Raw genomic sequence first — 57,671 nt, forward strand, 5'->3', positions numbered from 1 at the left:
TACTCACACTTGCACCAAGCGTTCTGGCAACTCGGCTGCATGTTCACTATCCTCAAAGCGTTTTAGGACCGGTTCTAGAGAAATGCGTTCTTCACGGGCACACTGTCGAGCAAACTGCTCTAAAGGAGCACGAGTCCGATGATGCTCAAGGCGATTAGTGCGACGGCGTAAGCGGTTGAAAAACGCGGAGCCAATAGCTACTGAGAAAGCGGTCGAGGAATTTCACAAAAGGTGGACAGTCTTCGATGGATTCTTCTTCCATTAAAAAGACCAGTGTACTTCTCCAGAACTTCAGGACTTTTGTTTAGAACATTGTGCACTGGAGAAAATTGGAAATCCCAAGGAACAGCAGCCCCCAAAGGATGATTTTATGTTCAGAGAGAAATGCCAAGAGGGTTGAGATCATTTCCAATGGGACCATCCATGTCATGCGATGGACTTTATTTCACTCTCTCTGGGACAACCTCGCCCATTGCTTCGAACATTTTGGAGTGCTCCGGTTTGAAAACAGCTCCGATGAGGATGTCGACCAAGTTTGATTTGAACTGGGGATGTTCTCTCAGAAACGACCCGAAGCTAAAGCCGGGTGTGTAGAAGGCGTAGACCAGTTTGCGGAAGTTCGAGACGCCAAATCGATACTCATCCTGCCAGGCACCAAGAGTCTGTGCTGAGATGTCGCCGGTAGAAAGTGCATTGTGGGCAGCGTCGGCGACAAATTCTCCACCCTTCATCGCCAGGTAAACACCTGAGGAGTAGACCGGATCGAGGAAGCCGAACGCATCACCGCATAAGACCCAGCCATCGCCAGCGGCTTGTATGGAGGAGTACGAAAAGTCCTTCGTCATGAAGAACTCCATACATTGCTCGGCGTTTTCAAGCCGATTTTCTAACGCAGGGCATAGTTTAAGTTCGCGGTGGTAGGTCTCCTCAGGGGTGGAACCTTTGGGGAACATGTGCGACATCTCTCCGGTGCAGCCAATGCTCACGATGTCGTTGCGTAAGGGGATAAACCAGAACCAGGTCTTCTGGCCTTTGGTTTGCATGACGAGAGTTGCGTTCTCATTTTTCCCTTCGCCGCGTCGCGCACCTTTGAAGTATGTCCAGATCGCCCCTTTTTGGAGATAGGGGTCCGCGACCCGGAGCTTGAGTCGATTGGAAAGGAATGCAGAGTTCCCTGAGCAGTCGACGACAATTTTTGATTGAATCTCTCGCGATTCGACATTTCCATCATCGTCAGTTAATTTGACTTTGACGCCGGTCGCACGATCGCCATCGAAGAGAACTTCGAGCACCTGAGCCTGTGTGCGAACGGTTGCTCCTTTCTCCACTGCATTTTCAGCGAGCATTTTGTCGAAGTCTGCTCGCTCGACCTGCCAGGTCTGAGAGCTGTCCAGTGGGCAGTGCTCATCGAAAAAGAACGGAGCTGATTCTTTCCAACCGTCAGAAATGAATTGCACGCTGAATTTTTTAGGGAACGCACTTGCCTTCATCTTTTCGATGAGGCCAAGTCTTTTCAGCGGCCAGTATGTTTCCGGAATGAGCGATTCGCCGATATGAAAACGAGGGATTGTGGATCGTTCAAGCACAACAACCGAATAGCCTCGCTCAGCGAGTAATGCCGAAACAGTTGTACCTGCCGGTCCCGCACCGATGACAACGACATCGTATTGATTTTCAACAGGAGTCGAGAATGCGGTGTCGGCTGGATAAACTGAACGGATCATTAGCGGTTAACCTCAATCATCAAAATCAAAAGGCTTTGATGATTGATAATAGCCGGTTTGACAGAAACGTCCACTGTTGAAAAGATCCTGAAGAACTTGCCTCGATTTTTATGGAAAAGTGAGCGATGCCCATTCTCGGAATTGAAACATCCGGTCGATCTGGAACGATTGCCGTTGTCCATCAGCAAACTGTGCTGGATGCAACGGAACTCTCCGCAACCGGACGCAGACATGCGCGGACTCTTGTTCCTGAGATTGGCCGGTTACTTGCCGATCAGGATCTTGCCATGACTGACTTGGATGGGATCGCTGTCAGCTTGGGGCCGGGAAGTTTTACCGGACTGCGAGTCGGCGTCGTGTGTGCCAAAACTCTTGCCTATTCGTTGCAACGCCCACTCGTGGCGGTTGATACGTTTTTAGCTGTCGCTGAGAATTCCGGTCGAGACAAGCAATTGATCTGGGTGATCGACGATGCCTTAAGAGGCGAAGTGTATGCCGGAGCGTATCAACAGTCTCAAAGTGGAGAATGGGTCTGCCAGACCTCTTCGAGACTGATGTCTCTGGAAACTTTCAAGCGGCAGGTCAAAGCTGACGAGCCTGTCACCGGGCCGGGTGTCACGAAACTGCTCGATGATCTTCAGGGGCTCAATCTCGTCGATGAGACGGACCGTATTCCACATGCGCGACAGATTGCTTTGATTGGTGAGAGAAGAATTCAGAGCGGAGAGTGCGACGACTACTGGACAGTCGAACCGCATTACATGCGCAGGAGCGCGGCTGAGGAAAAAGCTGACCAAGCTTGCTAGAGCATCTATCGAATTGGTGTTCAACTTCTGCCTCGTGGCGAACAGCATTTTTATTTGAGAAATGCGTTCTTCTCGGGCACACGGTAGAGCAAACTGCTCTAGCTCTCAAAAACCTGAAAAAGACCATTTAATGCCGGTAATCCAGTATGATTTTTGGCGTATTGATAGCGGTTCTTAAATCGTTAGCAACAGTCTGATTAGCATAATCAATAGAATCGAAACACTTGCCCCGGGATTTTGTGTACATGAGTGCGAGTCGCAGCGATCCTTTGAGCTAGTGTTGTCTGAACAGACTCAATACTGGGGCAGAAGTCGGCTCGATCAGCGCTCAACCTTTGTCGTTGATTTTTGTGCCTGTATTGAATGCATCTCATCAGTGAAGTTGCTGTTCGCCGCAAGATAGATCGGGAACGCCAATTCGAAAGATGCTCTAGATTTGGATGTGCTCGCTGCAACTCGATCAGCCATTCACTTAGGTTGGTCGAACCAAAATTTTGCCGCACGAATTCACATCCACAGGGATGGAAAAATAATCGATGACACTAGAATCAAATAACGAAATTGATACTCAAAGCGAAAGCGACGTTTCGACATTTTCATCGAAACATCAATTTTGGACTGAGATTGTTGAACAACGTCGGGAAGGGCGCGTTGATTTTCGAGCGACTGGAAATGCCTTTCCGCTCGGAGAGTCAGGAGACGAACCACTTGGCGGTTCTGTTCGCTTCTGGACCGTGGATGTTTCCACGACCGGAGCACTTATTCGAATATGCTCCCCTCTGGAGTGCCAGAGAATGTTCATCGAACTCTTCATGCCTCAGTTGGCGAACTCTTTGATTGAAGTCAAAGTTGTGAGGACTCTCGAAGACGACAGTCAGGCGCTCAGTGGAAAATTTGAAGCCTCCTTTCTTTACGGCTTGCAGTTTTTGCAGATCGTGAGCAAGGATGACGTCGGTTTTGAAAATTTCGAACGTACGACTGAGGTTCCGTTCCAGCAGCAAACTGAGCCAGAGATCGATTCTACATCGATCGCTGAGAGGTTCTTCAGCGATACCAATTCAAAGATTCGGCTCACGGCAGCGATGACGCTTGTCGTTCTTCTCTCCGGAGTTTTATTTTTTGTAAGCTGACGGAAGCTGAACGTCTGCACAAAGCGGACTATGCCGCTGATCGCTTCGGTGCTTCGGTTTGGACATCCTGCTTTGGGAGATCTTCTCCTTTTGCTAAAGCAACTGCGATTTTATCAAGCCGATCCATCTCTGCCTGAATCTGTTGAGTGACCTCCTCGATCACTTCGCGCGTTGCGTCTTTGGGGACGTATATCGGTTCCCCGGTCACTGCGTACACCCTTGAGAATGGTTTTGGGACAATCAAGTCTGTCCAACTCCCCTGCAAGCTCCAGGCGTTTGAGCAGCTAAATGCAGTGGCGATCACGGGGGTTCCAGATTGAGCAGCGACAAACGCACAGCCGAGTTTCATTTCTCGTCGCGGTCCGCGCGGCCCATCCGGCGTGATCACCAATGAATGGTCTTTGATTTCTTCCATCGATTTGACAATTGCAGTCGCTCCGCCTCGTGAACTTGAGCCTCGCACCGCTTTAAGCTTCAGTGCTTTCAAGACATTCGAGACATAATCTCCATCGCGATGCGGACCGACCAGTCCGACAATCGATCGTGGACGGTTCATGAATAGTGGGTACAGCAGCGAATCGTGCCAGACGCTATAGACACACTCTTCTGTTCGATTCGGTTCGTATGGGTCATGAACCGGGTCGGTGAGGCGGATTTCAATACGAGTCGTTTTGTACAACGCTCGCAGTGACCAGACAGCGATCTCACAGATGATACGATTGAGTAACGGACTTTTGATCTTCATTATCAACTCTTTGCCAATCCCTGGCAGCAGTGAAAACGTCAACTTTATTGAAGGATTCACAGTGATTCGTCCCGAATCTCCGTGCGCTCATGCTTGTGTGAACCCCGATCATTTTCGGTTCAACAGGACCGCAAGCTAACATTTCTCGCAATTTGAGCCAATTCCAGTATTGGAAGCGTGTTGGTTACGACGTAAGTCATTGTTGGCGAATTGCTTACGAGGATTTCAGTGTGGCGAATACGTATGCAGATTCAGCTCGAAGTTTGCTCCTGTTCTTTGAGACTGGTCAAAAGCGTTTCTGCAAACGTCAGGAATTGCTTGCTTTCGAACTGGAGTCTGATCAGACACAGGAACCTGCTGAACAGGTGAGAGAAGCTCTGCTCTTGATCGGATGCTGACCACTGTCAGAGGGGCTGAATGGAGGCTGCTGGATTCTGTGAAAAAATCAAATTTTATTCATCCATCCATGTCGACTCGTCGTTGAGTACGAACGTATCGTCAAGTACGATTACGTTTGAAAGAGTCATCCCGAAGCTGCATAACTCGAATGTTAGGCAGGCCAAATTCAGCTAATGAAAGAGAACTGATGAGCAGCGACAATCCTTTTGAAGTCTCAGGTGATTCGTACGGCGATCGATCTGGGGGAGACTATGATTCATCCGGTGTTGAGGTTTCGGGCCTCTCGATTCAGTTGCTTGCAGAAACGCGGCCTTGGGTTTCGTTGATTGGAGTTCTGATGTGGGTTGGAACTGTGTTGATGGTCCTGGGCTCGCTCTTTGTGATCGCGGCTGCTTTGTTCACCGGTGAAACGGGAATGATCTTGATGGGCTTTCTGTATGTCCTGATTGCAGTCGTCTATGGAATTATGGCGAAGTCTTTGACTGGCTACGCCAGCAAAATTAACTCGCTCATCGCCACAGAACGACTGGTCGATTTAGAGGAAGCCCTGCGGTCTCAAAAGACTTTTTGGAAAACCGTCGGAATCATTACAGTGATTTATCTTGTCTGCCTCATTCTTATGATCATTGGAATGATGCTGTTCGGCGTGATGCTCGGGAACATGTAACGGTTTTGACCTTCAGGTTCAACCATTTTCGAATCGGGGGGATGTCTCGTCGTTCGCAAGCAGCGATCACGAGAGATCTCCATTCCGGTTTCCACTGCTGCTAACCGCTGCAAACTGCTGCAAATTGTCGCTTGAAAGGGAATCGTGTCAGTTCAGCAAGCTGATCAGCAATCGACAATCCACATTGTTGATACTCGAACCGAAATTGAAACTCCCGAGAATGTCATCCTGACGTTTGATTTGGCTGGGCCCGGTTCACGGGCTTCGGCGTATATCATCGATCTGGCGATTCGGATGGTGGTCGCTTGGGGACTCATCTATTTGATCCAATTCATGATTCCGTTGATGGGAGATGGATTGCCGATTGGGATTCTTCTTGTCGGAATTTTTCTCCTGGAATGGGGCTACACCGCGCTGTTCGAAGGCTTCTGCAATGGGCAAACTCCCGGTAAGAAGATGCTGAAGCTGCGAGTGATCAAAGATGCTGGGTATCCGATACATTTTTATGATGCTGCTCTGAGAAACCTGCTGCGTGCTGCCGATTTTTTACCCATTGGTTATGGTGTTGGCCTGCTGAGTATGGCTGCCACAAAACGGATGCAGCGGCTCGGCGATCTGGTTGCGGGAACGATTGTCGTCCGGGCAGATGTTCACACCTACAAGAGAAATCCAGGTGCGTTTCGTAACGTCGAACCGATTTTGCCAACGGAATGCGACCGCCGCTTTCATGTCTCTGAGAGAACCCTTGATGTCATCGAACAACTTCTTTGGAGAAGAGAACAATTAGGCCGTCGACGCGTCGAAGAGATCGCTTCGATTCTCGCGCAGCCGATTGCGGATCAACTGGGGTACAGACTCGGCGACAACCGAAACGGTGCACGTGACATTTTGTTTTTGCGCAGGATATTGAAAACATTTACATCGTCGGAACAGGGGGCATAGAACAGGGAGAAAAGAAGGGTGCGTTGCAGGGAAGCCTAAGTGATTGATCTCGAATTCTAGCTACTTAACTCCCGGTGAATCCCCGGCGTCAACGACCTTGTTGAACCTCCTTCGTACGCTGTCGACTCGAATCTGTTGATCGAACTTTGTACAAAGAGAAGTCGATAGTTTTCTCAATGAAAGAATTCGCAGCCGAATGAAATCGCTCATTGACAACTGAGTCAACAAATCGCTTCCGGAGTGCTTGAACGACCTCGGAGGGATGCACAAAAGTTCCAGCCGAGTTCCTGTCAGAGTCCTTTCCAGATAAAAAATACCCCGATGAATCGTGATGAGTTCATTTCGAAACGGCAACGTGAATGGAAACGGTTCCAGGTTTTGCTGGATCGTGCAGAGCAGGAACGTGTCAAGAAGCTGACCGGACAGGAAATCGCGGAACTCTCGGGCCTGTATCGTGGTCTTTGCTACGACTTATCACTTGTGCAGTCCCGCGATTGGGGGACCAGCATGAGCCGCTTTCTGAATGGGTTGGTCGCGCGTGGCCACAACGTTTTATATCGCAGTCAACCCGGTTCGCTGGACGCAGTGATTCAGTTTTTCGTTGCTGAATTCCCGCGTTTGTTGCGAGCGAATTATAAATATTTTCTCGTGGCGTTTTTCTTCTCAGTCGTTCCCGGAACGATATGCGGAATCCTCGTTGCGTACGACACCTCTTTAGCTGGACGCATTTTACCGGGGCAGGTTCAAGCTCAAATGGAACTCAGTTATTCGGAAAGTATCGCTGGCAGGAATACCGGTTCGGAAGGGATGATGGCTGGCTTCTATGTCCGCAACAATGTCGGGATCGCTTTCAAGTGTTTCGCATTAGGAGCCTTTGCGGGAATCGGGACGATTACTGTTTTAACATTCAATAGTATCTTCCTGGGAACGGTGACCGGTTACCTCATTGGACGAGGCCATCAATCCAACTTTTTTGAGTTTGTAGTCGGCCATGGTTCTTTTGAGCTTACGGCAATTGTGATTTCCGGAACAGCAGGCTTGATGCTGGGGAATGCGATTGTTCACCCCGGACAAAAGAGACGCTGGGATGCGTTGCGTGAACGTGGACTTGATTCAGTGAAGATTGCACTTGGAGCAGGAGTAATGCTGATTATCGCGGCGCTCATCGAAGGCTTCTGGTCTCCGTCCGGAGCAATTGGCGGAATCAGTGACGAGACCTGGCGGACCATCAAAATGTATGTTGGTGGAATGCTCTGGGTCTTTGTGGGACTTTATCTCGCACTCGGAGGACGCACAAAAATGACTTCCGTCGGTCACAACAGTTCCGAGGTGGCCGCGTGAAGTTGGACGGGGCGATTTTTGCAATTGAACAGCGTTCCGTTGGTGGGTGCATCGATTTAGCGATTGCATTTTATCGCGAGCACTTTCTGTCGATCCTGCAACTCCTCGTCTGGTTTGCGGTTCCCTCGATTGCTCTCACCTGGTGGCTGGTCAGTTCTGAATCAGCGACTCTCACAGAGGCATTGCTGTTGTTTTTTGTGGAATCCCCATTCTTTGGAGCGGCACTTGTGGCAGCGAGTGGGCACCGTGCTTTTGGAGAACCATTCTCACCCTGGGTGGGGATCAAAGCACTCTGGAGGCGACTCTTTTTCTTCGGAGTGCTCGTTGTCATCGTGAAGTTTCTTACCTTTCTGGGGTTCTTTGCGTTCATTTTTCCAGCCTACTTAATATCGACCCGCTACGGTTTTCTATCGGAAATTCTCTTCCTGGAAAACTGTCCTGCGAGGAAGTACGAGACCCGACTCTCCGACTTGATGAATCAGAACTTCAAGAATCTGGTGGGCCGGTTGGTCTATATTTTGTTTTTCTTTTCAAGTGTTATGACCTCTTTGTTTTTGCTGGTCGATTTGGGAGCCTCGACACTATTCGGGATGCCAGTTCTGTTTCGACGCGTTTCCAGTATCGAGTATATGGCTGATGAGTTGTTGACACTCTTAACGGTCGATCCATTGGTCGCCGTTGTGCTGGTCAGCTTGTGTTGGCTGGTTTACCCCGTCGCCCGTTTGGCCTGGATGTTTTGCTATCTCGACGTTCGCATTCGTAATGAGGGTTGGGATCTTGAGATTGACTTCCGAGTTGAAGCTCAACGTTTGGAGGGGGCCACATGATATTGCGAAGCCTCATCCTTTGTCTGTTTCTCGGAATGTTCTCAGCTTCTGTCTGCCTGGGCCAGAATAATGAGGGAGTGCTCGATTCGGGAGAAGTCCAGCAAACCGTCAAAGATATTCTCAGCGATCCCGAGTACCGACATCTGTTTCGGGAGAAAGCAACGGCCAGAGAGACGGAAGAGCTTCCGGATATCATGAAGGAGTTTTTAGAATGGCTTTTCGGAGAGGACGACGAAGCGGGAGCACCGACTGAGGCCAGACAACCCAGTTTGAATCTTGGGCAATGGTTGCTCTACTCCGCCATTGTCATTCTCGTTGCAATCCTGCTCATTATCGCGGTGAATTTATTTCGTCGTATGAGTTTCAATCAACAAGATGATGAATTCCTGTTGGGAGAGGATCAGGAGGCGATCACTCCCACATCACCGCCGGGGGACATTCCAGCCAACGAATATGAACAGCGGGCGCTACTCGTTGCCGGTCGAGGTGACTTTCGTTCTGCGCTTCGCGAACTGGTTTTAGGAGCCATGAGTTGGACGGAACGGGCGGCGCTCATTCGTTATCGTCGTGGGCTGACGAACCGGGATTATGTGCGTGCTTTGTGGAGCGATCTCCCGAGGAGAGAGTCTCTTCAGGAGATTATTCTGGAGTTTGAACGTGTCTTTTACGGTCGCCGTCCCGCAACGAAAGAGGCATTCGAAAAATGCCTGATAGAGTTTCGACAATCATTCGCTAAGGAGGATGGCAATGCGCATCTGGCGAATTGAAACTCTCTGGGTCACTTTGACGTTTCTGGTTTTGCTGCTGGGAGTCTGGTGGATTCCCGGATCAGCGAGTGTCAAATCCGATTCATACAGTTCGGCCTTTCCCGGAAAACGAGTCTTCTATCAGGCCATGCAGCGACTTGGCACAGATGTTCATCGAAGCACGGATGAACTCATTCCGCGTCCGGGGTTTGAAGATCGAATTCTTATTCTCGGGCCGGCTCGATATCCGTCTGAGCAGGAATGGGACGAACTTTTCTATGAAGTTCTCGACGGAGCGACATTAGTCTTTGCGGCCTCTACAACTGACCCGTTTGTCGAAATTCCGCAATTCGGCCTCACCATTACAACTCAAGAAATACTTGAGGAGAAAGCGAAACTGGAAGAGTTGAAGAAGCAGGGAATCGAAGTTGAGGTGGAAGAAGATGAGGTTGAACTGAACGAGTCATTTCTCGATGCATCATCTTTCAGCGATCTGGAAGATGCCGTCGCAGAGACGGAACTCGTCGACCATCCGGTGACCTGGAAATCAAACGCCATCTTCGATTTAGACTCCATCGGCAATTGGGAAGTCTTACTGAGCTCAAACGATCACCCCCAAGTGGTTCGTCAAGAAGTTGGAATGGGAACAGTTCTTTTTTGCACCAGTGATGAGATTTTCAGCAATGGAGCGATGGTCGATTCGGAGCGGGCTTTACTGGCCTTTCGGATCGTCGAAGCGACTCCGGTTTGGGGAGAGACTTTCATCGATGAAACACTCAACAGTTCGGGAGTCCCGAAAGTCGTCGGGATTTTGTTTACCCCGGCATTTCGTCCGATCACTCTGCAACTGATCTTGATCGGAGTCCTGTTTGGCTGGATCGGTGCGCGACGTTTCGGTCCGGTTTACGAATCGATGTACTCTCGTCGCCGCAGTATCGTCGAGCATGCGAATGCACTGGGAGTGTTGTATTTCCGTGCTCATGCTGGGGCTCACTCACTTGAAAGTATGTACGAATTTTTGAAGTTGGAATTGCGTTCGCTGTATGGAAATGGATTTCGAGTCGATGATGCTGCTGCGGTGGCACGCCAGGTACGGATGGAACCGGCCGAGGTTGCTGAACTATTGAAAGCAGTCAAGATGGCAATTCGCCGTGGAGATGCGAAAGCGATCAGCAACGCGGAAGCGGGACGTTTGTTAAAACAACTGTCGTTCCTGATTTCGAGGCTTCGTTCAGATTCATAAACCACGGCACTTCAGCACGAAAACAGGTTTTGAAGTTTCGCGAACAAGAATTTAAGTCTCTACAAATTCAACGTGGCAAGGAGTCACTTATGGAACTCGAAAGAGTCAAAATCTTATTTGATGAATGTCTCGAAGAAATCGGCAAAGTTTTCGTCGGTCAGGTGGAGCTTGTTGAGGGAGCATTGATTGCTCTCTTTTCTGAGGGGAGTGTGTTAATCGAAGGTGTTCCCGGTCTGGGCAAAACGCTGTTGGTCAACACTCTTTCAAAAGTGGTCTCTTGCGAATTTGGTCGTGTCCAGTTCACTCCTGATCTGATGCCCTCTGACCTCACAGGGCACAACGTCTACAGCATGAAGGACCAGCAGTTCCATTTCATCAAAGGGCCGGTGTTCACGAACTTGATGCTTGCGGATGAAGTTAATCGCTCGCCACCAAAAACTCAGTCGGCACTCCTGGAAGTGATGGAAGAAAAGCAGGTGACTGTTGATGGAGAAACGCGTCACCTCCCTCGTCCGTTTCTGGTTTTGGCGACTCAAAACCCGCTGGAACATGAAGGTACGTATCCGCTTCCAGAAGCTCAGGTTGATCGCTTCATGTTCAAGTTGATGATCGACTATCCGCCAGTTGCTGACGAGAAACGAATCCTTGGCCACTATGCATCCGGAAAAAATCCTCATCAACATCTTGGTTACGATCTTAAAGCTGTGATGGCATCGACTGATGTACTGGAGATTCAAAAAGTTGCTTCGCAGGTCATCGTGGAAGAAAAGGTCATCAATTACATCGTTGAGATTATAGACCGGACCCGCAACTGGCATTCGGTTTCTGTGGGCGCCAGTCCTCGCGGGGGAGTGAACATGTTAGTTGCCGGACGGACTTTGGCAGCCTGTCGCGGTCGAGATTTTGTGACTCCGGATGACATCAAGGAGATCGCTCCCTGGGTCTTGCGACACAGGCTTCTGCTGCGTCCAGATATCGAAATTGAAGGGACAACCGTGGATGATGTGATTCTGGAAATCATGGACAACGTTGAGGTCCCCCGTTCATGACACCACGTCCTCGAATGTTACTTCTGTTTGCTTGCACGTTTCCGATTCTGATTGCTGGGATCTGGATGCCACCGCTGCGGATGTTGGGATTGTTTGGCAATCTCATTGTGATCGGTGCGGCCCTCGCTGATCTGTTCGTCAGTGAATCCTTGGCGAAACTGAAATTGGAGCGCGAAGTTTCCGAGGTACTCAGCGTCGGGTCACGCAATCCCGTGAACTTAATCGTTCGCAATACCGGAAAAACGTCCGTCGTCGTTGATCTGTATGACGAGACTCCGCAGCCAGGATCTGCGAGCAGCAATCCTCTTACCATGGAAGTCGCTCCAATGCAGGAGCGCATAGAACGTTACACCTTCGAGCCGCACGAGCGTGGAAGAAATTCGTTTGATTCAATCTCACTACGAAAGGAAAGTACATTCGGTCTGTGGACCTTCACGCAGCAGCGCCCCTTGAAAACAAAAGTTCGAATCCTTCCAGATATTCGTGCCGTCTATCGTTACGAATTGATGGCCCGTCGAAATCGCGTTGATGAACTCGGCATCAAAATGAGGCGCCTACGCGGGCAGGGAAGTGAATTTGAGCGACTGCGTGAGTATCGGCGTGATGACGAGATGCGGCAAATTGACTGGAAAGCTTCTTCGAGAAAACAAGAACTCGTCAGTCGAGAATTCAACGTCGAGCAGAATCAAAATATCCTGATCGCCGTCGACTGTGGTCGATCGATGCTTAATGAATCGGACGGCGTTTCGTACTTGGATCGAGCATTGAATGCCTCGATCATGCTCAGTTACATTGCACTTGGTCAAGCCGACAACGTCGGGTTTATGGCGTTCTCCAATAAGGTTGAACGTGTAGTCCGTCCTGTCCGAGGTAAGCCAGCAATTCAAACTATTTTACAGCACTCGTTTGATCTTCAACCGCGCCGAGAAACTGCTGACTATACACTGGCGATGGAACAACTCTCGCAGCGTTTTCGCAAACGCTCGCTTGTCATTTTGTTGACTCATGTTGTCGACGACAAGCATCTTGAGGAACTTCACCATGCCCTGAAGTCCATCCGCTCCCGGCATCTGTTTTTGTGTGTCTTCTTGCAAGATCTCGGGTTAACGAATCTGGCGACAAAAGTCCCCACATCCGATGTCGAAGCGTTTCAGTGTTCCGCTGCGGCTGAGTTGCTGACTGCTGTTGAAAAGAAGACGATCACGATGAAAGACTCTGGCATTCTGACGATGAGTTCGCTGCCGGACAAACTCACTTCCACTGCCATTAACGGCTATCTCGAAGTCAAAGCCCGGCACCTTCTGTAGGGCTTCCGTTGATCGCTGCTTCATATCAAGCGGTCGGTTGCACGTTGTGTGATCCTGCTTCGTGCTGCGAAATTGAGGGCATTCAGGATGTTCTTGAAGAATGTTCAGGAAAATTGAGCACAATCGGCGCGAAGTTTATGTTTCTATTATTCGGCTGAATTTACCGCAACTTACCAATTCGTAATGGATTACCGTACCAGCAGACTTAAAATGGCATTGATTTCGCCTTACCACTCTCTTTGACCGTGCGGATTGCGCAAAGTGTACAGGCGAATCAGCTCGGAATCCGCGTCGAAACTTGCGGGCTGGTTGTAACATCAACAAGCGTCTACGGTTGTAACAGTTCAACTTCATCGGAGCGATGTCCGCTGAAAGTTGGCTAACTGGTAGGATGGATCGGATGAAGTGGTTTTCTCGACTACAGCATTTACTCAGCGATCTTGGTGAGCGTTCGAGTGTTTCCAAAAGGGAACACTCTGGTGGTTTTGCGCAACGTTATCCCGACGATTTTGTGCAACTCTATGTTGACCGCCTCGAAGAACGCCGCGTTCTTAGTGTCACTGCTGCGCTGATCGCTGGGGAGTTGATCATCGAGGGGACCGACACCACTGAAGACCTCGCGATTCTTCAAATCTCAAACGCAGGAGATCCCGGGAACGAAGTGATCCGGATCTTCGATACAACTGACATCACCGCGAATCCTATCGATATCGTTGACCACATGGGTAACTCGATCGGGGACTCCATCGTCACATCGCAGTTGCCCAACGGCATCAGAATTGACATGGGGGACCAGGACGATGAAGTGATCATGCGTATCCCTTCAGGATTTGCCGGGGCTGACCCGTTGCAAATCACCGTTGATGGTGGAGGTGGAAATGATCTTGTCACGTTGGTGGATAACGGGAATCCTCTCTTCACAAACCTCCCTGATGATGCCAGCGTGACGATCAACGCGGAAACGATTCGGTTCGGGGATGAAAACTTCCTGCTGGATGACGTTGATCTTTTCCTCAACGGTTCGCTGCAACTGACTGAAGATCAACTCCTCAGCACCTCCGGAATCGTAGACATCTCGGGTGATGTGTTTGGGGTTGCCGGGAACCCTGCAGAAAGCTTTGAAGTCGATACCGATGGGCATGAGTTTAGTGTTGGTGGGTCTCTGGGACTGCTGGGGAATGAGTTGGGGGACGTGGAAATCACAGCCTCTGTGATTTCACTGGGGGATGGTGCGCTCTCAACTGGTGACCAACTTTACCACGGGGCGTTTCAGCTTTCTGCCGATGCGAATTTGGAAAGCACCGGTTCAGGAGCCATCGAGTTCGACACGATCGACGGCAACGGTCATGATTTGACCATCATGACTGATGGTGATGTTCTCTTCGGTGATACTGTCGAAGCAGTTCTAAATCTCGATGTGAGTGGGGCTGGCATCAGTCGGATCGACGCTGACAGCATTTCAGCGATGGATTCGATTGAGTTTCATAATCAAGTTGTGGTCGCTCAAGACACCACACTCTCTGCTGTGGGGCGGGTGAAGGTTGATGGTCCCATTAACAGTGAAGCGGGTGAGTTCAACACGCTTCAGGTCCAAAGCCCTGGCATGGGGGGGAACCCTGCGTTGCCGGGGTCGATCATATTGGGAAGCAATGCAGGAACCAGCCCAGGTGGAGCGTTCGGTTCGGTCACCATGTCTGCGAAGACAGGAATTTCGCTGCATGATGTGACCACGCAAAATGGGCTGCAATCGTACACCGCCGATTTGATCACCACAAACAGTCATTACGTCACGATGGGTGGTGATTTCGTGGTCATGGGGCTGTGGGATGTTCAGTCGAACAGTCTCGTTGAGACCGATGGCGGGGAGATCGATCTTAGCGCTGCGACCCTCTCTTCATCCAATGTTGGAATCACTCTTCAATTGGATGCGACTGACGGCATGAACCCAGGCGGGTTGGTCACGTTGGGGCAAGCGAGCAACGCTTCTGGCAACTTGCTGGGACTGTTAGAGATCAATGCCGAGAACGTTCTCTTCACGACGACGAACTTCGAAGTTGGAATGATCGACGTCGTCGCTGCTGAGATGATTACGCTCCGTGATGTGACGACCACCGGCTATCAGCTTTATCAGGCAAACTCGGTTTCAATTTCTGGAACGTACGCGACAAATGGTGGGGCATTCACCGCCATTGGGAACACAACTCCGGTTGAGATGAATCTGACTGACGATGTGAACATCAAAACCGATGACGGGAGCGATCCTGCAACGAGCAAAGTCGATTTTTCGGATGTCCGTTTGTCCGCATCGGTGGCTGGGAAGTCGTTGCTGATTCATGCCGGGACCGGGGCTGATGTCGCCTTCTTTGCCGTTGATGATAGCGGTGGAGAGTTCCTTAAAAACGTCACGATCACAGCAGCAAATGAAGTGACGCTTGGGAGTGATCCGTTTACTGTGGCGGGTACGTTTCAGGTTGACAATGCGACGACCGTCTTCGTTACCGGAATGTTCCTCGCCGGAGCCGCTACTATCACGGCGAATCTCAATGCAACGAATACAATTGAGACAAATTCCGGCAGCATTTCTGTAACAGGGAATGTGGAATCCACTAACACTTTCACCAGTCAGAAACACATAAAGGTGACTGGCACGAGTCAGTTCGGAGCGGATGTCACCGCCAGTGGAAATATTGATCTCGCTGATGACGTCACGCTGACAGGCGATGTCATTCTTAAGGGAGATAACATCGACATCTCAGGTGACTTAGTGGGCGATGGTGTATTGCAGCATCAAGTCACTCTCGATGGAACGACATCCATTGCCGGGGCGATTGGTGGGGCCGCTTCAACCATCGGAAACTTAAATGTCGAAACGGGTCAACTCGATGCTGGGGAGATCAACATTTCTGGCGATTTGGTTTCCAGTCAAGCGATTTCGACGACGTTGGGAGACATTGCTGTCGGAGGAAATCTCGATACTGACTCAACTCTTCAGAGTGCCGGTGGAATCAACATTACCGGAACGAGTCGCCTGGGCGGAGATGTGACCAGCACTCTCGATCAGGTCTATCAGGGTGACGTCACGCTGGCAGGCGATGTCATTCTCAAGGGGGATAACATCGACATCTCTGGTGACTTAGTGGGCGATGGTGTATTGCAGCATCAAGTCACTCTCGATGGAACGACCACCATTGCCGGGTCGATTGGTGGGGCCGCTTCAACCATCGGAAACTTGAATGTCGAAACGGATCAACTCGATGCTGGGGAGATCAACATTTCTGGCGATATGGTTGCCAGTCAAGCGGTTTCGACGACGTTGGGAGACATTGCTGTCGGAGGAAATCTCGATACCGATTCCACACTTCAGAGTGCCGGTGGAATCAACATTACCGGAACGAGTCGCCTGGGCGGAGATGTGACCAGCACTCTCGATCAGGTCTATCAGAATGACGTCACGCTGAAGTCTGATGTCCACTTCTCTGCGGAAGATGGTGGCGACCTTGACAACAACGCGATCACATTTCTGGGCAAGCTGAATGAGGATGCAGCAGCCACAAGTTCCAATGCCTTTTTCACAACAACCAGTGATGTTCTGTTTGTGGAAGCGGCCGGTTCACTCATCCCGATTGACAGCCTGACATTCCATCAAGCGAACGACATCACTTTTGATTCAACCGTGCAGGTCGTTAGCGACTTCATGATCGCGACCGCCAAGAATGTGACACTGAATTCGACGTTCGAAGTGGGCGGAAATTTCACTCAGTCTGCGGGGAACGGGACAACCGAGTTCAATGGGACTTCGGGGGCCGGGATCGGTGGAATGCTCAATGTGACGACTGAGAATGTGCTGTTCCAGACAGCGGTTGTCTCGACGGGCGGGAACATCGATATCCAAGTCGCTGAGTCGATTACATTCACGACTCTGGGCGGTCTCGATGCAGATGCTGCAACTATCAATCTTGTTGCTGATACCGACAATAATGATACGGGAAGCTTCATTCAATCTGCCGGCTCGAAGGTCACTACGCTGAATGAAACCGTCAACGCAATTTCGGTTTCCGTACTGGGTACCGGAGATGCTGAGATTGCTTCGCTGAACGCCGGGACGACATCGGGAGTCGTGACAGTGAATGTCGGCGGTGAAATCCTTGATGCGACACTTGCCGAGACGGCCAATATCATCGCTTTCGGAGCAGAACTGACAGCAGCCTCGGGGATTGGAGCGGCAGGCGGTGTGGATGACCTGAATACTGATGTCGCTCGCCTCGCTTTCGACAACAGTTCGGGCGAGTTGCATATCAGGAATGATGGGGCACTTGAAGTGGCGATGGTGAATCTTCTTGCCGAGCCACAGGCACTCGGGGGAGGGACGCTGACCGCGAACAGCCCACTGACAATCAGTATGAATACTCTCGTCGGTGGGGACATGACCTTTACCGCGGGGAACTCCGCTGTCGTGGGAGACGATCTGACGATCGATGCTGATGTGACTCACACTGATGGGGACGGATTCATCGCGTTTGTCGCAGGGGATGACATCACGCATATGTCCGGGACTCTTTCCAATACCGGAGGAGCAGTGAACGAGTTGCGATTTCTGGCGGATCAGGAGGGGGCTGCTGACGGAGACCGTGGTGGAATTACTCAAGTCGCCGGAGCATTGGACGCCGAGCATGTTCTCTTCGTTGCTTTTGATGCCGTCGATTTTTCAACCGGGATGAACGATGTCGAAACGCTCGCAGCCGACGTCGAAGGCGCCTTCACGTTCGTCGAAGTTGACACGTTGGCGATAGGAACCGTCAACGGAGTTTCCGGGATTAAGACTCAGGGGAGTCACGTCGACATTCAATCTGGTGGAGAGTTAACAGTTGATGAAGAAATCAATACTCAACCCGGGGCAGGGGGGAGTGTCACTGTCTCAGCTGCGATTCTCAATGCGACATTAACTGCAGGTGCTGGCGATATTACGTTGAACGGTGGCGGGTTAGATCTGGTGATCAACGCGGCTCAATCGACTGCAACATCCGCGATGTATTCCGCTCCTCGAGACATCATTATCGGAGCGAAAGTTTCAACGATCGCTCCGGGGGCCAATCTGACCTTCAGTGCAGATACCGATAATGACAGTGTCGGTGGAGTTCATCTGCTCGTTGGCGGGCAGATCGATTCCGCGGGGACAGTTCTCATTGAAGGTGCTGATCTTTCTACGACTGCTGGATCAGTGGAGTCAGTTCGCGTCGATGCTGATGGAGCGAATGATCAAATTCTGGCAGTTGGTGAGATCTCAATTCAACCACGCGGTTCTGCTCCGGCGAATGCGGATCAGATTCTCGATGGTCAGATTCACAGTACAACTGGTGACATCGACATCACTGCCAAGAACAACATTTTGCTCTCTGCAGATTTGATCGCCAATGCTGGCAACGTTGATCTGAATTCTGCAGTGCGATTGACCGGGGCGTCCACGATCTCCGCTGGAGGGACCGCGATCTTCGACTCAACCATCGATGATGATGGCGTTGCGATGACCGGTTCCGCACTGACTGTCACTGCGGCGGGTACGACCCAGTTTATGGGGGCCATCGGTGCCAGCGATGCGATTGAGAGTTTACTGGTCGACGGTGGCGGAACAACTGAAGTCGAAGCGGACATTACCGCGACCGGAAGCATTCAGTTTGACGATGCATTCGTTCTGGTCAACTCCATTGCGATTACTTCCAACGATGCCGGGCTGTTGTTCAACTCCACTGTGGAGGGGACGACAGCAGGGATGGAAGATTTGACGATCACGGTTGACTCGATGGCTGGCGACGTCACTTTCCAGCAAGCAGTTGGTCAGTCGACCGCTCTTGGCGATGTGATCGTGACCAATGTCCGTGATCTTCTCATCGAGGAAGCATTCACTGCTGATTCGTTTGTTCAACAAGACGGGACAGGGCAAACGACGGTCAACGGGCTGACTAAGCTGAACGGTGTAATCGGCTTCGATGTGACCACAAGCGAGATCGACATCAACGCTGATATCGATGTTGTCACTGCAGCGCTCGGGGCAAACGTGGCTCTCACATCAGAGAACAGCATCTCGCTGGATGCCACGATTCTGAGTGGAACCGGCAGCGTCACGTTGATGGCTGGAAGTGACGTGGCTTTCACTGGTGGAATCAGTTCCTCTGCCGGATCAGTTCTTGTCGAAGCGAACAATGACATTACGTTTGAGATGACCGCACTGATTAAACTGACAGCCGGATCATTCACGGTGACGGCAGATGCGGACGCAGATCAGGATGGGTCCGGTGGAGCCCTTCTTATGAAAGATGGTGCACTGATCGATGCCGGGAGCGGGACGATCTCTCTGTCAGCAGATGAGGACATTACTCTGGGCGGGTTGCTCACGACGAACTCAACGGTCAATGCCGTTTCGATCGTGACGACATCAGGAGGAGTTGTTGATGGTGGTGACACTCATCTTGAAATTGTCGCTGATGCCGTCGGGGCTGTTGTTGCAATTGATGCTGTGACCGGGATTGGCTCTGGCAACGGACTTGAGACGAAAGTCGCCACGATTGACCTTGAGAATTCCGGCTCGGGAAATATCGAAATCGAAGAGCAAACGGCACTCACGATCAGCAATGCGGATCAAGTCGGAGATGGAGACATTGCCATCACGACAGTTGATGGAAGCATCCTGATCACAAACATGGGGGTCTCCACAAACGGAATCGGGACGGTCTTGATAGATGCCAATGGAAACGATTCTTCATTGAAGATCGACGCAGCCATCACAACGGAAGATGGGGGCATCACTCTTAATGCTGATGGAGATATTACTGGAACTGCGAACGGTTCAGTCTCTTCCATTATGGGGAATATCGAAATCCATGCAGACGCCGAAGTGAACGGCACTGGCGGAGTTGATCTCATGGATACTCCCGTCGATGCTGGTTCTGGAACGATTCATGTGACTGCTTTTCAAGGTGTCATCATTGGGTCAGCCACGACAACGTCAGCCGCGAACAATGCCGTTTCGATCCTCAGTCGCGACGGCTCAGTCATGGCAGATGTGACCGCGATTAAAGGCCAGTTGAATCTCGATTCCGCAACCGGCTCGACGATCACTTCGGATGTCGAACGTGTTGATGCGATGAATTCGACATCGGGTGACATCATGGTTACCAACTCTTCAGCACTCGACATTATTGGGGTCAGCCAGCAAGGTTCGGGGGATGTGATTATTTCCAGTGATGGAACAATGACGATCCTCAATTCTGGAACGGGTGTGGCAGCAACGACCGGGATGGTCGATCTTGATGCACTCGTGGCTGGTAGCGACCTGTTGGTCAATCAAGATATCAGTACCGATGGTGGTGAGATCAATCTCTTCGCTGAGGGGCGTGTTGCTTCGACGTTGGGGAGCGATCTCAATTCTTCTGCTCCTGCAAGTGCAGCCGGGCAAATCAACATTAAGGCCAATACTGGCGACGTCGAACTCCGTGGTGATGTTATCGCCGTTGGAACAGGTACTGAAGATGCCGGGGACGTTTCGATTGAGTCCGTTGCGTCCAATGTCATCCTTACGAATGTCGACGCTTCAGCAGGGGACAACGCTGGTGCAATTTCTGTGACTGCCGGTCAAGAGATCAGTCTGACCGGAAACCTGACCGCACTCGGCGACACCAGCGACGGTTCCGTTTCGTTGGATGCTGGGACCGAGATTCTCGATGGCAACGACGGTTCGACTTTAATTTCAACTGGCGACTTGAGCCTGACTGCGGCGAAGAATATTGGCGAGATTGACGACTTCGTTGCTCGAACTGGAAACGCCATCGATGCTGTCGTGACTGGGGAGCTGCACGATCTCTCCATTACCGATGCAGGTGGTGAGATCCATTTGAAAATCATTGGTGACCTGCAAGCGGCGAGCGGGGCTATTGTGCCGGATACCGATGGAGTTGCGACGCTACTCTTGCAAACGACTGGAATGCTCGATGTTGGAACAAATCCGGGAGTTCTCGATCTCTCTATCGGAGACCTGGTCGGTCTGCACGCGGGGACAGTCTTAACTCTTCCAGATGCCGGAATGGATGTCGGGAGTGGGCTCACCGGTGGGACGCTGCGTTTGTCAGGGGGGACAGATGTCATTGACCCTGCTGGGCGAGAGTTGGGCTTGTTAATTGCCCGAGATCTCTTCTTGACTTCGATGTCCAGCGGGGGTGACACCACGCTCAATCTTGACGTGACGAATCTGGATGCGGATCTTTCAGGGGCTGCTGCGGGAACAAAACTGACTATCAACAACGAAGGTGACCTGAACGCGAATCGTGTCGTCACGAACGATGGTGACATTCGAATCAACAATGCTCTGATGCAGCGAGGAGATCTGAACATCGGGCAGATTGATGCCGGGACAGGCGATGTGATTCTCGATACGACAGCAAACGGTGGAGCGCTTCGAGATCTGGATGAGAACGAACTGCCCGCCAATACCAACGTCGATATCATCGCTGCCGGGCTGGCGATTCGTATTGCGAACAACTCGGTGACGAATGTCATTGACCACACGCTTGAAGTCGAAATTGATACGCTCGCAGCTGATTCGGACAATCTGGCTGTTAAGATTCTCGACGAGTCGGGCAGTCTGACGATTGGGACGGTCGATGGCTTGAGCGGAGTCACCATTACGAATGCGGACTCGGATGATGTCGTCGAAGTTGTGACCGTCGGCGATTTGAATGTCAACGGGAATGTTTCCAGTAACGGACTGGCTGATTTGTTTTTGGCAGCGGGGGGAAGCACGGCTGGGCACGACCTGAATCTTGACGCGGATGTTTCGAAAAAAGGATCTGCCGGAAACGTCTCGCTCATTGCGAGTGATGATGTGACCATCTCATCGACATCGAGTGTGACCGCTGAATACGATTCGAACATCACAGTGCGAGCTGGTGTCGATGTCCTGACACCTGATGTCGTCAACACGGCTCCATTCTCGAGCGGGAATGTCAATGGCGATATCTTGATGAGTAGTGGTTCTTTGATTGGAACTGATGCTGGGACTATCACGCTTCAGGCAACTCGCGATGTCGCCATCACGTTGCTCAACGCGAATCTCGACGGTGGTGGCGATTTGGGAAATGTCGTCATTTCCGCCGATGACAATGGTCTTGCAGATTCGACTCCGAATGGGAACGGAGAGATTCGCGAAGTTCTGGCAGGTGAGTCAGCGAATATCATCGCCGACAATGCTTCACTCTCCGCTGCGACCGGAATCGGAGTCGCTGACGACATCAATCTTGATGTGATGACTGTCGATGCGTCAAATTCGACGGTTGGAGATGTTCAGCTTTTCGAGGTTGCAGGGGGCGGGGACAACAATCTGACCGTCACTTCGATTTCGAATCAGAACGGCGATGTGAATGTGCAGACTGACGATGGGACCCTGATCATCTCTGGCCCGGTTTCAACGACCGGGAGTGGGAATGTTGTCTTGACCTCGGGAGACAGTGACCTCGACGGGAATGGCGATTTGCAAATTCAGGCGAGCGTTACAACGGACCAGGGAAGTGTGACGCTGACTTCGGAAGGCAATCATGTTGAGTTCACCGATGCTGGAGATGTGACGACGACATCCGGTCGAGTCGATGTGACTGCTGGAATGACGGACGACATGGGGAACATTTCTCAGATGGCTGATTCTGTCATCAACGCCGGGACCGCCCAGGTGGAATTCAATGCTCATGGCCAGATCACTCTTGGGCAAATTGTGACAACCAATGCCAGTACCCAGGCTGTTACACTCAATGCAGACATGGGAGTCAACAGTGTCGACCCACCCAATCTTTTGAACATCGACGCGGCCAATGGTCGTCTGGTGATCAACACAGATTCGGGAGTGGCTCCGATTCGGACAACTGTGGAATCGCTCGATTTGTCGAACATCTCCACGGGAGGAGTCACGATCACTGAGACTGATGCGATAAACATTGTCCGAGTCGATCAAAACGCTGCAGCAGGAATCGACATTACGTCAGGCGGAACGATGACGCTGGTTTCTGGCGGAGCGGGAGTGACCGGAACTTCCTCTGCAATCAACCTGACAACTGAAGGAGCCGGTTCTCAAATCGTGATCAACTCTACGGTTCAAAGTACGAGCGGGAAAATTACCGTCAATGCAGCGGCCAATGTTCGTATGGGAGCTGCCAGTTCAATTGAAACCGCAGCGGCAGAATTGCTTCTTATTGGCGGAAATGCACTTGATCCCGGTAGTGTGACAAGCGGTGGCATCCTTATGGAAGATGGAGCATTGATTGATGCGACCGATGCTCGCGTGGATCTTGTCGCCAAGGAAGACATTCAAGTGGGGCGAATTCTTACATCCACCGATGTCCGCTTAACTTCTCTTGATGGAGCTATTTCTGATGCAGGAGACAGTGGTGGGGTTGATGTTGTTGCAGCGAGTCTGGGGCTTGATGCTGCGACAGGAATAGGCGATGGAAACTCGATTGAAACATCGGTCTCCACACTCGCGTCCAGAAATTTGACCAGTGGTGGAGTTGAAATTGACAACACAACAGGCGCCTTGTTGACGATTGGCGACTTCAACAGCACCGCACTCGATGCCACGCTCGGGCCACTTTCGGGAATCACGCTGGCAGGTGCGATCCCTGAGAACATCGTCTTGAGCCATGACGGAGAGTTGTTGATTGCCTCTCCTGTGCTGAACATGACAGGAGGAGAGATCGACCTCACTTCAGGTGCGGACTTCACCGTTCAAGCTGTTGTCATCGCGGATATTAACAGTCCGACAGGAATCGTCCGGCTGAATTCCGGAGCAGATCTCATCGTTCTTGATACGAATCCGGGAGACTTGGCGGCCTCGGATATTGAGGGTTATGAGGTGATTGGAACTGCCGCATCCCCCGTTCCCGATTTCGACCAAGGAACAGGAGGAACTGTTTACGATCCGTCGAATCCTGACTTGTTTAATCCGCCCGAAAACGTAACCGACCCCATCAACTTTGATCCGGACAATCCAGCTCATCTGGCAATGTTACCGGTTCGCTTCGCGGACAATGTCATCGTCCGCAGCCACACTGGGGCAATCACTCAGCCGGTTCCGTCTGCCAAAAATATTGACACTCCGCAAGTTCTCTCGAACGGGATTGCAAGGATCACTGGTGATTTCGGACGCAATTCCGAAGGCACGTTTATTTATGTCGTCGATTGGGATTCTGTTTTCGGTGACGATACACAAATTTTCAACAGCGGCGACCCTCTCTATAGCAATGAAGAAGGAATGGTCATTGGAACGGTCCCCGGGACTGGTCCGGGAGCTTTTGACTTTGATCATCAATACTTTGGGAATCCAAATCCCAACAATCCGTCAGCTCCAATTCTGATCACAATTTCAGTTTTCGATGACCCGAATATCACCTTCTTTGCAGATGCCGGAGCAATTGACTTAGGTGAAATCACATTCGATTCAGAAGCTCCTATTCCCGGTGAAGGGCTTGCTGGCGGATTTGTCTTTGATGTGTCTGTCGATGTCCCGCAAATCGAAGCTCCACGAGTTCAGTTCTCTGAAAATCTAGAGAAGGAACAGGGGGCAATCATCGATACGGAAGAGGACGATTTCTCAGAAGGCGTCGTCGAGTCTGAAGGCTCACGAGATGAATTGATTTTGATCATCCAGAAAATTGGACCGGATGGGAAAGTTGAAATCGATCAATTTGGTCGACCAATTCAACGAACCTTACATGGGGCTGATGCGATCGAACGACTCAACGACCTCCCGGAGCTTCATAAACGTCTGGACTTTGGGCATTGGAAAATTTTCACTAAAGAGGGAGAAGATGGGCAGATGATGCTCGTTGAAGATGTCATCTTACGAGATGGCCGACCAGTCGTCGGAGAAGAAGGTACTCAGGATCGTCCACCGACCTCAGAGACAATGGGCGATTCGACGGGCAAGATGCCAGAAGTGAATGATTCCCCCAAGGTTCCTCCCGCTCCTGAGAAACAAAATAATGAAGACGATGATTCAGGGACCAGTCAGATTGACTCCGAGATGCCAATTATTGATGCGGACGAGAAGTTGAGTCTTCGAAGCGAAGACAATCGAACCGAAGTCGCCTTCCTGGCTGCCTTGCCTGTGAGTTCGCAGGTGATTCGAAAAGTTGGGCGGACTTTGCATCGATTTAAACACTTTGCAGGCTTGTTTTTGGGCTTGCTGAAATAAGTAGAGCCGGCTTCACAGGATGGGAATGAGGCCGACAGTGAAGCGATCATTCGAAATCGTTTTCGAATGACGTTGTTAGATTGAAATTCTCCGAATCCTGAAGCAGGCCGGAGAGACGAACACATTCATATTAATGTGCGGTAACTTGCCATGAACCAGTGTCCATTTTGTAAATGTGAACTCTTCTCAGACGATCTTGATCGCTGCCCATCGTGCGGTCAGGAAATTGTCTCCCCCAGGGATTCAGATCCGTCTCCTAATGATTCAGCGGAAACCTTTGCGAGTGACGAATTCGTTGATTCTGCGGAAATGAGAACCGTTGATGATGCGTCTTTGCTCGAACTTCAGAAAGCGGCTGAAGCAGATGAGGCTGGGGGCGATTCTGTTGGGGACTCTACGGGCGATGATGAAACCTACCTGGAGGATGAACTTGGTGAACAGATCGCTGAGCCCGGGGAACAGACGATTGCATTTGATGAACAAGTTCATGGGCAGATCGCCCCAGCGAATCCTGACGCCACAATTCCCGAGCTCGGAACCGATGTCGAAGATGATGATGAAGATGTCGGCGGAACAGCCGAGATGCCGGACAAAACGTATCAACTTCCAGACTCATCTTCTCCAGAGGAGGCCGACCACGCTGGGACATTAGAGGCGGAAGCGGATGCCGATTCAACATATGTTGAAGAGAGTGACGACGATGACGACTCTGGAAATATGGATACTGTTGTCGGAGAGGAAGCTGAGCAACTTCTGAAAGAGAAGCCTGAAGACGATCAGCAACGAACCATTGAGGCGGAAGCGTTCAGTGATCAGACAATCGACATCGACGATGGTGACAGCTACGACGAAACACTTGTTTCCGACTACGACGATGACTCTGCGACCATGGATTCGAGTCAGACATTAATTTCAAATGATGATGCAGATGCGGATGAGCTGAAAACACTGCAATCGAACTGGGTAACACGTCCGGGCGAAGGGCCGGAGATGACGATCAAGTCTCGTCATGATTCGCAGGCGAGCGAGGGTTCTCCTGAGGACACGATTACCTCTGTTCCTATGCGTTCGATGCAAAGTACGGAAGACGCAAGAACGAGCCTGAATTCTCCTGAGTACGAATTGCTGAGCGTGCTCGGCGAAGGGGGGATGGGGGTCGTCTGGTCGGCAAAGCAAACTTCAGTTGATCGAAATGTTGCGGTCAAAATGATCAAGGGGCCTTATGCGAAGAAGCGTGGTCAACGCAATAAGTTTCTTGCTGAGGCCATTGTCACGGGTGATCTGGATCACCCGAATATCGTGCCAATTTATGATGTTGGAACGGACTCAGCAGGCAGCTTGTTTTATGCAATGAAACAGGTGAAAGGGACGCCGTGGCTGAATGTCATTAAAAAGAAGTCGCGACATGAGAATCTACAAATCCTGCTGGATGTCGCTGATGCTGTCGCATTTGCGCATGCTCGAGGAATCGTCCATCGCGACCTGAAGCCCGAAAATGTGATGCTCGGGAAGTTCGGCGAAGTGCTGGTGATGGATTGGGGCCTGGCGCTCCCGATGAATCAGTTCGACAAAGCCCAGAAAATCCGGCAGTTCTCCAGTATGGGGGGGACTCCAGCGTACATGTCTCCCGAGATGGCGACTGGACCCATTGACCGCATCACTCCGCAAAGTGATGTGTATCTGTTGGGAGCGATGCTCTGGGAAATTGTGACTGGCAAAGCACCTCACCCTGGGAAAAAAGTGCAGCAGTGCCTTCTTGCTGCGATGCGAAATACAATCCGCCCCACCGAAGAAAAAGGGGAATTGATTGACATCGCACTCAAGGCGATGGCCACAAATATTGAAGATCGGCATCCCAGCGTTCTCGAATTCCAGGACGATGTTCGTTCATATCTGGAGCACTCTGAAAGTTTAGCGCTGGCTGCCAAATCGCGTGCAGACCTTCAAGTTGCCCAGAAAACGGGGGATTACAATGACTTCTCCAAGGCTGTGTTTGGGTTCGAGCAAGCACGTGATTTGTGGTCCGGAAACAAAGAGGCAGCGCAAGGGGTCTATGAGGCCAAGCTGAGTTATGCGACCAACGCACATCAAAAAGAAGACTTCGACCTTGCACTCTCGCTGCTGTCGCCCGAACGAGAAGATCATCAGGAGCTTCGCTCGCAAATCCTTCATGATCAAGCAGAGCGTGATGCTCGACAGGGACGTTTGAAGCTTGCCAAACGCGCCATCATGGCCATGGCAGCTTGCTTTCTCATTGTCGTCTCAATTGGCTTCGTGATGATCCGGGCTGAACGCAACGAAGCCTTGAACCAGAAAGCGATTGCGGAAGGCGAACGCGAAGAAGCTCAAAAGCAAGAGCGGATCGCCGACGTACAGAGAGCACTTGCTGAGCAAAAGAAAAGTGAGGCTGAAAAAGCGAACGAAAATCTGCAAGTCGCACTGGTTGAAGTACGTGATCAGAAAGATATCGCTGAAGAGCAAACAAAAATTGCCAAAGTTCAGGAAGCCGAAGCAAAGAAACAGGCGATGATTGCAGCCATGAAAGAGCAGGAGGCGAACGAACAGCGGATCATCGCGATTGCAAATGAAATGGAAGCGGTCAAACAGGGCAAGATCGCACTGATGGAGAAAGAGGAAGCAGATAAACAACGCAAACTTGCCGAGAAACAGAAGAGCGAAGCAGATAAGCAGCGAAAGTTGGCAGAAATGCAAGAAGCGATCGCCAGGAAAGAACGTGACGAAGCGGACAAACAGCGTCAGCTTGCAGTGGCTGCTAAAGAAGCAGAAGAGTACGAAGCGTATATCGCCCGAATTGGGTTGGCTGCTGCGAAAATTAACGAGAACGCATTCGATGTCGCCATGGAATTATTGCAGCAATGTCCTCCAAAACGTCGGAACTGGGAATGGGGGCGGCTCATGCATTTGTGTGAGCAATCTTCAGAGAGTATGAAGACAGGCGGTCCCGTGGATGCAGTGGAGGTTTCGCCGGATGGGAAGCAACTTCTCACCGGAAGCTGGGATAATAAAGCTCGCATCTGGGATTTGCAGAATCAGAAATTGATTCGCGAACTCCCACAGGATGGGCTGTATGTTCATTCTGTTGCGTGGTCCCCCGATCAAAAAATGATTGCGACCGCAGGGAGTGATTTAACTGGCCGCATTCGACTTTGGGACCCTGAGACGGGTGAGCTGCTCGCAAAATTTAATGGGCATGACGACGCCGTTGTTGGTGTGAAGTTCTCCCCTTCAGGAGAGTGGTTACTCACTTGCTCTTATGACGAAACAGCCCGCATTTGGGACTTGACCAATCCGGCCCAACCGACTCAGGTTCAAGTTTTGACAGGTCACTCCTGGTGGGTCTGGGATGGGGCGTTCAGTCCTGATTTCGATCCGCGAAATCCAGAAGCGGATAATCGAATTGTCACCGTCAGCCAGGACGGTAAAGCGATTGTCTGGACATTGAAAAACGAAGATGGGCCGCTTCCGTTCACAAGTGTGGCGTTATTGCAGGATGTCAAAGAGGTTGAACAGCCGACGATAACAATGGTTCAAGAAGCGATCTTTACCGGTCATCAAGGCCCCATTTATTCCGTTGCCTACGCGCCGAACGGACAAGAAGTTGCCACCGCCAGCTACGACAAAAAAGTCTTCCTCTGGAATCCTGATGATGTTCCGCCATTTAGCATCGATAACTTGTTGGTGAACAAAGTTGAATCTGTCTATTACCGAGAATTGTTGGGGCACACCTCTGCAGTTCAGTCGGTCGTCTATTCGAAAGATGGGCAGATCCTTGTCTCTGGAGGCCGAGACAACGCTGTGAAAGTTTGGTCGACAGCGACGATGAGACCGATCAAAACATTTCGTGGGCATTACAGTGGAGTCCTGGCGGTTGATATCTCTCCTGATGGACGAGAGGTGATCTCGGGGGCTCAGGATGACCGCGTGATCATTTGGCACGTCGATCAATATGAAGAGATTCGCGTCTTGAATGGACGAGAATTAGTCGGTCATGAAGACTCTGTGCTGGGAGCGAAATTCTCAAACAGTGGTGATCAAATTCTGACTGCAGGTCGCGACAGAACTGCGCGTCTCTGGAATGCGAAAACAGGTCAGTTGATCCGTACCTTCCAAGAAGGACACGATTTCCTCACTTCATCTGGCGTCTTCCTTCCGGGTGGACGAATACTTGCGACTGCTGCTGCTGATAATTCTGTACGACTTTGGAATGTCGAGTCGGGGACGCAAATCCTGCGAATTCCAAACACCGGTCGCTCGGCTGTCATCGCTGCTTCGCCAAATGGAAAATATTTGATCACAGGACATGATCCGCCACTTGGTGACGATGAACGTCCTGCGTTATCGGGTGAGGAATCGCGTGCAGAAAATGGTGTGATTGTTTGGGATGTTGAACAACTTGTGAAAGCGGCTGAAGCTGGTGTGCAAAGTGCTGATCTCCTTTCCAAACTCAAACCTGCTGAGTTGAAAGGCCACTACAGTCGAGTCACTGCGATCGCCTTCTCACCTCAGAAAAACGAACTTGTGACTTGCGATTCTCGCGGAAGAGCGATCCTTTGGGATCTTGAAACTCAGAGTCTGCTCTGGAGCGAACGGCACCACCGCAGCCGAATCACAGGCTGCCTGTTCTCTTCAGATGGAAAAACGATTTACATGGCCAGTTCCGATCACACTGTGAGTCAGGTCAGCTCCAGAACTGGTCAGGAAAATGTGGATGCGATTCTCAAGCATTCGTCGAGCGTCACGTCGCTGGCCCTTTCCAATGACGGGACTCGGCTCATTTCCGTCTCTATGCTGGATTCAGACTTACTGAATCCAGGGTCAACCGTAAATCTTTGGAACACAGAAAACGGAGAGAAAATTCGATCGGTCAATACTGACAAATTCGCGATCAACGATGTCAGTTTTACTCCGCAAGGGGACCATGCGATCATCGTCTCCACGGACAATACCGTTCGAGCTCTCAACTTGAAAAATGAGAACCCACAACAGGTGATTGGTCCTCCGCTCCTCGACTTTCAGAAGTTGGGTGGCTTAGTCTGGTCTGCGAGGTTTACAGAAGATGGACATTCGATTTTGACCGTGGGGGGAAGTGAAGCACATATTTGGGATGCCGTAACACTCCGCAAGGAAATTTCGTTCAGCCCACATGGTGCCGTTGCCGCTGCCGAATTCTCATCGAATGGGAAATACATCGTAACAGGGAGTTGGGACAACTCTGCGAAGGTTTGGGATGTGCAATCGGGGCAAGCGGTCATCAAGCTGCAGGGTGGACATCGTGGATACGTCAACAGTGTTTCGTTTTCACCAGATAATAAAATGGTGCTCACTGGATCGGATGACATGACCGCCAAGCTCTGGGATGTTGAGACGGGGGAAGTTATTCAAACATATTCCGGACATACCGGACGAGTTCGAGAAGCGATCTTTTCACCCGATGGTCAGAAAATTCTGACCGTCTCGAATGACCGGACTGCCAGACTTTGGGATGTCAAAACAGGTCAACAGATTGGGACACCGTTCATCGGACACCAATGGGGCCTTCTCTGTGGAGCGTTTTCTCCAGATGGAACGCGAGTCGTGACCGGGAGTGAAGACAACCAGGCACGTCTTTGGGATGTGGAGACTCACGAACTCATAGCGATCTACGATGGACACACAGCCGCGATCTCTGCAGTCTGTTTTGCGGAAGATGGATCACGGCTGTTTACTGCCAGTCAGGATAACTCCGCAAAACTCTGGGACGCCACTCCCGGACGGGAAGGTGCTGAAATCCTTACGCTCACTGAGCAAAGTCAGGAGTTGACTTCGATCTCCGTCTCTCCAGATGGTCAACAGGTCGTGACCGGCAGCCGAGATGGAACCGCCGTCGTCTGGCTCACAACCAGCTGGAATCGGTCCGATCAAGACAAGTCTGAGTAGTCGTAATTTGAGAGGACACCACTTCAGGTGGGTGACGAAGCAAGTCATTCATTTGAGTTTAATGACCGTAAAAATTGGTCAAAAATTTGATCGTACTCTTGGGAATGCCGGTCGTTGTGACCGGCTCCGGGGATTGTCACAAACCGCTTCGGCTCGTTGGCGGCTGCGAAGAGGGCTTTGCCGAACTTGTCGGGAATGACTTGGTCACGGTCGCCATGGCTGATGAGAACCGGAGCAGTGCAGTTTTTGATTGTTGCTTCTGAATTCAATTTCTCTTCCGGGACCAACCAGGCCAGCTTGGGAAAGTGATGTTTCGCAACGCTCTTCAGTGAAGAAAACGAACTTTCGACGATGAGTCCTTTCGGTTTCAGGTCAGCAGCCAATTGAATGGCAATTGCTCCTCCGAGTGATCGTCCCATCAGCACGACATCTTGCTCCTTGATATTGGCGAGCTTGGCGAATTCTTTGCGGGCCGCTTTGGCATCGGCAATCGCTCCTTCGGCGGTCGTCTTTCCTTCGGAGCGTCCATACCCACGGTAGTCGACACACAGGACCGAAACGTGATGCTCTTCCTGAAGCTTCTTCAGGAATCTGCTTCGCCCACTCAAGTTCCCGGCGTTTCCATGGAGGAACAGAATGTGAGCTATGGGCGATTCCGTCTCGCAGTACCAGGAGTGGATGCGTGTCCCATCCGCAGATTCAAAATAGACATCGAGATAGTTGAGATCCTGAGGAGTCCAAACTCCTTCGGGGTACTTCGATGGTTGAAAGAGCAACAACTCATCAATGCTCCGGATCTTGGGAATATCCGCTGATGAGTCCCCCTGCTCTGTCTCAGTCGGTTCCTTCGGGGAAGGAGAGTTTGATATCGGAGAGGGGGATTGGCTGACCTGTACGGGAGAACCAGAACACCCTGCCAGCCACATCGAAGCCAATCCGGCAATCAAAAAGTTGATTTTTTGTGGATTATGATTCGAGGGCATCATATCGCCAAGGGTGAATGTTTTCACAGAATTCGCCTGCGCTGAGAGAATCATCAAGCGAATGGAATCTCTTGTCAACAAAAATCGCATCAACACTCGATGATTCTAGCTATTGTGAAGCTTTGATGTTCGATTCATTTTCAATCGCGGTTCCGTTAGAGTGATATTTCAGTCACTCGGACAACAAATTTCTTTCTATCTTGAGTTGAGACGGCGATGCCAGTTTTTGAAAACACCTCCTCACTTGCCTGTTCGGTCGAAGGGCTCTTCGATTTTATGTCACGACCAGAAAACGTCGTCAAAGTGAGCAATCCGGATCTGGGGATCAAGTTCGTCTCGCCACCTGAAACACTCAGCCAAGGTGTGGAGCTGGAATTCCAAATTGCCAGCTTTGGACAAATCCATACTCTGAAATACCAAGTCGTCGAGTTCTCTTCTCCAAGTCTGATCGTTGAAGAACAACTCGAAGGTCCGATGAAAGCCTGGCGGCACCATCATATCTATCAAGCTGGACCTGACGGGTGTTCGAAGATCGACCGTGTTGAATTTGAGCCACCTGGAGGAATGATTGGGTTCTTTTTAACCGAAGCAAAAATCATCGACCAACTCGAAGACGGGATGTTCATCCGCGATCAAAAGCTCAAAGAATTTATCGAGCAAGGCGTCATCTCATGAGCCCAAAACTTCCGGGAGACAATCAACGAGAAAGGCAGCAGGCCCAGAACAAAGGGACTTGGCTCGCTCTCTTTTTCGTCCTGCTTTGTGTCGGCGGATTCATCGGTCTGATCTCTTTAATCATGCCCGATTTCGCCAAACTCCTGACCGTGTTTGCTGGGTTCTGCTTCTTCCTCTCCTTCCATTACTTCACTTGGGGGCACTGGTTGATCGCCAAAACCGAGCGAATGAAAGCAGAAGAAGCGGAAAAGTAAGAGCTGAAGAAGAGTGACAATTTCATGGCGAACTTGAGTTGAACTCGGTATCAATGACGTGGAGTTCTTTGAGTTGTTTTTCCAGTCTGTTGAGTCGTTGGGCGCTGGACATGCCATGAAGTCCGCAGATCAGCCCGATGATTCCAAATGCACATCCAATCACGCTGAAGAGGTCCATCATTTTCTCCTTGAAATGTGTGTCAAAGTGACATGACAAGAGCTGTCATGGAGAAAACGTGCTGACGAACTTCATGGATCAATGAATCCGCACCGATTCTTGAATTATTGTGGTCGGTGAGACATAAGTCATTCAAAGGACTGCACTTCAAGCCTGGATTGCAGACCGTGTGATTAAGGGAATCAGTAATGCCCCTGATGCAGGATAGGCTGTTCTTTCTTTCGGCTTCGAAATTATATTCCACAGCTGAATCATCCGGGGCTCAAGAACCACACTACGCAACTTGCCCTGCTCTGGGAAACGTGCATCACAAACTGGTTTGAAAAGTCATCGATCTACAGATCATTATTGCGAACCTCTTTCAACTTCGCAGCAAGTTTGGCTTTGAAGCTTTCCACACGACTCGCGTGTTCGGGCAAGCTGGCGAGGTTGGTGTATTGTTTGGGATCGTTTTCCATGTCGAAGAGTTCAATCCCGGCGGAGGCGTCTTCTTTGTATTGAATGTAAACCCAGCGGTCTTCGCGAAGTAGGAATCCTTTTCGAGACGGAGCAACACTAAAGGCTGCCTCGCGAACTTCGTGATTGGGGCTGTCGAGTGTTTGGGAAATGTCTTTGCCTTGAACATGTTCTGGGGCTGCGATCCCGCAGAGGTTGGAGATCGTCGGGTACAGGTCAAGAAGTTCGACAAGGCTGTTGCAGACGGCAGGTTTCTTTCCGGGGACACTGATGATCAGAGGGACCGATGCGGACTCTTCTCGCAAGCTGACTTTTGCCCAGAAGTCATGTTCGCCGAGATGGTAGCCGTGATCGCTCGTGAAGATGACGATGGTGTTCTCTTCAAGTCCGTTCTCTTTGAGTGCCTTTAAAACTTTGCCGACTTGTGCATCCATAAAGGCGACGGAAGCATAGTAGCCACCCAACGCTTTTTTCTGACGCCGAATGTCCATCTTCATGTTCTGACTGGTTTTGTAGTTGATGCCTGCCTTGGGGATGTCGTCCCAGTCACCGGGGAATTTCTCCGGTAGAACCATCGATGAATAGGGTAAGAACGGTTCGTAGTATTTTCGGGGTGAAACAAATGGAACATGCGGACGAACGAAACCGACGCCGAGCCAAAACGGTTTGTCTTTATGTTGTGCGAGAAGTTCTGCCGCTTTCGCAGCTGTCTTTCCATCCGAATGAACAAGATCGTCACCGTCAGCTTCGACGACAACAAATGTGTTGCCGCCTACGACCGGCTTTTTACCGTCGGGGTTTCCTTCGAGTGTTTCTCCGTCTCCTTTGGCCATCCACTCCGGTCCAGGACTGTTGAAGCGTTCAGTCCAAGAAGCAGCATCATCTGCTCCGTTCCCGCCATCATGGTCTCGACCATCACCACCGACCTGGATTCCGCCCGGGACTCCCATGTGGAAAAGTTTACTCACGCGGGCAGAATAGTAGCCGTTGTTCTTGAAGTGTTGAGGCCATGTTGCACGGTCTCCGATTTGCGGACGTGGGTTCTTGTAACCGAGCACCCCTGTTGCATGAGGATAGTACCCTGATAAAAACGATGCCCGCGATGGTCCGCAATATGTCCCTTGGCAATAGGCACGTGTGTAGCGAACTCCCCTCTCCGCGAGAGCATCGATGTTTGGCGTTTTGCAAACTTTGTTTCCGTAACAGGAGAGCGCAGTCGATGTCAGATCGTCAGAGATAATGAACAGAACGTTGTACTTTTTCTGAGGATTCTTGACTTCGTCTTTCTTCTCTTGTGCGTTTGCAAGATGCGGAAAGAAACAGACAGCTGCTAACAGCGTCAAGAAAAAAGTTGTCAGACTTGGAGAACGCATATCGATGAACTCAATTTGGGAGGAAATTGATCTTTGTTTTGAATCTCAATTTGCAGAGCTTGAAGAATTACGTTTCGTTCGCGGCGCCGAAGGAGGCGACGTCGCTGGGGATGGTACATTTTCGATCAAAGTGAGTGTAACCGCCATCGACAAAAATAATTTGTCCGGTGGTGTGGCTGGAACGTGGGGAAGCCAGGAAGACGACCATATCCGCGAGTTCTTCAATCGTCGTGAATCGCTTGCCGAGTGGAATCAGCTGTTCGATCTCGTGCTTCGCTTGTTCTGGATCGGGCATGGCAGCCAGGCAGTTTTCGTAGAGCGGTGTCCACGTTTCCGCTGGAAGTACCGCATTCACCCGAACTCCATGTGGAGCCAGATCGACTGCCCACTCGCGCGTCAGGCCATTCACGCCCCCTTTCGAAGCAGCATATCCGGAAGTTCCTCCCTGCCCCGTTTCACAAACCTTCGAGCCGATATTGATGATCGTTCCCTGCGAAGCCTTCAGAGTGTCGAGAGCATAGTGGACCATTGCGTAGTAGTGGACAAGGTTCCTTTGCAGCGACGTCATAAATGCTTCCGGCCCTGCTTCCAGGCCGACTCCGTCGTTGACGCCCGCATTGTTAACGAGAATATCAATGCGACCAAAACGCTTGACTGTCTTCTCAACGGCATTTTTACAGGCGGCGAGGTCTGTCAGGTCACCTTGTATGAAAACGCAGTCCAGTCCTTGCTCGGCGTATTCCTGTTCAAGAAGTCGGCCTTCTTTTTCGCTACGGTTTACATTGGCAACTTTGACTCCTTCGGCGATGAGCGAGCGTACAATTCCCAGCCCGATTCCTTTTGAACCACCAGTGACGAGTGCGATTTTGCCTTGAAGTTTCAGGTCCATGATGATTTTTTGTTAAGTGCAACTTTCGAAATCGTATTCGCGATCTGCCATGTCGACAGACATTATTCTCTTTTCGAAGCCGCTGTTAGCGGGCTATCGGTCGAGCAATTTACTCTCTCCAAAGACTTCAAGCATCTGGCTCAGTGTTGGGAAAGAATTCGAACCCAGTTTACTTCGCCTCTGCTTCCCATGCACTCAACTTTGTTCTCAATTGATTCAAGATCAGTGCGTGCTCTTGATTGTCGACGAGGTTGATTAACTCACTGGGATCGTTGTCGAGATCGAACAGTTGTTCTTTCTTGACTAAAGGATAGCGAATATATTTCCAGCGATCAGTTCGGACCATTTGCTGTGAGTCCTTAAAGTTTCCGAAGACGACATCGTGAATGGTTTTCTGCTTACCTTCAATGACTGGAACAATCGATTTCCCTTGGACGGTTTTCGGGATGGTGGCTCCTGCGAAGTCACAAATTGTCGGGTATAGATCTCGAAGATAGCACTGCGCAGCGATGATGTTTTTCTTTGGAATGTTCGGACCCACAAAGATGAGCGGGACGCCAATGCTGTGCTCGTACATGTTCTGTTTTCCACGCAATCCATGACTTCCCATCGCCAGTCCGTGATCGCTGCTGAAGATGACGATGGTCTCGTCATCAAGCCCTTTTGATTCCAGATCATCGAGAAGTTTTCCGACAGCGGCATCGAGATGTTCAATCACAGCGTAATAGACAGCGAGGCCTTCTTTCGTTTGCTGTTTGGTTCTTGGATAACTGTAAAGGACTTCGTCGCGTCCCATCGCATTCCCGTGATCGAACGGGTGATCGGTTTTGAAGTTCACCGGTAGTGAAACGCTTTCAGCAGTATATTTCCCTTCGTAACCTTCCGGGACAAAGAGTGGGTCGTGTGGAGCTGTGTAATTCACATGAAGAAAGAATGGACGATCCGAACGTCGGTTGAGGAACCGAATCGCTGCGTCTGTGAAATCGTCACTGATGTTAGGGGTTAGGCCAACTCCTTTTTCGGGGAATTTTTTCCCGTCGTCGGTTTGGAAGATCCAACCTCGATACCCAGTGACGTCCATCCCCTTCCAGTCTTTCGGGAACGTGAGCGGAAACTTACCTCCGCCTGAAGAGAACAGTCCTTCGACGGTTTCATATCCATGGGTGCTGGGGCGTCCACGTGTGTGCCACTTGCCGACATAGCAGGTTTCGTATCCGGCATCGTGCATTACGGTTCCAAGTGAGGTAACCCCTTCCTTGGGAGAGAATCCGAAGTCCTTTTTACCATTCAGGCGACCATCACGACCGGTCAGAAGTTCCGCTCGACTCGCAACGCAAATCGGGATCGCAGTGATTGCCCGAGTAAATGTTGTCCCCCGGTGAACGAGTTGATCCAGGTTTGGAGTTCGAATTTCGTCATTCCCGAGAGCATGAATGGTATCGGGCCGCTGATCATCGGTCATGATGAACAGAATGTTCGGAGCGGCATACGTCGATCCGACGAGAGTTGTCAAAGAGAATATTGCTGAGAGAATGAATCGGTGAGTTATTGAAAACGATCTCATAGAGGCCTCGATTTGTCCGATTCGCTTTACACCATAAGTGTGGGGCTAAACGGAAGGATGCTTGCATTCCCTCGTATAATGCGCAAGAATCGTTTGATTATTCAAACCACTCTCGAAAATCCCTCCCCTGATAGCCTTCGCTGCTCCTGCCAAGATTGAGATATGTCGCAACAGAATTCAGCAATCGATATTGATTTTCACGTGCCTTGTGTGCATCGGTTAAGGTTCACGAAGGATCTTTTCGGAAAAGACCAGGCAGTTTTACTCGATTTACTGGAATCTTCTGGTGACCAACAACCGCGCGTTCAGGTGTGGGTTGATGAGCAAGTCGCAAAGGCGCAGCCAGATTTGAGCATGCGAATCCGGACTTTTGCGTCTCGTTATAGCGATCAATTTGAACTCATTGGAAAGATCCAAACATGTCCTGGCGGAGAAGCGGTCAAGAATGATATTCACATCATTGAGCGGATGCTCAAGGTGATCAATGCTGCCGATTTGGATCGACGAAGTTACATCGTCGTGATCGGCGGCGGTGCTGTTCTCGATGCTGTGGGGTTTGCTGCTGCGATCGCACATCGCGGGATTCGATTGATTCGGATTCCGACGACGACACTTGCTCAGGCAGATTCCGGAGTCGGTGTCAAAAATAGTGTCAACTTGTTTGCCAAGAAGAACTGGGTCGGAACGTTTCATGTCCCATGGGCCGTGATCAACGATGAAGAGATGCTGTTGACATTGCCGGATCGAGATTTTCGAAACGGATTTTCCGAAGCGGTCAAGGTCTCTCTATTAAAAGATCGCGAGGAGTTCGAACGAATCGAACAGAACGCCAAAGAGATTCGAGATCGGAACATGGATGCAGTACGTCCGGTGATTCGTCGCTCCGCGCAACTGCATCTTGAACATATCACACAAGAGGGCGATCCCTTTGAAGCGCTGGAAGCCCGACCACTCGACTATGGTCATTGGTCGGCGCACAAGCTTGAGCCGATGACGAATTTCGAATTGCGACATGGTGAAGCTGTCGCAATCGGTGTGGCGGTCGATACGGTTTATTCATCGCTGGTCTATGGATTCCCAAAGGGGGACGCAGAGCGTGTCTTGCACTGCCTGCATAACCTTGGCCTCTCCCTTGACCATCCAGCTTTACATGAGACTGAAGAGCTGATGAAAGGCCTCGAAGAATTTCGCCAGCATCTTGGTGGTCGGCTGACTTTGACGATGCTGCCGGAAATTGGTCGGAAGATCAATGTTCACGAAGTCGACGATGTGAAAATGTTGCAGGCCATTGAACACGTTGCAAATTTCATGTCGACCGCTGCGAAAAAGAAGTCGGAGGGTTGATCGGTGAGTTAGCTCACTGAACGATTGTTCGTAATTGACAGAATGGTAGCATGATGAGGCCCCGTTTCCGAAATTCATGCAGAAAGGTCATTCGTTTTGATGCCAGCAGTCGTTGAAGATATTCCGCAGATTGAGTTGAAGTCGCTGGATGAATTGTGGTTTCAGGTCTCTGGAACGCTCTGCAATTTGGAATGTTCACACTGCTTTATCAGTTGTAGCCCGAAGAATGATTCATTCGGTTTTCTCTCACGAGAAGAAATTTCCAGGAGGCTGCAGGAGTCGGTGACGCTGGGAGTGAAGGAATACTATTTCACAGGAGGTGAGCCATTTCTCAACAAAGAAATGGTGTCGATTCTGGAAGAGACACTTACCTATGGACCGGCGACAGTCCTGACAAACGGAACTGTTCTCAAAGAAGAATGGCTTCTCCGATTGCGAGACGCGGAAAATCGTTCTGGCTACACTCTTGAATTTCGTGTCTCCATTGATGGACCAACCAAAGAGATCAACGATCCGATCCGCGGAGACGGAACTTTCGATCGTGCCATAAAGGGTGTTGAAAAACTCGTCGACGCTGGTTTTCTTCCGATCATCACGATGACACGTACATGGACTGATGAAGAAGATCGGGAGATCTTGGAAGGCTTTCGTAGAGTGCTCGCTGAGCATGGATATACTCGTCCGCGTCTCAAGATACTTCCTCGGCTGAAACTCGGAGCCGAAATGGAACGAACGTCCGGTTACAGCCAGGCAGAGCGAATTACGATGGAGATGATGGCTGACTTTGATGAATCGCAGTTGGTCTGCAATCACAGTCGAGTTGTTTCCGACCGGGGCATCCATGTCTGCCCAATTCTCCTGGATGCACCAGATTCCATTCTGGGAGATTCGCTGATTGAGTCGCAGCAACCATTTGCTCTGAGTCATGGAGCCTGTCTGACTTGTTATCAGTATGGTTCAATCTGCTCGAATCCGTCCTCCTTAAATCCGGAATAGAGAGCAAAGTCACCAGGGAGTGTGATCAAGCTGAACTTCAATAATTTGCAGCTTGTGAGGAGCTTGGGGAAATCCAGGGGTAAGAATCGAGTATGAAACTGGCGTTTTTTGGTGGCATCTATAACAACTATCTCGCTTTAGAGGCAGCGATCCGAGACGCTCGTGCTCGGGGGGCAGAGCAACTCTATTGCCTTGGAGATTTAGGAGCATTTGGACCGCATCCCGATCGTGTCTTCCCGCTCCTGCATGAGAACAACATTCAGGTGGTTCAAGGCAATTACGACAACAGCATCGGAAACGATTTAAAGGATTGCCAATGTGGATACACTGATCCTCGTGACAATCACTTCGCTCAAATCAGCTATGAATATACCTATCAAAACACAAGTCGTCTGAATCGAGACTGGATGCGTCAACTCCCGACAGAAATACGTTTTGAATATGAAGGGCAGCGTCTGCTGTTGTGTCATGGAAGCCCACGCAAAACGAATGAATTTCTCTGGGAATCAACAACAAGCACGCATTTTCTGGAGAAGCTTGCTGACGACCATCAGGCAGAGATTCTCCTTGGCACTCATACCGGGTTGCATTGGGAGCGTGAGCTCTCTGAAGGTCGGCGGTTCATCAATGTTGGCGTGTTGGGGCGTCCAGAGAATGATGGAGCAACAAATGTCTGGTACACATTACTGACGTTGAACGGTTCGCAATGTCAGGTGGAATTCATTCCGTTAGAGTATGACTATGAGAGACTGGCTCGCGAGATGAAAGACGAATCACTGCCCGAAGAGTTTATTGAGACGATTCTTACCGGCAGGTGGACGACGTGTCTAGAAGTGCTGCCGGGACGGGAGCGTCGCGTCGGGCAGTTCTGACTTTTTATCGAAGAGTCGTGGTGGTCGGGAGACTTTCATGGCTTTAGAGACTGTTCGCCTTGAAAAGAAGGCAGAGACCAATCTTGGAATTGCTTGGGTTTTGCACCGAATGAGCATGGCCGTTTGACTTCCGAATATACTCAAGCCGGTTCATAAACTTCTGGAATAGCTGCTTTTCTCGATGATTGAGAGAGCAATTTCAAGTTTCAGGATCAGTTCTCAAAACCTTCTCTGGGACTGTGTTCTACTCAACATCTTGATCAGTAGCGCGTTGCTTGCTTCTGATGACGAAATTCTCAAAGATGCTCAATGTCGGTTGAAATTCGTAGAAGAACGGGAAAATCAGAAATGAGTGAGTCAAAGTGTCGTTGGGGAATTCTCGGAGCCGCAACGATTGCCAAGAAGAACTGGGATGCGATCCGCAATTCAGGGAATGGCGTCGTGACGGCTGTTGCGAGCCGCAAGCAAGAGAGTGCTCAGGCATTTATTGACGAATGTCAGTTGTCTCGACCAGTTCGAGAATTGCCGGAGGCTGTCGAAGGATACGAGGCACTTCTACATCGTGATGATGTGGATGCCGTCTACATTCCGCTTCCAACCGGTCTTCGCAAGGAGTGGGTGATTAAGGCTGCTCAGGCTGGCAAACATGTGATGTGTGAAAAACCTTGCGCGGTCAGCGTCTCCGATTTGAAAGAGATGATTGCAGCTTGTGAAGAGAACAATGTTCAATTCATGGATGGCGTGATGTACATGCATTCCAAGCGAATGCCAGAACTCCGCAAAGTGATTGATGACGGTGAGAGTGTCGGAAAAATCAAACGGATTCAATCTCACTTTTCATTCTGTGCCCCGGAAGAATTTATTCAGGGAAACATTCGAGTCAGTAGCGAACTCGAACCGCAAGGCTGTGTTGGTGATCTTGGCTGGTATACGATTCGAATGTCTTTGTTCGCAATGAATTATGAATTGCCACAGCAAGTGGTTGGTCGGCAACTTTCGCAGCATGGACGCGAAGACAGTCCGTCACCAGTCCCAATGGAATTCTCTGGTGAATTATTGTTTCAAAACGGAGCCTCAGCTGGCTTCTACAATTCATTTTTGACCGAGCATCAACAACTTGTTCACATCAGTGGGTCAAAGGGGAATATCACGCTGAACGATTTTGTATTACCTTGGTGCGGCAATGAGATGTCGTTCGAAGTGAACAATGCCGTTTTCGATTTCACCGGTTGTGTTTGTGTGATGGAGAAGCACACCAGGATTCATCACATTGGAGAATACAGCAACAACGCACCCGATTCTCAAGAGACGAACCTGTTTCGCACGTTCAGTCAGTTAGCCTTAACCGGGAAACCCGATCCATTTTGGCCAGAGATCGCACTCAAAACACAAATCGTCATGGATGCCTGTCTGGAATCGGCCCGCAATGGAAGCGTGCCTGTGGATATTAAAGCGTAAGGGATTTTTTGTTGATCAGGATGAATCAAGCAACATGGCTTTCGATTTCTCTGCTGTTCCTCTGGGGGTGTCGCGGAGCCGAGCCCCCTGTCCAGCCCTCTGTTCAGACGGAGCGCAGTGTTAATCCAACTGAGTCGAAGGCTGGGCCGAGTTGGGTTGTGGACGAGGAAGTCGATCTCGATTCCGAACCATCAAAGAGTCAGCTGAGTGCGACGGCTGATGCATCGGGGAATCCAACGAAATCTGGTGGTGATCCTCACGCTGAAATCGGAATGATTTTTCGTCCGGACGATACGCGGACGCAGCCGGATGAATATCGCCTGAAAGCTGTTGGCATCCACAAGTATGAATCGAAAAGACTGGTCCTTTATTCGGACATCGATCCAGAAATTGCGAGGAAATTGCCGCCAGTCATTGATCAGGCTTATGACTCGTACGTGAGTTATTTTGGTGATCTTCCACCGGCGAGATCGAGAGCCGATTTCCAGATGACCGGGTACTTGATCAAAGATCATGACCTGTTTCAATCGGCAGGTTTAATTCCTGTTGAACTGAAAAATTTCAACCATGGTCAGCATCGAGGACAGGAATTCTGGATGCATGAGCAGGAGTACGATTATTATCGTCGGCATCTCCTCATTCATGAAGCGACACATTGCTTCATGACGATCATGCCCGGTCTTCATCCACCGCTCTGGTATCAAGAGGGAATGGCCGAACTCTTTGCGACTCATCGAATGAATCCGGACGGGACAGTCACTTTTGCAGTCACTCCGGACGACTCCAAACAGTTCGTTGGATGGAGTCGCATCGAAATGATTCAAGAAGAGGTCACTGCAGGAAGAATGCTGAACATCGATCAAGCCTCGGACTTGGGGCCCGTCGAATTTAGCAAGTCTCGCTCAACTCCCTACGCTTGGAGCTGGGCACTGTGCAAGTTTCTGGACTCGCATCCTCGTTATCAAAAACGATTTCGTGAGTTGGGGAATCATCTGGTCGGGAAAAAGTTTTTCAAACTTGCCGATTCACTTTTCGCTGAAGAGAAGATGTTGCTGGCTGCCGAATGGGATCAGTTTGCACGTCAGATTGACTATGGATGGGATTTTCAATCGAACGCTTTTCAGCTGGGGGACTCAGAACCAGTTGCAGCTTCGGCAACCTTTGAAAAAACGTTCAATGCTCAACGAGGCTGGCAGTCGAGTGGGGTGCTGGTGCAAGCGAATGTCCCCTATACGATTACAGCGACCGGCACGGTTTCGTTAGCAGCCGTCCCAAAACCCTGGATCAGTGAACCACAGGGGATTACTCTTCGGTATGCAAAGGGCTTACCGATTGGTCGGTTACAAGCAGGTGTACTCGTCGATCCCGGAGAGGGACAGGGAACCGTCACAACTCCATTTGAAGTCAAGGACTGTGGGAAGGGAACCGTAGTTCGATTTCAGAACCCCGGTCTGTTGATGTTCAGCATTAATGATTTTGGGAGTGAACGATCCGACAACGAAGGTGAGTACTCAGTCAAGGTAACGGCTCAAGCCCCTATCCCTTGATCAGCTCCTTAATCAACGGCTATCCGTGTTCTCTTCTCTCGAAGGGACACACAACTCGATGGATGCACCCGAGATCACCTGTTCGAGCAATGCGATGGTTGCTAACGGAACTGGCTGGACCGGGATTGATCACTCGAAATCAGCTTGCTTCTCAATAAACGCATTGCGAAGCTCTCGGACACGCTGAAGTTCGATCCCTTCAGGAGCTTCATTAAGCACCCATTCTGTTTCTGCGAGTCCATCTTCAATTCGATTTGTTCGCAAGCAGAGGACAGCTTTATAGAGTCGATCATCGACCGAATCGGGATTGATTGCCAAAATCGTCCGAACGTAGCACAAGGATGCTTCAACGTCGTCAGAGTCATTAGCGACTCGAATCAAATTCCGCAACATTCGCTGGACTATATTCTCAGCTGACTGCGGTTCAAGATAAGTGTCACTCCAGGGGAAGCCGGAAAACTCACGGACTTTCTGGCGACACTCAAGAAGTGACATCTCTTTGCCTCCTTCGAATGCATCAATATAGATTGGGGTTCCATCTTTGGGGACGACTCTCGCGATGAAGTGGCCGGGGAGACCGATTCCTGCAGCGTCGAGTCCAATGCGACGGGCAAATTCAACGTAGAGAATCGAAAGCGTCAGCGGTAATCCTTCTCGGTCATCAATCGCTTCGTTGATGTAGCTGTTTGATGCGTGATAGTAGTTCGTTCGGCTTCCGTGGAATCCCTGCGTTTTGAACAAAAACTCATTGAGCCTTGTGATTTTTTCCTTGTCATCAGCATCCGATGGAACTGTTTTCTGAAACTCTTCGACCATTTGATCAAAGAGTTTTTCGTACTCTTGCGGAACCATCTCGGAATTGTCGAGAGCGGAAATCAATAACGAGGCATGCAGCAGATTGACAGGTTCATTGTTCTCGCTGCGAATCGCTTTCAGCAGTTGTTGACGAACCTGTTGCTCGTGAACTTCCCTCGCAAGTTGCCGAAGATGCTCGGCTCGTTTCTCGAGAACTTTGGCCTGAGCTTTAAGAGCCTTCATCCCCGTTTGATCAAAGTCGGTGAATTCATGAACGATTTCCATTTGTGGTGGATGTCGATGTTCAATGACGTTCGCCAGTTCAACGACTCGGAGACGAGTTGCTTCTGTCGGTTTTTCGTTTGCGAGTTCTGTCGCGAATTCAAATCTTTTGAACTGGGCAGTTGTGTGTCGAAACTTGACGAGTCCAATCCGCCCACCGGACAGTTTTGGCTGATGGTGAGTTAAGACTAGTTCGTCGTTGCAATAACATTCAATGGCCTCTTCAGTCAATTTGACCTTCAGCCGATTCCATTCCTCTGCATGAAAATGTCGGGAGCGTACGTCTGACAATACATTCCAGCTGTAAACCGTTGGTCCATCAAAACGAGTCAAGCGGAGTAAGCCACTGCTGGCATAAAACCCGTAGTGAATGTCTCCTCCATCGGAATGAAAAACGAGCCCTGCTGCGCCATCTTCCTCTTCAATTTTGACATCAACTGCAAGTTCAAAAGGAAGCTCGGGTGGAGTTAGCTTTGAAAGGCATAACGCTCGTCCACCGAATCCTCTGCTGGTTCCAGAAACGGAAATGACGCCTGAGCGGTGTTTCCAGTTAACGTCTCCGGTGGGCTCCCAGATTCGTGAGTTCAAAGCTCCGATTGTCATCCAGCGAGACATTGGAACCGGATTCGGCGAGTCGAGAAGTTCACGAACGACATTCGCTTTCACTGCATAACCCAAGTTGTCGGTCACCCGAGATTTTAGCGTCATCAGACCATGAACTCGCCCCTGCATATCCATCACTGGCCCGCCACTGTTCCCTTGTTCGATCGGAATCGCCAATTGAATCAGGGACATCCCGTCATCATGTTCACGGAATCCAGAGACGACACCAGTCACCACACTATGTTCGAGTCCCCATGGATTCCCGAGTGCAAAGATCGGTTGTCCTTGTTTCAAACTGTCAGGCTGGGCCAACTTCAGCGGGGTGAGCTTGTTGGCATTGATCGCAATGATCGCCACATCTTGAGTGCTGTTCGTCCCGTGAATCTGTGTGACTGGGAACTCGCGTTCATCGAACAGTCGCACTCGGACTGGACGTGCTTCACCGATCACATGCAGGTTCGTTGCAATCAGGCCATCTTCGCTGATGATGAATCCACTCCCAATTCCGAGCGGTTTCCCATCGCGCCCTTCCATCTCAACGACGACGACTGATTCTTGAGCATCCTTCACCATCTTCAGAAATTGCTCTGAAGAAATGCCAGCCAACTGGGTGGCGACATCAATCACTTCCGACATCTCTTTAGGCTCTGTTTCCTGGCTGAGAAGTAGAGACGGGCAAGAGACTAAGAGGAAACTCAGAAGGACAATCTGTTTGAAGTGATTCATTTTGTGCAACCTGGTCCGATTTGGAAGCGAGTGAAAACTGCGGAATGATTCTATCAGACTTCTGAGAGAAAAAGTGTGTCACAAAAGAATTTCGTGTCATAAATTCAATCCGATGAAGCGGCGACTGATGATCGCTCTTATCGAATTGGACTTCGTGTTCTGCCTCGCGACGAACAGCAATTTTAATGCTGAGACACCTTTTACGGCGGAGCACGGTAGAGCTAGTTGCTCAAGATTCTGGCAAAGTCACCATTCGGTGAGCGGGTTGGAGTATGGTAGCGAAACGGCATTCGAGTGATTCAGCAAGGCGTGCTGTGCTCTGGAGGCTAATGGATTTCTTTTTGAGACATACGATTGTTTCACAGGAAGAGAGTTCGTTAAGGTGATCGTTATCGCAACCATTCAGCTGTCAGGAGTCTGATCATAATGCCTCTCCGCGTGATTTTTCTTTGCGTTGTTGCTCTGATGTCGAGTTCGGTCGTAGCTGATGATCGACCCAACTTTGTCTTCATTTTAGTCGACGATCTCGGGTACATGGACATCGGTGCGAATAACCCCGATACATTTTATGAAACGCCCAACGTGGATCGGTTGGCACAAGAGGGGATTCGGTTTTCCGATGGATACGCAGCGAATCCCGTGTGCAGTCCTACACGCTACAGCATTCTGACTGGAAAATATCCGACGCGTGTCGATGCGACAAATTTCTTTGCGGGGAAGCGGGAATCAACTTTCAGACCTGCTCCGCTGAATGACCGGATGCCACTTGAAGAAACGACGATTGCCGAACAGATGCGACACGCTGGTTACAAAACTGCGTTTCTTGGGAAGTGGCATTTAGGACCGACTGAAGCGTATTGGCCAGATCGACAGGGATTTGACTTGAACGTCGGCGGTCACGTACGCGGTTTGCCGAAGTCCTATTTCTCTCCGTATAAAAATCCACGTCTCGAGGATGGCCCAAAAGGAGAGTATCTGACTGAGCGGTTGACGAATGAGACACTGAATATTCTTGAGCAATATCAGGACGATCCCTTCTTCCTCTACCTCGCGTTTTATACTGTCCACACACCACTGCAGGCTCCGCAGGATCTTGTTCAGAAATATCGCAAGAAGGCTGAACAGTTTTCTGGATTGGCAGAGTTTGCTGAAGAGGAACAGGTCTGGCCCAATGCTCCAAAGCGCCAAGTTCGCATTCTTCAAAAACACGCAACTTACGCAGCGATGGTGGAGGTCATGGATACCAGTGTGGGGCGGATTCTTGAGAAACTCAAACAGCTCGGTATCGATGATGAAACCGTCGTCTGCTTCTTTTCTGATAATGGAGGGCTCTCGACATCAGAAGGTTCTCCGACTTCGAATTTGCCGTTTCGTGGAGGAAAGGGGTGGCTGTACGAGGGGGGAATTCGAGAGCCAATGATTATCAAGTGGCCACAGGGAGGACAGTCGAACGTCGTCCGGGGCGAAGCGGTTTCGAGTGTCGATTTCTATCCAACATTCTTAGAGATCGCTGGGATTGAAGCATCGCAAGATTTACAACTCGACGGTGTCAGTCTTGTACCACTTCTGACCGGCGGACATCTTGAAGATCGAAGCTTGTTCTGGCACTACCCCCATTACAGTAACCAGGGGGGATTCCCCGGAGGAGCAATTCGAACTGGCAACTACAAACTTGTGGAGCGATATGAGGATGGCCGGACGCATCTCTACAATCTTGCAGACGACCCCGGTGAGGAACACGATCTCTCAAGTGAGAACCCGACGCAAGTTGCCCGAATGAGAAAGGAATTACACCAGTGGTACAAGGATGTCGACGCAAAATTTCTGCAACCAAATTCACCAGACCAGACTCCCTGGCGACCGTGAGGAGCTGTTCTCCGTGTTTTGAATGCCGAGCGATTTGAGGCTGCCAAAATTCGATAGCATCCTGCATTTCATCCAGTTGTGCTTATTCAGATTCGGAGCGCCGAACGATAGCTGGATGGTTCTGTGAATTATTCAACTAGGAAGACTTCTTTCACCGGAGGAAATTTTAGAGTTGGATTGAGACGAAGCCCAAGCGCTGTCACGATTCGAATTGAGCCAACGGCGAAACCGAGATCGTGTGTCCCATTGGCAACGAGTACCACGCTACCCCATTTCGAATATACGGTTCCGGCCAGTGTCCCACTGCCGAGTAACTGCTCGGTCAGCAAAACTATGGGGCGTCGATTGTTGCGGTTTTGGAAAATGAATATTCCATCATAAGGACTCGATGCATCGGAGAGTGGAGTGAATTTCACACCGAGAACTGCGCCATTGATCACAGCACTGGGGAGTAAAGCCCGCAGGTTCGAGATTGGTGGAGTCGAAGAATCTTCTCCAATATCTGGCAAGCCCGAGGTCGGAGAAAAAGTGGGATTCTCTGAAATGTAGAACATCACTCCTCTGCCATTTATTGGGCCGGCTAGAACACTCAGTGGGATGCCCGTTATTGGATGCTGACCTCGGATAATGTAAACGCCTGGCTCAAACCGTACCGGTCCAGTAACGATATTGATGTAGTCATAAACTCCCGGCTCAAGTACGACTGTCGGTGAGAGAATCGGCAAGTTCAGAATGTCGACGGAGCCTCGATAAGTCTCATCCACATTTGCTGCATCCTCAAATGTGGTTGGCACAGGTAATTCCTTGAGAGGATCTGGAGCAGGGCCCATATTCGCGCGCAGAGAATTGTCCTCAGCTTCGTCAATGTGACCATAGTTTCTGTGATCGTCGACTCCTCCCGTCACACGGATGTGCTCCGCGTTCAGCTTGGTTAACCGCAGAAGCGGCGTGCATGTGAGAGCACTTCTTAAGAGCCGGTTTTCGCCGACAGGCTCCCCATGTTCATCGACCCCTCCCCAATCGTTGTTGATTGCGATTCCCCCACTAATATTGACGCGACCGAGTCCAAGTACTTCCATCCCTCCCAAGTGATGATTCGGGAGTGACGGAATTGTCAGTGGGAGACCTGTAATTGTGATCGGATCAGGGTTGGGGTCTAAAACAACAACGCTCAGGGGAGGCGTCGCATCTTTAATGCCAGCAACAGCACGCGCTCTCACTCCTCGTGATGCGAACTTGTTCGTGAGGTGCATTAAGAATGTGTCAGTTTCATTGCTGACATTGACCTCGTAGAAGTTGCTTCTTCCCCGGTATGCGCCCGAGATTGGAGGGGAGTGGACTTGAATGGCTGCGCTCTCCATCGCGTTATAGTTGCGAACGATTTCTTCAGCTTTTTGTCGTGCGAAATTTGGAGGGTCTCCTTGAGATGCTGAAAAGGCAGCAGTTGTTGCTGCGGCATCTGCCACATGTTGAGTCGTGCGAAAATCATGAAGTAGCAGGCTTCCGTCGATGACGAGTCCTATGATCCCCAAGATCATTGGGAAAGCCATCAAAACTAGAATTAAAACTTTTCCAGATCTTTGATTCGGGGCTGATTTCCGTAGAAGTGCGAAGCCTAGAGCATCTTTCGAATTGGTTTGCAGGTTCTGCCTCGTGGCGAACAGTATCTTTACTAGAGAAATGCGTTCTTCACGGGCACATGGTAAGGGAAGCTGCTCTAAGGTCGAGGAACCTTCCCTGTCGTTTAATGGTGATCCAGCTCGAACATTCGACGCGGGGCAGTTGTTGAGGTCAGTCGTCCTGTGGCAATTTGAGGTCGATGTTTTCATGATCTTAATGCCTGATTCGAACAACGGAACTTGATTGCATCGGCAGGTCCGCACCAAGTAGTCCAAAGACTGGCTGGTGCACATAACTGACCGTCGCTTTCACTCGCGAGTCCGCTTCATTCACTCCGTCGAGCCATTCCAGTTGAACAGTGACTTCTTGATGGGGCATCGTTACGCAAATCGGTTTCACAATTTGAGTTTGAACCGAGTCTTCTGCGATTGAGGAAGAGTAGGTTTCTGGTCCCCAGGATGTGATTTCTGGTTCTGAATACTCTCCCCGCAGAGAAGCGGCTCTGGCAAGTTTCCGGGATCCTTCTGCTAGAGTGTTGTATTCCAGAACCATGAGTGCGAGATCGAGAGCAACCATCAACACCATTAGCAAAACTGGCAGGACGATCGCAGCCTCAACAACCGAAGCTCCACGTCGACATTGCTTGTTGCCGGAATTCGAGATCGAATAAAAATTTCGGAGTTTCATGTTTCACCCATCACCGAAATTGCCGAAAAGTGACTGATTCAGACAAAGCGACCTGATGAGGAAGTCCGGGCCAGTTCACAATTGTGTGAAACGCATAATTCGTTCGAACCGTGACGAGAAGGATATCATCTGCGTCCACTTCCGTTTCGATTTCAGAGCTGAGATTGTCGGGCTCGAATCCGTGGTTTTCTGAAAGTTCCTCAGCAACGAGCGAATGAATTTTCTCTTCCCATGCTTCGCTGTTGAGGCTGGAAAGGCGATGCGTTGCACCATAGAAACAACCTGTCGCATTCGCATTTGAAACCGAAATTGCCCAGTATGTCACCCGTCCGTAATCGACGCACCCCAATAAAAACGTGAGTACCATCGGAAGCGTGATCGCCAACTCAGTCGCTGCGGTCCCATTGCGGCGAACCCTGTTTTTCGAGGGAACGGATCGGGTCGTCTTTGCTGGTCGCTTACTCAGCATCGTCCACCTCAACGGGACTTGCCAGGTTCTCCCAGATTCCAATGGCTGCCGGACCAGCCAGGACGACAAAGACTGCAGGGAAAATTAAAAACAGGACCGGCAGCAGGATTTTGACCGTCGCTTTCTGAGCCCGTTCTTCAGCTAAGAGTTCTCGCTGAGTCCGTAAAAGATCAGCATGAGCCCTGAGCGCATCTGAAATTTTCGTTCCATATTTTCGCGATTGCTGACAAAGTACGGCGAGACTTTTGATCGGTTTGCAACCAGTCCGCTCTGCGAAACTTAACATTGCATTATCGACGGACTCTCCTAAATTCATTTCGTTCTGTACACGTGTCAGTTCGCTTCGCAGTAGAGGATGTGCGTGCCCAATTTCGTCACTGACTCGCTTGATTGCAGCTTCAAGGCTTAACCCGCTCGCCATACAAGTGATGAGCAGATCGAGAAAGTCGGGAATCGCTTTGACAAGAAGGATGAGTCGGCGTTTCTTTTGACGATCGAGCCACAAGCCCGGTAGCAACATGCCTATTCCCCCTCCGATTAAGGCAATCCAAACAGCCTGTTCTGGAGTCAAATAAGAGAAGGTGAGGAGAATCAATGCACAAGGTGTTGGGAGAACAGCGAGGAGCAAGGTCATCCCGACAAAGATGGGGACGGCTTGAGGTTGGTAATATCCAGCACTTCTCAGCCGGTCAGCGAGTTGGTTATGGTCTGTTCCATTGGAGGAGAGCTGTTTTGTCCCGAGGCTTGGCACAAGCTTGATAATGAATTGGCTCAATCGATGTTGAACTTTTTTCTCACGCTTTACGAAGCTCTGTTTCGAACGAGACTCCTCCGAAATTCTTTTTTGAATTCGGTGATCAGAGTTGTCGAGTAATTGCATCACCAAATACGTCACGCCGGCGACAAGGCAGAATGCCAGACCCGCGTAAGTATTGAACAATGAGTACATGAAGGAGGACATGGGAATTTTCAAGCATATCGAGTTGTTGAAAATGAGAGCAGTGTGCTGAATTCAACAGGTTGCGTTATTGTGAAAGTGCGATGTCAGTATTCGAAATTTACGATTCGACGAATCCACAAAATGCCTACAATGATTGAGATTGCTAATCCAATGAGTAATTTCGGATAGTTAAAAAGAACAGATGCGTATTGAGGATCTAAAACATAGATTCCACCAAAGGCGAGAAATGGCAGGAGCGAAAGAACGAGCGCCTGCATCCGGCCCTCGCCGGTGATCGCTTTAACCTTCATGCCTAATTTCATTCGTTTTCGGACCGTGTCGGAAAGATTTTCCAACACCTCTGCTGGGTTTCCCCCTGCTTGACGTTGCAGCACCATCGCAACTGAAAAGAGCTGAAGTTCAATGATACCCGTTCGATTCCCCAAGTCTCTCAAAGTTGTTTCATAGGGAAGTCCGAGGCTCTGCTGTTCGCAGCAATAACTGAACTCATCTGAGATGGGTGGACTCGATTCTTTGGCGATCACATTTAATGCGTTTGGAATGGTCTGCCCCGACTGCACCGCTCGCCGAATCATTTCGAAAGTTTCTGGAAGTTGAATTCTCAGTTGCTGGATTCGCTGCTTTCTGAGCCAGATAAGATGACACCAGGGAAAGAGAAGACCAAGACAGGTCAGCCCGATAGCGATTTCGATCCTTCCGTGAAAGAGGATGGTTGAACCGAAAAGCAATCCGAGTATCACCGACCGTTTGATTAAATCCGTCACCTGAATCTGCAATCCAGCCTGCTCAATGCAGCGAATGATTCGATCGTGGATTGAAAGTTTCAGCTCGGGATTGATCGCAGTTTGAGAATTGGACCAGTCTTTGAATAATTTTGAATTGGTGACCTGACTCCGAATTCTCTCTTTTAATTCGCTCTGAATTCGAGTTGAGATTCGCTTCTTTTTTGAAAAGGAGTCAACGACGAGCATGAGAAGCGATGTCATCGACATCAACAATGCGACCGATGTTAGACTGAACCCGTTTAAGATGTTTGTCATCGCAATCTCACTGATTATTGGCGATACCATCGATACGTTCCACGACAAGTTTGCCTTCTTCAAAAATGTGATACGGAACTTCGAAACCAGAGACTTTCAGAGCCTCTAGACATCGAGGTCGAATTCCCGTTGCAATAAAGTCGCCACAAATATTGCTGCTTGCATCTGTGCTTTGTTTTTCAAATCGAAAAATATCATGCGATTCAATAACATTCTCAGTGGCACCGGTTACCTCGGTCACTTGAGTGATCTTCCGCTCGCCACTGGGGAGGCGTTCACACTGGACGATGATCTGGACTGCGGAGCCAATGAGTTCGTGGATGAACCAGACTGGAAGGTCATAGCCGGCCATCCCAATCAGCATTTCCAACCTTCGAATCGCATCACGTGCGTTGTTCGCATGAATGGTCGTTAAACTTCCTGAGTGCCCAGTCGTCATCGCTTGAAGCATGTCAAAGGCCTCTTCGCCTCGACATTCCCCGACGATGATTCGGTCCGGTCTCATACGTAACGAATTCTTGAGCAGGTCTCTGGCTGTCACTTCTCCTTTGCCTTCGAGATTCGGTGGACGTGTTTCGAGCCTGGCGACTCTTGACTGCGTTAACTTCAACTCAGCGGCATCTTCGATGGTGACAATTCTTTCGTTATCGGGAATAAACCCGGTGATGAGATTCAGTAATGTTGATTTTCCACTACCAGTCCCTCCCGAGACGATGATGTTCATTCTGGCGCGCACACATGCAACTAAGAACTGCGCGATCTCTTTTGTCATTGATCCGCGAGCGATGAGGTCCTGAACGCGGAGCGGGGTTTGGCTAAAGCGGCGAATAGAAACAAGTGCTCCATCCAATGCCAAAGGACGAATGACTGCATTGACTCGGCTTCCATCTTCCAGCCGCGCATCGACCATCGGGCTCGACTCATCAAGCCGGCGTCCCACTTTGCTCGCAATCCTCTGCACAATTTCGATGAGGTGATCCTGATCATGAAAGTGAATCGAAGTGTCTTCCAGACGTCCTCGACGTTCCACATACACTCGATCCGGACCATCAATCAAAATGTCGTTGACAGTCGGGTCTCGCAGCAGTGGTTCAATTGGCCCAAGCCCTAGTGTTTCATCGATCACTTCCTCAACGAGTTTTTGCTGGTCCGCATTTGTGAGCAGGTCACCACGAAACCGACAAAGGTCTTCGATCCCTTTACGGAGTTCCTTCCGCATTTCGTAGTCGTTGAGGCCACCAAATGAATCATAATTTAAAGCTTCGATCAAGTGCTTGTGGATGTCACGCTTCAGGTTCAGAAACCGCTCTCGATTCGATCTCTGATCCGTGGACGGGACGTCGCTAGATGGAAGGTTTGATTCCGATAAGATTTGCATTTGATTCTTCTATGAAGCAGTTGATTTGAGTGAATTTCACAAGCAGAATGTTCTCACTGAATATTTGAGGAAACTCATTGATTTAGAGGCGATTTTGGAAAGACCGCTCTTGCTGGATTCTTCGGGGGCGCTGGCAGGAGGACTCTTCTCTTCGGAGAATTTCTCCACGATCGTCTTCAACGATCTTGTGAACTTCGACTTTGGCGATTCGAGCACAGCTGGAACCCCGCAGTTCGCACAGAGATTCATAAGTGAAGGGTCATAAGGAATTGCAAATTGCACTTTTCGTCCCAGCATGACCTCTGCTTTGTCAATCGGGATTTGAATTGGCATCCCCTGGAAATTTGCAACCGGAATCACTTTTTCCTGACCCGTCCCCATCGATTCAATTTGCTCTAGCTGCTGCCTTGCGTTGCAGATGCTGGGGAAGTCAGGTCGGAACAGAAGAAGAATTAATTTCGATTGCTCTAACAGTTTGGGATGATTCCCGACTTGTCGAGGCGAACCTAAGTCAAAGACCAGGTTCTTGAAGAGCTCTCGACAAAGATCCGTAAACTGATGAATCATCTCGATGTCGACCGCCGGGGCGTTTCCAGAAGAATTCCCTGCTGCAAGCAACGACACTCCTGATGAGTGGTTGACGACAGATCGTTCAATGAGATTGTGGTCAATCCCTGAGCTGTTTTGACATAATTCTCGAATCGTATGCGTCGGCTTCAGGCCTAAAAGCTTATCGAGATCCCCACCCTCTAAGACCAGGTCAATCAAACCGGTCTGAGATGTTTCTGCGATGAGAGTGGCAATGTTGACTGCGACGGAACTCGTCCCGACTCCCCCCGATGCACCGAGAATAGAGATTACGTTGCTAGGCTTTTGAGTGATGCCATGACGTGTCTTGAGATTCTTAAGAATCTTCTCCAGTTGGTCTTCGAGATCGCGCTCAGTATTGAGGAAATCGTCGGCACCGCTATGGAGGAGTTCGATCATCACCTCTGGTGAGGCGACAGCTCCGACAGCAACCACATATGTGTGAAGTGCCAGCTTCAAGAAGGATAAATCCCCCTTAGCGCATTCTAAATCATCACTCAATACAAGAAAGAGAACATTGAAGTCACCTTCGGTGCTTTGTTGTGCTGTGATGTTGTGGGGACGTTGGAGATGGACGCAACTTTCAAGAAGTTTTGAATTATTTAAAAGTGTTTGAAGCTTGGAAGTGACCCAAATATTGTCGCTAACTAACAAGGCCTTCACGACGCCTCCCTTCGTTTGTAGCCCGATAAAATTTCATCTTTCTCCACTGGTTGAAGTCGACCCTGCCCTAAACTTATTCCTTATTTCCGAACGAGGCTTATTTTTTTGATACAAAATGTCATTTTGTTCAAATTCGTTGACGCCCTTTAAAAAACACTCATTTTAGACTTACGCTCAGACGAATTTCCCAACGCATCTCTTGTCATATTTGTCGCTTGCGTCAATCAGATTGATTCATGCCTACCCACCCAGACGAGCCCTGTTTTCGCTGATTATTACAACGATAAGAGAGGTGTTTCCAAACTTGAGAACTCCCGATTCATCAATTTGAGCGGGCTGAGAAACCGTAATAGTTGCTCACTGTTGTTGAATCTCAACGTGTTGAGAGTTTGCAGCGCGTTGAGAGTTCGCAACGTGTTGAGAGTTCGCAACGTCGTGATCAAAGTTCCAGAAGCCTGCCTCGACAGCGTTTTGCGAATAGTTGTTTGAAGCTTGCCGCTTAGCGAACTGTCTCTCAAGTCCTGAGGATGACATTGAAGGACATGACAAGCATTGAAGCTGTTCATGCCAACCGTCAGATAGAGCACCTTCACCCTCTTATCACGATTTATAAAGCGATGAACTGCACGACGCTGATCGTGATAAAGGAGTTCGAAAACTCTCATGGAAAAAATTTGGAATCGCGAGAATTTCAAAATTCAAACCTTATGCGTTTATTCTCGATGATCACTTCAAAATCCGGTGAGTTCAGCACCCTTGAGGTGCGTCAATTCAGCGTCTCAGAGCAATGTGAAGTGTGAGCTGAAATGAAAAACTTCCCAGCCGGTTTTCTCTCCATTGGTGACTTACTCAGTGTTTTTACTGGTTTTGCGAGTCAGAACCAGAGAGTTGAGCACTTGTAGGACTTACCCGAAGGGACGTAGGGATCACCCTGCAATTGAGCCAAAACTGAAAGCATGTTTGACAAATCCAAGACATAGTTTTTGTGTCCCGGAGAGGGAATGACACAACCCAACACGAACAGTTCCCTCTTCTTTCATCGTTAGTTTTTGTGGCAAACCTGGAGTTAGAATTATGAGCATGATCTTCAATCAACTGTTGTCGGACGAAGCTGGATTCATTGTTTCTGCTGAGCTGGTCCTCGTAGCGACTGTTCTGATTCTCGGACTTCTTGTAGGTCTGAGTGAATTGGCGCTCAACATTACGAGTGAACTCGAATCCGTCGGCTCTGCATTTGGGCACATCAATCAGGGTTATGTCATCCAAGGCCTTACCGGGCATGTCGGAGAAAAAGTTGGTCACGTCTTTGAAGACATTCCCAGCTTTTGTAGTGACCAAGGTGACATTGTCTGCGACCTCCTGCACCCGTAAGCAAGCTTGAAAGATGACGGTCGCTGCGAGCCATCACCTGAGAATTCGTCTATGGATCTCTGCAATGAGTAATCTCTTCAGAGTTCGAGAAAGCAATTCAGGTAATCGGATCAGTTCTTCTCATCTTTCGTGAAGTCCACTCTCTTAGCTGCTCTCACAAGCCGGCTGAATGGCAATCGCCTCTCAGTCGGCTTTTTCGCTTGGTTCAAGTAATTTCGTCAGCGAGTGAATCGAGAGTGAGGTAATGTTTCCTTTCTCAGGGCAACACCGTTAGTTGAAAGCATTTTGAATGCCTGACGTGCCCACGGAAATCAGATTTGCGATTTCGGAGACTGCTTCCTGTATGAAGCAGAAGGTGAGGGCCGATGCAGGCCAATGTTGGATTTGCTTTAGAAGAGTAGCTACTGATGTCTGAATTGAATCCCGTTGTATATGTCGTCGATGACGATCTTCAGATGAGGACCTTGGTCCGGAATATCGTTCAGTGTCTGGATCTTGAATGTCAGACATTCGCTTCTGCGGAAGACTTTCTTGGCAACTACCAGTCAGGATCTGGCTGCATCATTACAGACGTGCGGATGCCAGGTATGGATGGTGTCGAATTATTGGAAGCGTTTGGTCAATTAGGAATTGTGTTGCCCTGCATTCTAATCACCGGGCATGGAGATATCCCGCTGGCAGTGAGAGCAATGCAGTCCAACGCTGTCGATGTGATCGAAAAACCTTTTCAAAATATTGTCCTTCTGAATGCAATCCAACGCGCTATTGAGCTTGATCAGAATAACAGGCAGCAGAAGGAAAATGCTTTGGCCGTCTCCCGTCGACTCGAGCAATTGACGGAACGTGAATCTGAAGTTTTAGAAGGAGTTCTTCAGGGGCAGTCAAATAAGCAAATGGCATTCAACTCGAATGTCAGTGTGAAAACAATCGAGGCACATCGC

At 50.0% G+C, this 57,671-nt stretch carries 38 protein-coding genes (1 of these 38 running past the window's edge); 23 read left to right on the plus strand and 15 right to left on the minus strand.

Annotated elements, in window-relative coordinates; genetic code table 11:
- Window positions 1-440: 440 nt before the first annotated feature.
- A complete protein-coding gene (locus ACN0YR_RS17815; protein ID WP_417850590.1) occupies window positions 441-1,724 on the minus strand; it encodes an FAD-dependent oxidoreductase in 1,284 nt (427 codons plus the stop codon).
- 125 nt (window positions 1,725-1,849) lie between these two features.
- Here ACN0YR_RS17815 and tsaB point away from each other — a divergent pair, with 125 nt between their 5' ends.
- Both tsaB and ACN0YR_RS17825 read left to right on the plus strand, forming a co-directional pair.
- Window positions 1,850-2,530 carry a tRNA (adenosine(37)-N6)-threonylcarbamoyltransferase complex dimerization subunit type 1 TsaB gene (gene tsaB / locus ACN0YR_RS17820; protein ID WP_417850591.1) on the plus strand — a complete coding sequence of 227 codons (681 nt, stop codon included), beginning with the start codon at window positions 1,850-1,852 and terminating at the stop codon, window positions 2,528-2,530.
- Window positions 2,531-3,066: 536 nt separating this feature from the next.
- Window positions 3,067-3,660 (plus strand): PilZ domain-containing protein, encoded by a 594-nt coding sequence (locus ACN0YR_RS17825; RefSeq protein ID WP_417850592.1) that lies wholly within the window; start codon window positions 3,067-3,069, stop codon window positions 3,658-3,660.
- 28 nt (window positions 3,661-3,688) lie between these two features.
- Here ACN0YR_RS17825 and ACN0YR_RS17830 read toward each other — a convergent pair whose 3' ends face one another.
- Complete coding sequence (locus ACN0YR_RS17830) at window positions 3,689-4,405, minus strand: lysophospholipid acyltransferase family protein (RefSeq protein WP_417850593.1); 717 nt, start codon at window positions 4,403-4,405, stop codon at window positions 3,689-3,691.
- A 586-nt stretch (window positions 4,406-4,991) separates the two neighbouring features.
- On the opposite strand from ACN0YR_RS17830, the gene ACN0YR_RS17835 reads away from it, so the two are divergent.
- The 10 genes from ACN0YR_RS17835 (at window position 4,992) to ACN0YR_RS17880 (ending at window position 31,092) form a co-directional block, all read left to right on the plus strand.
- Complete coding sequence (locus ACN0YR_RS17835) at window positions 4,992-5,471, plus strand: hypothetical protein (RefSeq protein ID WP_417850594.1); 480 nt, start codon at window positions 4,992-4,994, stop codon at window positions 5,469-5,471.
- 144 nt (window positions 5,472-5,615) lie between these two features.
- Window positions 5,616-6,413 (plus strand): RDD family protein, encoded by a 798-nt coding sequence (locus ACN0YR_RS17840; RefSeq protein ID WP_417850595.1) that lies wholly within the window; start codon window positions 5,616-5,618, stop codon window positions 6,411-6,413.
- A 321-nt stretch (window positions 6,414-6,734) separates the two neighbouring features.
- On the plus strand, window positions 6,735-7,754 hold the full coding sequence (locus ACN0YR_RS17845) for a stage II sporulation protein M (RefSeq protein WP_417850596.1): 1,020 nt from the start codon (window positions 6,735-6,737) through the stop codon (window positions 7,752-7,754).
- Window positions 7,751-8,581 carry a hypothetical protein gene (locus ACN0YR_RS17850; RefSeq protein WP_417850597.1) on the plus strand — a complete coding sequence of 277 codons (831 nt, stop codon included), beginning with the start codon at window positions 7,751-7,753 and terminating at the stop codon, window positions 8,579-8,581. Before ACN0YR_RS17845 ends, ACN0YR_RS17850 begins: the two co-directional genes overlap by 4 nt.
- Window positions 8,578-9,348, plus strand: coding sequence for a DUF4129 domain-containing protein (locus ACN0YR_RS17855; RefSeq protein ID WP_417850598.1), 771 nt, complete (start codon window positions 8,578-8,580; stop codon window positions 9,346-9,348). Before ACN0YR_RS17850 ends, ACN0YR_RS17855 begins: the two co-directional genes overlap by 4 nt.
- The gene (locus ACN0YR_RS17860; RefSeq protein ID WP_417850599.1) at window positions 9,329-10,570 is read left to right on the plus strand and encodes a DUF4350 domain-containing protein; all 1,242 of its coding nucleotides are present in this window, start codon (window positions 9,329-9,331) and stop codon (window positions 10,568-10,570) included. Before ACN0YR_RS17855 ends, ACN0YR_RS17860 begins: the two co-directional genes overlap by 20 nt.
- 89 nt (window positions 10,571-10,659) lie before the next feature.
- Window positions 10,660-11,619: an AAA family ATPase gene (locus ACN0YR_RS17865; protein ID WP_417850600.1), complete on the plus strand. Its 960-nt coding sequence runs from the start codon at window positions 10,660-10,662 to the stop codon at window positions 11,617-11,619.
- Complete coding sequence (locus tag ACN0YR_RS17870) at window positions 11,616-12,926, plus strand: DUF58 domain-containing protein (protein ID WP_417850601.1); 1,311 nt, start codon at window positions 11,616-11,618, stop codon at window positions 12,924-12,926. The genes ACN0YR_RS17865 and ACN0YR_RS17870 overlap by 4 nt, the downstream gene beginning before the upstream one ends.
- A 400-nt stretch (window positions 12,927-13,326) precedes the next feature.
- Complete coding sequence (locus ACN0YR_RS17875; RefSeq protein ID WP_417850602.1) at window positions 13,327-25,155, plus strand: beta strand repeat-containing protein; 11,829 nt, start codon at window positions 13,327-13,329, stop codon at window positions 25,153-25,155.
- A gap of 150 nt (window positions 25,156-25,305) precedes the next feature.
- Window positions 25,306-31,092: a protein kinase domain-containing protein gene (locus tag ACN0YR_RS17880; RefSeq protein WP_417850603.1), complete on the plus strand. Its 5,787-nt coding sequence runs from the start codon at window positions 25,306-25,308 to the stop codon at window positions 31,090-31,092.
- A gap of 44 nt (window positions 31,093-31,136) precedes the next feature.
- Here ACN0YR_RS17880 and ACN0YR_RS17885 read toward each other — a convergent pair whose 3' ends face one another.
- Window positions 31,137-32,102 carry an alpha/beta hydrolase gene (locus ACN0YR_RS17885; RefSeq protein ID WP_417850604.1) on the minus strand — a complete coding sequence of 322 codons (966 nt, stop codon included), beginning with the start codon at window positions 32,100-32,102 and terminating at the stop codon, window positions 31,137-31,139.
- A gap of 189 nt (window positions 32,103-32,291) precedes the next feature.
- Here ACN0YR_RS17885 and ACN0YR_RS17890 point away from each other — a divergent pair, with 189 nt between their 5' ends.
- On the plus strand, window positions 32,292-32,750 hold the full coding sequence (locus tag ACN0YR_RS17890) for an SRPBCC family protein (protein WP_417850605.1): 459 nt from the start codon (window positions 32,292-32,294) through the stop codon (window positions 32,748-32,750).
- Window positions 32,747-33,004: a hypothetical protein gene (locus tag ACN0YR_RS17895; protein ID WP_417850606.1), complete on the plus strand. Its 258-nt coding sequence runs from the start codon at window positions 32,747-32,749 to the stop codon at window positions 33,002-33,004. Before ACN0YR_RS17890 ends, ACN0YR_RS17895 begins: the two co-directional genes overlap by 4 nt.
- A 22-nt stretch (window positions 33,005-33,026) precedes the next feature.
- On the opposite strand, the gene ACN0YR_RS17900 is transcribed toward ACN0YR_RS17895, so the two are convergent.
- From ACN0YR_RS17900 to ACN0YR_RS17915, 4 genes are all read right to left on the minus strand, one after another.
- Window positions 33,027-33,182, minus strand: coding sequence for a hypothetical protein (locus ACN0YR_RS17900; RefSeq protein ID WP_417850607.1), 156 nt, complete (start codon window positions 33,180-33,182; stop codon window positions 33,027-33,029).
- Window positions 33,183-33,517: 335 nt separating this feature from the next.
- The gene (locus ACN0YR_RS17905) at window positions 33,518-35,011 is read right to left on the minus strand and encodes a sulfatase (RefSeq protein WP_417850608.1); all 1,494 of its coding nucleotides are present in this window, start codon (window positions 35,009-35,011) and stop codon (window positions 33,518-33,520) included.
- A 67-nt stretch (window positions 35,012-35,078) separates the two neighbouring features.
- Window positions 35,079-35,900 (minus strand): SDR family oxidoreductase, encoded by an 822-nt coding sequence (locus tag ACN0YR_RS17910; RefSeq protein ID WP_417850609.1) that lies wholly within the window; start codon window positions 35,898-35,900, stop codon window positions 35,079-35,081.
- Between the two features lie 169 nt (window positions 35,901-36,069).
- Window positions 36,070-37,413 (minus strand): sulfatase-like hydrolase/transferase, encoded by a 1,344-nt coding sequence (locus ACN0YR_RS17915; RefSeq protein WP_417850610.1) that lies wholly within the window; start codon window positions 37,411-37,413, stop codon window positions 36,070-36,072.
- Between the two features lie 213 nt (window positions 37,414-37,626).
- On the opposite strand from ACN0YR_RS17915, the gene ACN0YR_RS17920 reads away from it, so the two are divergent.
- From ACN0YR_RS17920 to ACN0YR_RS17940, 5 genes are all read left to right on the plus strand, one after another.
- A complete protein-coding gene (locus ACN0YR_RS17920) occupies window positions 37,627-38,808 on the plus strand; it encodes a 3-dehydroquinate synthase (protein ID WP_417850611.1) in 1,182 nt (393 codons plus the stop codon).
- Window positions 38,809-38,907: 99 nt separating this feature from the next.
- The gene (locus tag ACN0YR_RS17925; protein ID WP_417850612.1) at window positions 38,908-39,804 is read left to right on the plus strand and encodes a radical SAM protein; all 897 of its coding nucleotides are present in this window, start codon (window positions 38,908-38,910) and stop codon (window positions 39,802-39,804) included.
- Between the two features lie 92 nt (window positions 39,805-39,896).
- Window positions 39,897-40,676, plus strand: a complete 780-nt coding sequence (locus ACN0YR_RS17930; protein WP_417850613.1) for a metallophosphoesterase family protein — start codon at window positions 39,897-39,899, stop codon at window positions 40,674-40,676.
- A gap of 348 nt (window positions 40,677-41,024) precedes the next feature.
- Window positions 41,025-42,134, plus strand: a complete 1,110-nt coding sequence (locus ACN0YR_RS17935; protein WP_417850614.1) for a Gfo/Idh/MocA family protein — start codon at window positions 41,025-41,027, stop codon at window positions 42,132-42,134.
- A gap of 20 nt (window positions 42,135-42,154) precedes the next feature.
- Window positions 42,155-43,681: a hypothetical protein gene (locus ACN0YR_RS17940; RefSeq protein WP_417850615.1), complete on the plus strand. Its 1,527-nt coding sequence runs from the start codon at window positions 42,155-42,157 to the stop codon at window positions 43,679-43,681.
- Between the two features lie 129 nt (window positions 43,682-43,810).
- On the opposite strand, the gene ACN0YR_RS17945 is transcribed toward ACN0YR_RS17940, so the two are convergent.
- The gene (locus tag ACN0YR_RS17945; RefSeq protein ID WP_417850616.1) at window positions 43,811-46,087 is read right to left on the minus strand and encodes a transglutaminase family protein; all 2,277 of its coding nucleotides are present in this window, start codon (window positions 46,085-46,087) and stop codon (window positions 43,811-43,813) included.
- A 426-nt stretch (window positions 46,088-46,513) separates the two neighbouring features.
- Between ACN0YR_RS17945 and ACN0YR_RS17950 the strand changes: the two genes are divergently transcribed.
- Complete coding sequence (locus ACN0YR_RS17950; RefSeq protein WP_417850617.1) at window positions 46,514-47,953, plus strand: sulfatase; 1,440 nt, start codon at window positions 46,514-46,516, stop codon at window positions 47,951-47,953.
- Between the two features lie 128 nt (window positions 47,954-48,081).
- Here the strand turns inward: ACN0YR_RS17950 and ACN0YR_RS17955 are convergent, their stop codons facing one another.
- The 7 genes from ACN0YR_RS17955 to ACN0YR_RS17985 form a co-directional block, all read right to left on the minus strand.
- Window positions 48,082-49,866, minus strand: coding sequence for a pilus assembly protein TadG-related protein (locus ACN0YR_RS17955; RefSeq protein ID WP_417850618.1), 1,785 nt, complete (start codon window positions 49,864-49,866; stop codon window positions 48,082-48,084).
- The gene (locus tag ACN0YR_RS17960; RefSeq protein ID WP_417850619.1) at window positions 49,787-50,260 is read right to left on the minus strand and encodes a TadE/TadG family type IV pilus assembly protein; all 474 of its coding nucleotides are present in this window, start codon (window positions 50,258-50,260) and stop codon (window positions 49,787-49,789) included. The genes ACN0YR_RS17955 and ACN0YR_RS17960 overlap by 80 nt, the downstream gene beginning before the upstream one ends.
- Before the next feature lie 10 nt (window positions 50,261-50,270).
- The gene (locus tag ACN0YR_RS17965; RefSeq protein WP_417850620.1) at window positions 50,271-50,729 is read right to left on the minus strand and encodes a TadE family protein; all 459 of its coding nucleotides are present in this window, start codon (window positions 50,727-50,729) and stop codon (window positions 50,271-50,273) included.
- Window positions 50,719-51,690 carry a type II secretion system F family protein gene (locus tag ACN0YR_RS17970; protein WP_417850621.1) on the minus strand — a complete coding sequence of 324 codons (972 nt, stop codon included), beginning with the start codon at window positions 51,688-51,690 and terminating at the stop codon, window positions 50,719-50,721. Before ACN0YR_RS17970 ends, ACN0YR_RS17965 begins: the two co-directional genes overlap by 11 nt.
- An 83-nt stretch (window positions 51,691-51,773) precedes the next feature.
- Window positions 51,774-52,730: a type II secretion system F family protein gene (locus ACN0YR_RS17975; protein ID WP_417850622.1), complete on the minus strand. Its 957-nt coding sequence runs from the start codon at window positions 52,728-52,730 to the stop codon at window positions 51,774-51,776.
- 7 nt (window positions 52,731-52,737) lie between these two features.
- A complete protein-coding gene (locus ACN0YR_RS17980) occupies window positions 52,738-54,108 on the minus strand; it encodes a CpaF family protein (protein ID WP_417850623.1) in 1,371 nt (456 codons plus the stop codon).
- A gap of 36 nt (window positions 54,109-54,144) precedes the next feature.
- On the minus strand, window positions 54,145-55,359 hold the full coding sequence (locus ACN0YR_RS17985; protein WP_417850624.1) for an AAA family ATPase: 1,215 nt from the start codon (window positions 55,357-55,359) through the stop codon (window positions 54,145-54,147).
- Window positions 55,360-55,892: 533 nt separating this feature from the next.
- Here ACN0YR_RS17985 and ACN0YR_RS17990 point away from each other — a divergent pair.
- From ACN0YR_RS17990 to ACN0YR_RS18000, 3 genes are all read left to right on the plus strand, one after another.
- Entirely contained in the window at window positions 55,893-56,159 is a 267-nt protein-coding gene (locus tag ACN0YR_RS17990; RefSeq protein WP_417850625.1) for a hypothetical protein, read from the plus strand.
- 274 nt (window positions 56,160-56,433) lie between these two features.
- Window positions 56,434-56,730, plus strand: a complete 297-nt coding sequence (locus tag ACN0YR_RS17995) for a branched-chain amino acid aminotransferase (protein ID WP_417850626.1) — start codon at window positions 56,434-56,436, stop codon at window positions 56,728-56,730.
- Between the two features lie 407 nt (window positions 56,731-57,137).
- Window positions 57,138-57,671, plus strand: partial view of a response regulator transcription factor gene (locus ACN0YR_RS18000; RefSeq protein ID WP_417850627.1) — the 5' portion only. It continues 87 nt past the right edge of the window; the window shows 534 of its 621 coding nt (coding positions 1-534); it begins with the start codon at window positions 57,138-57,140; the stop codon falls past the right edge of the window.

Origin of the sequence: Thalassoglobus sp., from assembly GCF_048270125.1 — a bacterium.
Taxonomy (GTDB): domain Bacteria; phylum Planctomycetota; class Planctomycetia; order Planctomycetales; family Planctomycetaceae; genus Thalassoglobus.

Excerpts from the sequence above, each read along its gene's own strand:
- ACN0YR_RS17815 (WP_417850590.1), bottom strand. The coding sequence starts at position 1,724 with ATGATCCGTTCAGTTTATCCAGCCGACACCGCATTCTCGACTCCTGTT.
- tsaB (WP_417850591.1), top strand. The coding sequence starts at position 1,850 with ATGCCCATTCTCGGAATTGAAACATCCGGTCGATCTGGAACGATTGCC.
- ACN0YR_RS17825 (WP_417850592.1), top strand. The coding sequence starts at position 3,067 with ATGACACTAGAATCAAATAACGAAATTGATACTCAAAGCGAAAGCGAC.
- ACN0YR_RS17830 (WP_417850593.1), bottom strand. The coding sequence starts at position 4,405 with ATGAAGATCAAAAGTCCGTTACTCAATCGTATCATCTGTGAGATCGCT.
- ACN0YR_RS17835 (WP_417850594.1), top strand. The coding sequence starts at position 4,992 with ATGAGCAGCGACAATCCTTTTGAAGTCTCAGGTGATTCGTACGGCGAT.
- ACN0YR_RS17845 (WP_417850596.1), top strand. The coding sequence starts at position 6,735 with ATGAATCGTGATGAGTTCATTTCGAAACGGCAACGTGAATGGAAACGG.
- ACN0YR_RS17855 (WP_417850598.1), top strand. The coding sequence starts at position 8,578 with ATGATATTGCGAAGCCTCATCCTTTGTCTGTTTCTCGGAATGTTCTCA.
- ACN0YR_RS17860 (WP_417850599.1), top strand. The coding sequence starts at position 9,329 with ATGCGCATCTGGCGAATTGAAACTCTCTGGGTCACTTTGACGTTTCTG.
- ACN0YR_RS17865 (WP_417850600.1), top strand. The coding sequence starts at position 10,660 with ATGGAACTCGAAAGAGTCAAAATCTTATTTGATGAATGTCTCGAAGAA.
- ACN0YR_RS17870 (WP_417850601.1), top strand. The coding sequence starts at position 11,616 with ATGACACCACGTCCTCGAATGTTACTTCTGTTTGCTTGCACGTTTCCG.
- ACN0YR_RS17875 (WP_417850602.1), top strand. The coding sequence starts at position 13,327 with ATGAAGTGGTTTTCTCGACTACAGCATTTACTCAGCGATCTTGGTGAG.
- ACN0YR_RS17880 (WP_417850603.1), top strand. The coding sequence starts at position 25,306 with ATGAACCAGTGTCCATTTTGTAAATGTGAACTCTTCTCAGACGATCTT.
- ACN0YR_RS17890 (WP_417850605.1), top strand. The coding sequence starts at position 32,292 with ATGCCAGTTTTTGAAAACACCTCCTCACTTGCCTGTTCGGTCGAAGGG.
- ACN0YR_RS17895 (WP_417850606.1), top strand. The coding sequence starts at position 32,747 with ATGAGCCCAAAACTTCCGGGAGACAATCAACGAGAAAGGCAGCAGGCC.
- ACN0YR_RS17900 (WP_417850607.1), bottom strand. The coding sequence starts at position 33,182 with ATGGACCTCTTCAGCGTGATTGGATGTGCATTTGGAATCATCGGGCTG.
- ACN0YR_RS17905 (WP_417850608.1), bottom strand. The coding sequence starts at position 35,011 with ATGCGTTCTCCAAGTCTGACAACTTTTTTCTTGACGCTGTTAGCAGCT.
- ACN0YR_RS17910 (WP_417850609.1), bottom strand. The coding sequence starts at position 35,900 with ATGGACCTGAAACTTCAAGGCAAAATCGCACTCGTCACTGGTGGTTCA.
- ACN0YR_RS17920 (WP_417850611.1), top strand. The coding sequence starts at position 37,627 with ATGTCGCAACAGAATTCAGCAATCGATATTGATTTTCACGTGCCTTGT.
- ACN0YR_RS17925 (WP_417850612.1), top strand. The coding sequence starts at position 38,908 with ATGCCAGCAGTCGTTGAAGATATTCCGCAGATTGAGTTGAAGTCGCTG.
- ACN0YR_RS17930 (WP_417850613.1), top strand. The coding sequence starts at position 39,897 with ATGAAACTGGCGTTTTTTGGTGGCATCTATAACAACTATCTCGCTTTA.
- ACN0YR_RS17935 (WP_417850614.1), top strand. The coding sequence starts at position 41,025 with ATGAGTGAGTCAAAGTGTCGTTGGGGAATTCTCGGAGCCGCAACGATT.
- ACN0YR_RS17940 (WP_417850615.1), top strand. The coding sequence starts at position 42,155 with ATGAATCAAGCAACATGGCTTTCGATTTCTCTGCTGTTCCTCTGGGGG.
- ACN0YR_RS17945 (WP_417850616.1), bottom strand. The coding sequence starts at position 46,087 with ATGAATCACTTCAAACAGATTGTCCTTCTGAGTTTCCTCTTAGTCTCT.
- ACN0YR_RS17950 (WP_417850617.1), top strand. The coding sequence starts at position 46,514 with ATGCCTCTCCGCGTGATTTTTCTTTGCGTTGTTGCTCTGATGTCGAGT.
- ACN0YR_RS17955 (WP_417850618.1), bottom strand. The coding sequence starts at position 49,866 with ATGTGCACCAGCCAGTCTTTGGACTACTTGGTGCGGACCTGCCGATGC.
- ACN0YR_RS17960 (WP_417850619.1), bottom strand. The coding sequence starts at position 50,260 with ATGAAACTCCGAAATTTTTATTCGATCTCGAATTCCGGCAACAAGCAA.
- ACN0YR_RS17965 (WP_417850620.1), bottom strand. The coding sequence starts at position 50,729 with ATGCTGAGTAAGCGACCAGCAAAGACGACCCGATCCGTTCCCTCGAAA.
- ACN0YR_RS17970 (WP_417850621.1), bottom strand. The coding sequence starts at position 51,690 with ATGTCCTCCTTCATGTACTCATTGTTCAATACTTACGCGGGTCTGGCA.
- ACN0YR_RS17975 (WP_417850622.1), bottom strand. The coding sequence starts at position 52,730 with ATGACAAACATCTTAAACGGGTTCAGTCTAACATCGGTCGCATTGTTG.
- ACN0YR_RS17980 (WP_417850623.1), bottom strand. The coding sequence starts at position 54,108 with ATGCAAATCTTATCGGAATCAAACCTTCCATCTAGCGACGTCCCGTCC.
- ACN0YR_RS17995 (WP_417850626.1), top strand. The coding sequence starts at position 56,434 with ATGAGCATGATCTTCAATCAACTGTTGTCGGACGAAGCTGGATTCATT.